This is a genomic window from Nostoc sp., from assembly GCF_036917355.1.
Taxonomy (GTDB): domain Bacteria; phylum Cyanobacteriota; class Cyanobacteriia; order Cyanobacteriales; family Nostocaceae; genus Nostoc.
On record NZ_JBALDP010000053.1, the window covers coordinates 1 to 50,795 of the forward strand.

Annotated in this window: 38 protein-coding genes and 2 pseudogenes; 9 read left to right on the plus strand and 31 right to left on the minus strand. The window is 42.1% G+C overall.

Annotation, left to right across the window (positions count from 1 at the left end; all coding sequences use genetic code 11):
• Nucleotides 1–1,137: 1,137 nt before the first annotated feature.
• The 7 genes from V7K53_RS15545 to V7K53_RS15575 all read right to left on the minus strand — a co-directional run bounded on the left by V7K53_RS15545 (nucleotide 1,138) and on the right by V7K53_RS15575 (nucleotide 7,862).
• Nucleotides 1,138–1,839, minus strand: a complete 702-nt coding sequence (locus V7K53_RS15545) for a hypothetical protein (protein WP_335198411.1) — start codon at nucleotides 1,837–1,839, stop codon at nucleotides 1,138–1,140.
• Nucleotides 1,840–2,171: 332 nt separating this feature from the next.
• A complete protein-coding gene (locus V7K53_RS15550) occupies nucleotides 2,172–2,939 on the minus strand; it encodes a phosphatase PAP2 family protein (protein ID WP_335198412.1) in 768 nt (255 codons plus the stop codon).
• Between the two features lie 35 nt (nucleotides 2,940–2,974).
• Nucleotides 2,975–4,216, minus strand: a complete 1,242-nt coding sequence (locus tag V7K53_RS15555; RefSeq protein WP_335198413.1) for a hypothetical protein — start codon at nucleotides 4,214–4,216, stop codon at nucleotides 2,975–2,977.
• A 440-nt stretch (nucleotides 4,217–4,656) separates the two neighbouring features.
• Complete coding sequence (locus V7K53_RS15560) at nucleotides 4,657–5,391, minus strand: glutathione peroxidase (protein ID WP_335198414.1); 735 nt, start codon at nucleotides 5,389–5,391, stop codon at nucleotides 4,657–4,659.
• Nucleotides 5,392–5,468: 77 nt separating this feature from the next.
• Complete coding sequence (locus V7K53_RS15565; RefSeq protein ID WP_335198415.1) at nucleotides 5,469–6,398, minus strand: alpha/beta fold hydrolase; 930 nt, start codon at nucleotides 6,396–6,398, stop codon at nucleotides 5,469–5,471.
• A gap of 22 nt (nucleotides 6,399–6,420) precedes the next feature.
• The gene (locus V7K53_RS15570) at nucleotides 6,421–7,245 is read right to left on the minus strand and encodes an SDR family oxidoreductase (RefSeq protein WP_335198416.1); all 825 of its coding nucleotides are present in this window, start codon (nucleotides 7,243–7,245) and stop codon (nucleotides 6,421–6,423) included.
• Nucleotides 7,246–7,376: 131 nt separating this feature from the next.
• A complete protein-coding gene (locus V7K53_RS15575) occupies nucleotides 7,377–7,862 on the minus strand; it encodes a glutathione peroxidase (RefSeq protein WP_335198417.1) in 486 nt (161 codons plus the stop codon).
• Between the two features lie 365 nt (nucleotides 7,863–8,227).
• On the opposite strand from V7K53_RS15575, the pseudogene V7K53_RS15580 reads away from it, so the two are divergent.
• The 3 genes and pseudogenes from V7K53_RS15580 to V7K53_RS15590 all read left to right on the plus strand — a co-directional run.
• A pseudogene (locus tag V7K53_RS15580) lies at nucleotides 8,228–8,770 on the plus strand (ammonium transporter); the annotation flags it as partial.
• Nucleotides 8,771–9,178: 408 nt separating this feature from the next.
• Entirely contained in the window at nucleotides 9,179–10,732 is a 1,554-nt protein-coding gene (locus V7K53_RS15585) for an ammonium transporter (RefSeq protein ID WP_335198418.1), read from the plus strand.
• Nucleotides 10,733–10,956: 224 nt separating this feature from the next.
• On the plus strand, nucleotides 10,957–11,412 hold the full coding sequence (locus tag V7K53_RS15590; RefSeq protein WP_335198419.1) for a DUF2141 domain-containing protein: 456 nt from the start codon (nucleotides 10,957–10,959) through the stop codon (nucleotides 11,410–11,412).
• Nucleotides 11,413–11,563: 151 nt separating this feature from the next.
• On the opposite strand, the gene V7K53_RS15595 is transcribed toward V7K53_RS15590, so the two are convergent.
• The 3 genes from V7K53_RS15595 to V7K53_RS15605 form a co-directional block, all read right to left on the minus strand.
• The gene (locus V7K53_RS15595; protein WP_335198420.1) at nucleotides 11,564–12,736 is read right to left on the minus strand and encodes a peptidoglycan-binding protein; all 1,173 of its coding nucleotides are present in this window, start codon (nucleotides 12,734–12,736) and stop codon (nucleotides 11,564–11,566) included.
• A gap of 227 nt (nucleotides 12,737–12,963) precedes the next feature.
• On the minus strand, nucleotides 12,964–14,031 hold the full coding sequence (locus V7K53_RS15600; protein WP_335198421.1) for a DMT family transporter: 1,068 nt from the start codon (nucleotides 14,029–14,031) through the stop codon (nucleotides 12,964–12,966).
• 63 nt (nucleotides 14,032–14,094) lie between these two features.
• The gene (locus V7K53_RS15605) at nucleotides 14,095–14,442 is read right to left on the minus strand and encodes a hypothetical protein (protein WP_335198422.1); all 348 of its coding nucleotides are present in this window, start codon (nucleotides 14,440–14,442) and stop codon (nucleotides 14,095–14,097) included.
• A 49-nt stretch (nucleotides 14,443–14,491) separates the two neighbouring features.
• Here V7K53_RS15605 and V7K53_RS15610 point away from each other — a divergent pair, with 49 nt between their 5' ends.
• Nucleotides 14,492–15,397, plus strand: a complete 906-nt coding sequence (locus V7K53_RS15610; RefSeq protein ID WP_335198423.1) for an amino acid ABC transporter substrate-binding protein — start codon at nucleotides 14,492–14,494, stop codon at nucleotides 15,395–15,397.
• 137 nt (nucleotides 15,398–15,534) lie between these two features.
• On the opposite strand, the gene V7K53_RS15615 is transcribed toward V7K53_RS15610, so the two are convergent.
• From V7K53_RS15615 to V7K53_RS15630, 4 genes are read right to left on the minus strand one after another with little or no spacing between them, the layout of a single operon-like run.
• Nucleotides 15,535–16,656: an ABC transporter permease gene (locus V7K53_RS15615; RefSeq protein WP_335198424.1), complete on the minus strand. Its 1,122-nt coding sequence runs from the start codon at nucleotides 16,654–16,656 to the stop codon at nucleotides 15,535–15,537.
• 39 nt (nucleotides 16,657–16,695) lie between these two features.
• Nucleotides 16,696–17,802: an ABC transporter permease gene (locus V7K53_RS15620; RefSeq protein ID WP_335198425.1), complete on the minus strand. Its 1,107-nt coding sequence runs from the start codon at nucleotides 17,800–17,802 to the stop codon at nucleotides 16,696–16,698.
• A gap of 49 nt (nucleotides 17,803–17,851) precedes the next feature.
• Nucleotides 17,852–19,867: an ATP-binding cassette domain-containing protein gene (locus V7K53_RS15625; RefSeq protein WP_335198426.1), complete on the minus strand. Its 2,016-nt coding sequence runs from the start codon at nucleotides 19,865–19,867 to the stop codon at nucleotides 17,852–17,854.
• A 6-nt stretch (nucleotides 19,868–19,873) separates the two neighbouring features.
• Entirely contained in the window at nucleotides 19,874–21,409 is a 1,536-nt protein-coding gene (locus V7K53_RS15630; protein WP_335198427.1) for an HlyD family secretion protein, read from the minus strand.
• A 116-nt stretch (nucleotides 21,410–21,525) separates the two neighbouring features.
• Between V7K53_RS15630 and V7K53_RS15635 the strand changes: the two genes are divergently transcribed.
• Both V7K53_RS15635 and V7K53_RS15640 read left to right on the plus strand, forming a co-directional pair.
• Nucleotides 21,526–22,161, plus strand: a complete 636-nt coding sequence (locus V7K53_RS15635; RefSeq protein WP_335198428.1) for a TetR/AcrR family transcriptional regulator — start codon at nucleotides 21,526–21,528, stop codon at nucleotides 22,159–22,161.
• 89 nt (nucleotides 22,162–22,250) lie between these two features.
• Nucleotides 22,251–23,630, plus strand: a complete 1,380-nt coding sequence (locus tag V7K53_RS15640; RefSeq protein WP_335198429.1) for a cytochrome P450 — start codon at nucleotides 22,251–22,253, stop codon at nucleotides 23,628–23,630.
• 180 nt (nucleotides 23,631–23,810) lie between these two features.
• Here V7K53_RS15640 and V7K53_RS15645 read toward each other — a convergent pair whose 3' ends face one another.
• The 7 genes from V7K53_RS15645 to V7K53_RS15675 all read right to left on the minus strand — a co-directional run bounded on the left by V7K53_RS15645 (nucleotide 23,811) and on the right by V7K53_RS15675 (nucleotide 35,016).
• Nucleotides 23,811–25,079 (minus strand): bifunctional sterol desaturase/short chain dehydrogenase, encoded by a 1,269-nt coding sequence (locus V7K53_RS15645; RefSeq protein WP_335198430.1) that lies wholly within the window; start codon nucleotides 25,077–25,079, stop codon nucleotides 23,811–23,813.
• Between the two features lie 183 nt (nucleotides 25,080–25,262).
• A complete protein-coding gene (locus tag V7K53_RS15650) occupies nucleotides 25,263–26,210 on the minus strand; it encodes a fatty acid desaturase family protein (RefSeq protein ID WP_335198431.1) in 948 nt (315 codons plus the stop codon).
• A gap of 87 nt (nucleotides 26,211–26,297) precedes the next feature.
• On the minus strand, nucleotides 26,298–26,921 hold the full coding sequence (locus V7K53_RS15655; protein WP_335198432.1) for a Uma2 family endonuclease: 624 nt from the start codon (nucleotides 26,919–26,921) through the stop codon (nucleotides 26,298–26,300).
• Between the two features lie 608 nt (nucleotides 26,922–27,529).
• The gene (locus V7K53_RS15660; protein WP_335198446.1) at nucleotides 27,530–27,757 is read right to left on the minus strand and encodes an MbtH family protein; all 228 of its coding nucleotides are present in this window, start codon (nucleotides 27,755–27,757) and stop codon (nucleotides 27,530–27,532) included.
• A gap of 452 nt (nucleotides 27,758–28,209) precedes the next feature.
• Nucleotides 28,210–31,629: an efflux RND transporter permease subunit gene (locus tag V7K53_RS15665; protein ID WP_335198433.1), complete on the minus strand. Its 3,420-nt coding sequence runs from the start codon at nucleotides 31,627–31,629 to the stop codon at nucleotides 28,210–28,212.
• Between the two features lie 122 nt (nucleotides 31,630–31,751).
• Nucleotides 31,752–33,233 carry an efflux RND transporter periplasmic adaptor subunit gene (locus V7K53_RS15670; protein WP_335198434.1) on the minus strand — a complete coding sequence of 494 codons (1,482 nt, stop codon included), beginning with the start codon at nucleotides 33,231–33,233 and terminating at the stop codon, nucleotides 31,752–31,754.
• 331 nt (nucleotides 33,234–33,564) lie between these two features.
• Entirely contained in the window at nucleotides 33,565–35,016 is a 1,452-nt protein-coding gene (locus V7K53_RS15675) for an MFS transporter (protein ID WP_335198435.1), read from the minus strand.
• A 99-nt stretch (nucleotides 35,017–35,115) separates the two neighbouring features.
• Between V7K53_RS15675 and V7K53_RS15680 the strand changes: the two genes are divergently transcribed.
• Complete coding sequence (locus tag V7K53_RS15680) at nucleotides 35,116–35,643, plus strand: phosphoribosyltransferase (RefSeq protein WP_335198436.1); 528 nt, start codon at nucleotides 35,116–35,118, stop codon at nucleotides 35,641–35,643.
• 27 nt (nucleotides 35,644–35,670) lie between these two features.
• Here V7K53_RS15680 and topA read toward each other — a convergent pair whose 3' ends face one another.
• Nucleotides 35,671–37,842: a type I DNA topoisomerase gene (gene topA / locus V7K53_RS15685; protein ID WP_335198437.1), complete on the minus strand. Its 2,172-nt coding sequence runs from the start codon at nucleotides 37,840–37,842 to the stop codon at nucleotides 35,671–35,673.
• A 140-nt stretch (nucleotides 37,843–37,982) separates the two neighbouring features.
• Entirely contained in the window at nucleotides 37,983–38,177 is a 195-nt protein-coding gene (locus V7K53_RS15690) for a hypothetical protein (protein WP_335198438.1), read from the minus strand.
• On the opposite strand from V7K53_RS15690, the pseudogene arsH reads away from it, so the two are divergent.
• Nucleotides 38,176–38,825: pseudogene (arsH, locus tag V7K53_RS15695) on the plus strand (arsenical resistance protein ArsH). The gene V7K53_RS15690 and the pseudogene arsH overlap by 2 nt on opposite strands.
• 70 nt (nucleotides 38,826–38,895) lie before the next feature.
• Here arsH and V7K53_RS15700 read toward each other — a convergent pair.
• The 6 genes from V7K53_RS15700 to V7K53_RS15725 form a co-directional block, all read right to left on the minus strand.
• Nucleotides 38,896–39,582, minus strand: a complete 687-nt coding sequence (locus V7K53_RS15700) for a PHP domain-containing protein (RefSeq protein ID WP_335198439.1) — start codon at nucleotides 39,580–39,582, stop codon at nucleotides 38,896–38,898.
• A gap of 506 nt (nucleotides 39,583–40,088) precedes the next feature.
• Nucleotides 40,089–41,225 (minus strand): AIR synthase related protein, encoded by a 1,137-nt coding sequence (locus V7K53_RS15705; RefSeq protein ID WP_335198440.1) that lies wholly within the window; start codon nucleotides 41,223–41,225, stop codon nucleotides 40,089–40,091.
• Between the two features lie 79 nt (nucleotides 41,226–41,304).
• Nucleotides 41,305–41,511, minus strand: a complete 207-nt coding sequence (locus V7K53_RS15710; RefSeq protein ID WP_069070599.1) for a hypothetical protein — start codon at nucleotides 41,509–41,511, stop codon at nucleotides 41,305–41,307.
• Between the two features lie 297 nt (nucleotides 41,512–41,808).
• Nucleotides 41,809–42,411: a superoxide dismutase gene (locus V7K53_RS15715; protein WP_094350617.1), complete on the minus strand. Its 603-nt coding sequence runs from the start codon at nucleotides 42,409–42,411 to the stop codon at nucleotides 41,809–41,811.
• A gap of 523 nt (nucleotides 42,412–42,934) precedes the next feature.
• Nucleotides 42,935–44,542 carry a bifunctional pantoate--beta-alanine ligase/(d)CMP kinase gene (locus V7K53_RS15720; protein ID WP_335198442.1) on the minus strand — a complete coding sequence of 536 codons (1,608 nt, stop codon included), beginning with the start codon at nucleotides 44,540–44,542 and terminating at the stop codon, nucleotides 42,935–42,937.
• Between the two features lie 185 nt (nucleotides 44,543–44,727).
• The gene (locus V7K53_RS15725; protein ID WP_335198443.1) at nucleotides 44,728–45,831 is read right to left on the minus strand and encodes a septal ring lytic transglycosylase RlpA family protein; all 1,104 of its coding nucleotides are present in this window, start codon (nucleotides 45,829–45,831) and stop codon (nucleotides 44,728–44,730) included.
• An 890-nt stretch (nucleotides 45,832–46,721) separates the two neighbouring features.
• Between V7K53_RS15725 and glsA the strand changes: the two genes are divergently transcribed.
• A complete protein-coding gene (gene glsA, locus V7K53_RS15730) occupies nucleotides 46,722–47,693 on the plus strand; it encodes a glutaminase A (protein ID WP_335198447.1) in 972 nt (323 codons plus the stop codon).
• 98 nt (nucleotides 47,694–47,791) lie between these two features.
• On the opposite strand, the gene V7K53_RS15735 is transcribed toward glsA, so the two are convergent.
• Both V7K53_RS15735 and V7K53_RS15740 read right to left on the minus strand, forming a co-directional pair.
• On the minus strand, nucleotides 47,792–48,607 hold the full coding sequence (locus V7K53_RS15735; protein ID WP_335198444.1) for a DUF1838 domain-containing protein: 816 nt from the start codon (nucleotides 48,605–48,607) through the stop codon (nucleotides 47,792–47,794).
• A gap of 359 nt (nucleotides 48,608–48,966) precedes the next feature.
• Nucleotides 48,967–50,151, minus strand: coding sequence for an AbrB family transcriptional regulator (locus tag V7K53_RS15740; protein WP_335198445.1), 1,185 nt, complete (start codon nucleotides 50,149–50,151; stop codon nucleotides 48,967–48,969).
• Nucleotides 50,152–50,795: the final 644 nt, after the last annotated feature.

Genomic DNA, 50,795 nt, shown 5'->3' on the forward strand with positions numbered 1-50,795 from the left:
TTAACTCTGCTTTCTTTTTGATATTTCTTAGTTCTTGTGTACTACTCTGTCTGCTTTTTGCTGATCTGTGACAGTTAGGGTGCGGAAGGTGGGTTCCAGCGATCGAGAAAACTAGTTATGGAGCGATGCGATCAACGCATCGCTGCTGTGCCGCTTTTCAAGCTTTTGTTTAGTAGACTTCTTGCAGAAGTAAGGGAAAGGGGAAGGTGGGGTCCCCTTTGGGGATAACGGGCGGGGGTAAAGGGGAAAGAGATGGAATTTCCCCTTAACCTTTAACCTTTGACCTTTCCCCAACATCTTGGCATTTGTTACTTTTGCAAGATGTCTAGTATTGAAAAGCAACCATCACAAGATACCGACTGAAAGTTCAAAAGGAACCGTTCGATTTCTGTCCTTACTGCCACCCTTTAGATACACACGAACTGTATAGTTACCACTCTGTGACAAACGAAGGTTTCCGTCGTTGCCCGATATTGAGCTGTTATAAATTGCCCGATCTGTGCTGCCTGGTGAGAGAATGTTGAAGTATGCTGCTCCTTTGGTAATCAACGAAACCGAGAGCCTCTGCCCTGCCCGCGCATTTAGAATATAGTCATGGTATTGGTTGCCCGCGATCGAAGACTGTATAAAAGTGTTGTCTTTGCCAGTGGAAAACCGTACGGTCGTATGAGCCTGAGCTAACGACGGTGCAGTGAAGCTAAATGTGAGCGATGTAGTGATGACCGAGGCGGCTAAAACACTACGAATAAGAGTCAAGGCAGAGTTTTTCATGTGATAGTTTCTCCGTCCCAAGCAATTAATTGCTTATTGTTCTAATTAATTAGCAAACCGTTTAGCTTAATTAAATTACCCCAAGCAAAAGTATTAATCTTCAAATTTGAAGATTGGTACTATGTTGTTGATGGTATTAAAATCTACCTAAATAAATGTATCTTGATTTTTGTTTTATCGTTTTGCCTTTAGTATTTCTTTAGACTTACCTCGATTTTTCGCCTATTAGCTAGTGTCGAAGAAAGCAATGTTCTTGCGATCGCGTCTGCACTAAAACGAAATCTTGATGCCACCGATGAAGCAAGTTTTCAACTGCGAAGACATGGGTTTCGTCTTTGTCTTGACGAAACCCAACAATACAACAGACTAAAAACGAGTTCTGCTATTGCTCCAGTCGCCGGAATCACAATTACCACGGAAATGCTCAATCCCATTAATGGCAATCCGTCCACTGCGTCGATCGATCTCAACACGCGGATGATTTAGCCCATTTACTTGGTATTTTCCCGTGATTTGCTCAGGTGTGACACGGAGATCCTTGAGGTTCCACCATCCATCAGTACCGCCTGAATTAATTGGCGGGATGAGCCTTCCGCCCAGATGAATTTTTCCCTGCATATTACGAATCTCGACTTGAACCTCGGAATCGAACTCGTCTGTCGAAGACTCTACACGATTTTGCAGTTCATAGCGATGACGGCGTGAGTTCCATTCATAGCTGTTACGGTTTTCAAGACTTGGTTTGCGACCTTCACCGTAGCAGATTAAGGTCAGTCTTTGCCCCATTGAATTGTCACTGTTGCGCTCAGGTGCGCCTTGCTCCCGGAGATAGGTATCGATCGCAGTTTGAGCTTTACCAATTTCTCTTGAACTACAGGAACGACCATTTTGAAGTAGCTCCCCTTGAGGGCTAAAAAGGACAGTGCAACCGCTTCCTCGTGTCATCCCCGTCACACTTAAATTACCATTGTCTACAGTATCGATTATCGCTTGAGCATTCACAGAACTTGCGACCGTAAGCGTAAGTAAACCCAGCGCGATCGGTGTTAAAGCCCGCAATGTTTTCATTGTTATGTTGATTGTTATTTTGAATAGATATGAATTGATTGGATAACTCTATCACCAAGAGGTTGAATGGTAAAGTCAGTAGACCGAAAAGTTTTGTCAACGCCAAAAATAATAGCCTATAATACCGTTTTTGGATAATAAGTTATTAGCTTTACTTACGAAACGAGTTTCTGACAAAAAAATAAAAAACCATATTTTGAGATACAATTTTTGAATTCAAAATAAGCTTACTGAAGCTGATAATCCAGAGCGATACTTCTCCCAATTTTGGGAGAAAGGGAGACTACAAAGTCCCTCTCCTTTGGGAGAGGGATTTAGGGTGAGGGCTAAAATTACTCCTCATTTATCGACTTTATTTCTTCTGGGAGTAAAGTAGTTTCATCTTTAGGACGTTCGCCATCTACGGATTTGGCTATAGCTCTATACGGTTTGATAATTAGACTGACACCAATTGTCCAACCTAATGCAACCGTCCAACCTGCGAGAATGTCACTAGGAAAATGAACCCCCAAATAGAGACGACACCACGCAATTGCGATGATGTATAAGCTGCCGAATATGAGAACCAACCAGCGCCAAGAGGTAGCCCAAGTTAAGAACAGCAAAATTGCTACCAGCGTTACACTCGTCATCGCATGAGCGCTGGGAAATGCAAAACTAGACTCAGGTGCAATGGACTGCCACAATTGTGGACGCACTCGATGCATTAATTGCTTTGCGGTGCGGTTGATGATGACGCTTCCTGCTGAGGCGGTAAGTAAATATGCTAGCGATCGCCAGCGTTTTTGAAGTAGTAGCATCAGTGCGATCGCCCCCAAAACCACCATCGCCGTCCAAGGCAACCCAATTGTAGCTAGGGTGACAGCTAAAACATCTAACTGTGGGTTTTCTGTCGAATGAACCGCTAACAGAATCGGCACATCCCACGGAAAGCCGGCTTGATTCTCCCATATCTTCACTGTCAGGATTTCAAAAATCTGCAAAGGTAAATAGACTCCGATCAAAAGGAGTAAGAGCGATCGCCAACGAGCAATCAACAGGTTTTTGAGAAAATCAAGCGGCGACTGACTCTCTTTATTGATTTGTTTCTCTTTTTCCATATCTAAATTTAAAAGGCGATCGACGACTTCATTGATTACAAATTACTGGAAACTTGAGAAGTTCCACAATGTTTACAGTACGACAAATGCTTATAAGTAAGATTATGGCAGTTATGGCATTCAATGTACTGATAATAACCGCAGTGTGGACAGTAATTATCAAGATGTCGAATTTTCTTGGCACAATTGACACATCGTGATTTTTGAACTCTGCTAGCTGCTTGGACTTTAGCGTTAAAGACAAATTTTTGAAAAAATTGGATGATTCCAAAACCAATAACTGGAATTAGCAAGATATAAACATAATTTATCAGGAAAAGTAAACCGCCAAAAATGGCACTGATTATATCAAATAAAAATTTGAATATTGCACCTATTTGCAGAAATTCAAATATTTTAACGATTAATGGGATAAAAAAGATAACTAGCAAATGCCAGCTAATTAGCGAGACGAGTCCATATCCTCTTCTTTGCGCAAATTTATGAACTGATAAAGCAATGAGAATCAGTGGTAAAAGAAATAGGGACTGAAAACCAAGTTGGATACTTGGATACCAAAATGATGCCTGATGATAGCCTTTATCGACTTCTTGAAATAGATTGTCATTTTTAAGAAAGGCTATAAAACTAATGCTTTCTGGTTGGGCAAGTAGTTCATTTTTAAGAGTAGAAGTTTCTTGTTGAAGAGTAGAAATTTGGCGATTATTTTCTTCTAATGTCTGTTTAGCTTTTTCAGCACTGACTTGATTAATGGATTGTTCGCGATTCTGTCCGGCAATTTTTTCTAAAAGCGTTGAGTCATACTGAGATTTAATAGTGCTATTGGCTTGTTCGAGTCTACTAATTTTTGCTTGTTTTTGCTCGATAGTTTGGATAATTTGCTGCTTTTCAGAATTCTTAATCTTATCTTTGTAATCGGCATATTGCAAACACGTTTGAGAAACCTTACCTAGATGTCCTGTTTCGGCTTGTTGATAGTTTCCCCGAAAACTAAATTGACTGTTTGTGTAAGATGACAATGAAAGTCTAACAATTTCATAGTCTTTATCTTTATTAGTTTTCGCTCGGTAATTTTGCCACTCTGAATAACATGGATAAGTCTCAGTTGGACTGATATGCCATCTGCTAATATCATCGAGTCCAGTAAAAACATTAATTAAGATAAAAATATCAACTATAATAATCACAATCAAACTGACTTTATTCAGTGGCTCGTTGTTGATTGTTCTGGAATTACTAAAAAATTGACTCAAAATTCGGCGAATTCTGGCAAACATATTGTCTTTTAAAGAAATGTAAATTTAATCCGAATCAATTTTATGCGATCGGTAGTGAATAGCTGGACAAAAATACATCTACCCATCTGAAGATTTGTTAAATGCTGACGAAAAACAAAATCCCCGACAACTTTTACTAAGTCGGGGATCTGTGGTTTTCAATTCTCACAAATCAGGCTACGGTCAAAAATATCATGATTTTCACCTGAAGTTAACACAATTGATGGTTGTGCAATTCTACTTAATACCGCTCGGTTTCAGAATATTCGTAGGTTGGGTTGAGCAATAGCGAAACCCAATAAACCCTACCAAATCTTGGGTTTTGTTCCTCAAACGCCACTTGATTTAAGCCGGGGAACCCGTCCAACGCAGTGGCTCCCCAACCTACACATTTCTGTTTTTTAGGCAAAACCTACGCAGTATTGCAACCCTACTCAACCCTATTTAGCGGCGAAGTAGGCTTCTAATGCCTCAGAACCACCAATTAATTTACCATCGATAAATACTTGGGGAACTGTTGTCGCACCTGCAACTGCTTTTAGCGATCGTGTGGTGATATCCTTACCCAAGGTAATTTCTTCGTAGTTGATGCCATGTTCCTTGAGCATTGCCTTAGCACGGGCACAGAAAGGACAACCCACTTTCGCAAACAGGGAAACTACTTCCGGTTTAACTGCTTGGGGGTTGATGTATCTGAGCATTGTCTCAGCATCCGACACCTTAAAGGGATCTCCAGGCTCTTCCGGTTCAATAAACATCTGGTTAATTACACCATCTCTCACCAGCATAGAATAGCGCCACGATCGCTTCCCAAACCCCAAGTCTGATTTATCTACCAATAAACCCATGCCTTCAGTAAATTCACCATTTCCATCAGGAATTAGTGTGATATTTTCTACTTCTTGATCCTTTGCCCATTCGTTCATCACAAAGGCATCATTAACAGAAATACAGATAATCTCATCGACACTATTCTCTTTGAAAACTGGAGCTAATTCGTTGTATCCAGGGAGATGAGTGGATGAACAAGTCGGAGTATAAGCACCCGGTAAAGAGAACACAACTACTGTCTTATTAGCAAATAGCTCATCAGTTGTCACATCTACCCACTGGTTATCCTTGCGAGTATGAAAAGTGACATTGGGTACTCTTTGTCCTCGATGATTGGGTAACATAATTTTGCTTGCCTTTAGTAATCAATTCCAGTCATAACCTATCATGGGAGAACTGGTACAATGTAACTATCAATCGGCTAAGAAACTTCATTAATGAATGGAGCGATCGCTACTACAAATTCAGTGGTTGATTCATAGGGTAAAACATTACGTCCGTTTATTTTTATACCTCGACTTTCAGGCAAACAAACAAGATAGTGAGCCAAGCGTTCATCTGGTGTTTCTTTTTTATTGTCTTGGCTAATACTCGATGCAGTTTCCCCCATAACTGCTAATGTTGGTTGCTGAATCGAGGCAATAAAACTAGTATAATCATCTCGCCAAAACCCTGCTAAAAAAGAAAACACTGCATGGCGACTAGCAGGATTTTCTGCACCTGCAAGCAATGTATTTAACCACTCTGTATCCACAGCATTTTCAGAAGCAAAGAGTTGACGAATCGAAAAAGAACGTAAAAATTTTGGGGTGCGTGCATAGCGATAAAAAGCACTGCCAAAAGGCGAATCTAACACGTTCCAAAGGAATTTTTCCTGCCATTCTGGTGGTTTATTTGTCATCAAAGCCCACGTTGGTGGCCCAGAAAGTACCAGTCCGGCAATTAAATTTGATTCCTTTTGGACTAGTTGGATAGCAACTGGCAATAAAGCGCCTTGCACTACTAGAATAACCGGTTTTTGGACTACTTTTTGTAAAAAAGACTGCAATTGTTCTGCCCAATCACTAGGAGTGTAAGCTATACGGGGCATATCACTTTCACCACATCCTAGTAAATCAGGGTTGTAAATTGAATTACGCTGACCTGTACTATACCACTCGCGACAAAATCGTTGCCAAAATCGCCGCGACAATCCTACGCCAATCGGATGAATTAACAGTAAGGGAATGCCCTCAGATGTTGTATTAATTGGTTGATGAACTTCGTAGGCGCAACGATAATTTTGCCAACTGTAAAACTTGCTAGGAGATGCTGTCAAATTAGTTGTGTTAGCTACAGCAGATGTTTGCATAATTCCTAGTTTTTAATACTTGCTAAAAAATCATCTGTGGATGAATCAACTCGTATCCAGCTTCTTTGAGCTTTTCATTCGATACCCAAGCATTATATGGGCGAGTACTCTTGATAGATGTATCCCATTTGACTTTGGGTAAATTATGTTTTTCAAATAAGCTATCTAGCAATTCTCGGCTGGTGAGATGTGCATCATCTACCAGATTGTAAATCCCTTGCAAACGACGTTGACGGGCAAATTCTATCGCACCAACAATATCATCTAGATGAACCCAATTTGTGGTATCCTCACCATTGCCCGGACGGGTTGTACCAGAATATCTACCAAATATTTTCAACAGTTCTCTACCAGTTCCATAAATCCCTCCTAAGCGGAAGATACAAACACGGAGATTTTCGCTAGATGCTGATAGCAATACCTCTTCTGTTTTTCGGAGAATTTGGGCATTTAAATTAGGAGGTGCAAGCGGTGTTTCTTCATCTACCCATACACCATTCCTGTCACCATATACTGCATAACTACCTGTGTATATTAATTGTTTTACATTCTTAATCTGTTGTAGGCATGAAACTAAAGTTTGGGCAGTTTGTAGGTAAGTTTCTTCATAAACTTCGCTATTTTTTGCCCCAACACTCAAAAGTACAACATCTTGATTATGTAAAACTGATTTTAGACTATCTATGTCATTACCACAGGTAACTACAACTCTTTGAGATACTGATTGTAAGGTAGGGATACGCTCAGACGAAGTTGTGGTTACACTGACAACAAAATTCATATCTTGCTGCCAATATTGAGCAACTTTATAACCAACATAACCACAACCAATGATTGCAACGTTCATGACAAATTAGACACAAATAAATTAAACTACTCATTGAGACGATTTTCTCAATTAATTCTCTGGAAGTAAATAATTTTAACAGTCCAGAGCTAACAGTCAATCATTAATAGTACAGAACTTTTATCTAATGACTATTTTGCTAATTCCTTCTCAATTGTGGCAATTATCTCTGGTGAATTTGGCTGGACACTACTATTAAATCGAGCCACCACTTCACCTTGCTTATTAACTAAAAATTTTTCAAAGTTCCAAGCAACAGTTCCCGTTGGCTCAACGGCTTTAGTCAGTCGCTCATAAAGTGGATGCTGCTGTGAGCCTTTGGCATGAACTTTATCGAATAGTTCAAAGGTAACACCATATTTACTCGTGCAGAATTGCACAATTTCCTCATTGCTTCCCGGTTCCTGCGCTCCAAAATCGTTACAAGGGAACCCCAAAATACGTAAACCTGCTTCTTCATACTTTTGGTTCAACTTTTCTAACCCCTCGTATTGAGAAGTATAACCACAGAAGGAAGCCACATTTACAATTAAGAGTACCTGACCGATGTAGTCGTTTAATTGCTTATCTTCACCGTTGATGGTCTTGACTGCAATATCCGAAATTGTGTTACTCATCTTAAATCTGATTTATAGGGAATATTGCCAAGTCTCCCATATTAAAGGTACTCTAAACCCGGTTTTTTTTAAGGAAATTAGGTTTGTTAGCCTTGTTGTAACAATTCGATGTGAGTCATGTAGTTGCAAAACGCTCTATCTTGTATAAATAGCTCGACCAAGCTGCTATCTCAGGATAAGTGTGGGAAATCTGCGTTGTTTTTAATACAAAATTTTGAGTGTAGTGATGGAATGATATACCTTTAAAGTCGCAAAGAATTAAATCTTTGTATAAAAAATTAATAACATTCAGAATTATCCAATTTTATAATATCGGAAAATATGTAGCTAAATCAGCGATAATTTTTTAATATACCCGCACAGGTAAGTGGAATTTAGTTTATTCTCTCAATGGTTCGCTCGCAGGATTAGTGGCAATCACAGCGCCTTGTGCCTACGTTGCACCTTGGGCTTCAGTTTTGATTGGGTTAACGAGTGGAATTTTGGTTACTCTGGGAATGGATTTAATTGAATCACTCCACATTGATGACCTTGTGGGGACATTTGTCGTACACGGTATCAATGGCATGATGGGTACTCTCTCAGTTGGCTTCTTAGGTCAAGCGGAACTGACCCTCAACAAAAAGGCAGGGTTATTTTTGGGTGGTGACTTTGATTTATTAGTTATACAAATTTTAAGCGTAGTAGCGATCGCAGTTTTCAGCGTCGGCTTTAGCTTTTTGATGTTTGGTGGTCTCAAAGCGCTGGGACACTTACGTGTCAATCCCGAAACCGATCGCATTGGCATTGATGCCTACGAACATGGCGCATCAGTATGGCCTGATGTTTATGCGATCGAGCAACTTGTTGAAGAAGAATACAAAAATCGTAATAATACTCCAGAAGTCGGTCTTCTCGATAGTGAATAGAGCCAACAATCAGATTTTTAGCTTAAAAAAGCCATTTTACGTTAGTCATAAAGTATATTCTACAGATTCCTTGCTACTTTCTACCTGCTTTTTTATTGGCATCATTCAAGACAATTTTGGGCAATTTCTCAGCCAACTTTTTTCCAAGATTAAAGATTAAATGAAGAAGACTTGACTATTTCAGAGAATACATCATAAATTTCTTACGAAGAACTATAAAAAATATTTACAGATGTGCCAATAGTTTCTTAAACTCCTACTAAGGTTATTTGAGCTTCTGGTTTTTAAACAAGTGGTCTAAAGGAAAAATATCAAAAAACACTGGATCTAACTTCGGTCGGTAGTTTTTTCTGCTTAACCTGTTTTTTCCCTTTTTTAAGGATGGTTTGGAGGATGATGCTCAAATTCATGTACAAACAAAAATCGAAAACAAAAAATAGGCATTTGTCTGGAAGAAATTACGTTATCAATTCACAATCTCACTCTAAAGTCAAGCTATTTAATCTGATTAAGCGACTTTCTCCCAGTTGGCAAGCTTGTTTACCTATCGCTTGTCTAATTGTGTTGGCTTGGGGTTATGCCGCAGTTGCCCAAACTCCAGCCGCAGCGCCAACGACAGCAGAACTCAAAATTGCTATTGACACCTTATGGGTAGCGATCGCTGCTTTTTTAGTGTTCTTCATGAACGCCGGTTTTTGTATGTTAGAAACTGGTTTCTGTCGTCAGAAAAACGCTGTCAATGTTCTTTCCAAAAACTTGATTGTATTTGCTCTGTCTACTGTTGCCTTTTGGTCAATCGGTTTTGCCTTAATGTTCGGTGATGGCAATGACTTCATTGGATTGAATGGGTTTTTCTTAAAAGGAGTAGACAACAGTCCCGCTACAGCAGACGCTTATAAAGGTGTTTTCAGTGCCATTAATTGGGCTGGTGTACCTTTAGCAGCCAAGTTTTTATTCCAGCTAGTGTTTGCTGGGACAGCAGCAACAATCGTTTCTGGTGCAGTAGCCGAACGGATTAAATTTGTTGACTTCCTAATTTTCAGCCTCTTACTTGTAGGTATTGCCTATCCCATTACCGGACATTGGATTTGGGGTGGTGGTTGGCTAGCAGATAGAGGTTTTTGGGATTTTGCCGGTTCTACGGTGGTTCACTCTGTAGGTGGCTGGGCAGCTTTGATGGGGGCAGCATTTCTTGGGCCCCGTCTTGGTAAATATCAAGACAAGCAAGTTGTAGCAATGCCGGGTCACAACATGAGTATTGCTACGTTGGGCTGTTTGATTCTGTGGTTGGGCTGGTTTGGTTTCAATCCCGGTTCTGTAATGGCTGCCGATCCTGGTGCGATCAGTCATATTGCTCTAACCACTAACATGGCTGCTGCTGCCGGTGGAATTGCTGCCACCATCACAGCTTGGTTGTACTTAGGTAAACCAGACTTGTCAATGATTATCAATGGTATTTTAGCTGGCTTAGTTGGGATTACAGCATCTTGTGCTTACGTAGGTGTCGCTAGTTCTTTAGTAATTGGTTTCATTGCTGGAGTACTGGTAGTTTTCTCTGTAACATTCTTTGATAAACTTGGCATTGATGACCCAGTGGGAGCTACCTCAGTTCACTTAGTTTGTGGTATTTGGGGAACTCTAGCAGTTGGTTTATGGTCTGTTGGGCCTGGTGTTTTTACCTGGTATACACTTGGCCCAGAAAAAGGTTTATTTTCAGGTGGTGGCTTTGGACAGTTTGGTGTTCAGTTGCTGGGCGTTGTCTCAGTAGCTGGCTTCACTGTTTTACTCAGCAGTATTTTTTGGTTGGCACTAAAAGCGACTTTAGGTATTAGAGTATCCAAAGAAGAGGAATTAGAAGGTTTGGATATCGGCGAACACGGCATGGAAGCCTACAGTGGATTTCTTAAAGAAGGTGATGCAACGGTATTTTCTGATGAACAAAGCTCAATTGGGAGACTTTAGGGGAAATATTTCTTTGGTTCATCTTCTGGCATATTCTTAATATGAGCTATTAAGATACCATTAGTCGATTGAACTGATTCCGCAAAATTCTCTATCCAAGCGGGGAAAAGTAGGGGGTATAAAACCTCCTACTTTTTGTCTGATTAGTGCTTTATCAAGAAAGCTAGGAGGCCTCCTGCCTCCTTCAAAAATTTAGCGATCGCATTTTACCTTGTAAAAATTTTATGCTTAAAGGCTTAAGAGTTAGTATGCTGCTATTGGCAGTGATGGGAAATTTAGCATGGTCATTTAGTGCCAAAGCAAATTTTAATGGCAAACTCACCGTGGAAATTGATGGCTTGAAGAATAAAAAAGGACAAGTCTGTGCCAGTATATTTGCTAGCAGTGAAGGATTTCCTAGCGATCGCGATCGCGTCTTACAAAAGCAGTGTACCAAGATTACTGAAAATCCCTTACCACTTACCTTTGATAACTTGAAAGCAGGTAGTTACGCCGTTGCTGTCTTCCACGATCAAAATAATGACCGCACTCTCAATAGCAATATTTTTGGTATACCAAGCGAAGGTTTTGGATTTTCCAGCAACCCAGAAATTCGCACAAGAGCGCCCAAATTTAGCGAAGCAGCATTTTTAGTGGCAGGGCCAGATACCAATATCCAAATCCAGTTGAAATACTTTTAAGCTGATAGCAGATTCAGCTTGGTACACTGCCAATACTTATCGGGTTTTGGGGAAAAAAAAACCTTTAACCCAAACCCAGTACTCTTTTCCCAAAACCTGATTCCTAATTAAAAATGCACAAAGCGAAAAGTATTGGGTATACAACCAATCTCTATTGTTGTGAATCACGATCGGAATCTTCCTGTAGACTCTGTTGCTCCGGCAAGTCACGTATTCGTATTCGATTCATCTGAGTTAAAGCATATCGTGCTGTTGCTTGCACATCGGCATCTGGGTCTTCTAGCGCATGGTGCAACATCTGACTCATTTGACCCATCATGTCATAAACGCGTGTCAGGTCACGGATCGCATTTTGCCGAACTTGTGGACTTTCATCTTGAATTGAAATTGCTAAAGCACGGTTCATCGGTTTGAGTGTGCGAATGCCAATTTCTGACAAAGCTGCCAAGATTAAGCTCCTTTCTTGAGAATCAGCATCAATTATCAGGTCAACCAGATGCTGAATTGCCCGCGAATCTCCCTGCTGACCTAAATCCCAAATAGCCTTGCGCCGCTTCGTTGGGTCAGAACTGCGTAAATCTTGAATTAATTCCTCCACGATATTGAGTTTAGCAAGACGGGAAGTTTTTTCTGGTAGCAGTAATTGTGTGGAAAATGGTGGTGGTGGGGGTATTTGTAGACTAGTGACAGTCTCCAGTAAAGGTGGTGTAATCGGTTCTTTGTTAGCTTCACTCAAACTTTTAGGCTCTGATATTTCGGAGTTTTGCACTTGCTTTACCTTCTGAAACGACCTCAGCAGATAAAAAAGTGCGCCAGTACATCCTAGAACTCCAATGGTAAATAGTAACCACCAGACAAAACCTCTCTCGGATGCTTGGGGATTTGCAGAAGTCGGAGCAATAGAGGTAACTATTGGGGAGGTAACTTTTGGAGAAGTAATTATTGGAGAGGTGAAAAACTGCTTTTTAGCCTCCATTGCTGCTTGCAGTTTCTCCTGAGTCGCCGGGCCAGCAATCCCATCTAATTTTAAACCCTTTACTTTCTGGAATCTAGCTACAGCGATTTCCGTACTGGCGTTATACTGTCCATCTACTACGCCTCTGTAGTATCCCAACTGCTTTAATTGGGTTTGTAGTCTCTGCACATCTGATTTTCGACTACCATATTTCAAAACAGCCGGACTAGCAGTAGCTGTCGAACTAGCTTGTGCAAGTTCTAGAATTTCAGGTGCTAGGTTAGGTGTGGCTGCATTTGAGCGATTTTGGTAAAAACCCACGCAAGAAAAACAGGTAAATATCAGAATTGAGGAACGGCATAGCCTCATATTGCAAGTTCCAGCCTGAACGTGCTTTTGAAATCTTCGATACCACAATAGCTTCTAAACGACCAAATGTTAACTGTCATTTTTAATTGGGAATTGGGAAAAAGGAGGCAGTGTTTCGACTACGCTCAACAACCAGGCAGAAGTTCTTTAATTTTAAATTTTGAATTTTTAATTGATTTATCTTTCATCTCCCTACTTAATTACGAATTAAGAATTATTTTAGCAAGTTAAGGTGATGTTTCTGGTTCAGATTCTCTAACTGCTAGGCTGATGGGGTTCAATTTTTTAGCAGATGCTTCTAAAACTGGTTGCTGTATATTAGCTATCTCGCCGACAGTAACTGTGTCATTTTGTCCCCCTAAAGTATCACGTTGGTTAATGAGATAGATACTGATTAAAGTGAGAAATACTCCTACCCACTGCAACGGACTTAGGACTTCTGAGAGGAAGAGATTGCCGAATAGTAGTGCAAAGACGGGTGTCAGGAAGGTGAGAGAACTAAGACTCGTGAGACTGCCACTAGAAGCAAAGTAGAAGAATAACCCATAAGCGATCGCACTGCCAAATACGGTAGCATAACCCAAGGCCATGAAATCAGATCCTCCCAGATTCTCCCACTGCTGGGATTCAACAACTGATGAAATTCCCCATAGTGGCAATCCGCCCAAAATCATGTGCCATCCTGTAGCGCTTACAGGGTCAGCATGTCGGCATACAAACCGAATTAACACTGTTCCCACTGCCATTGATAGTGCTGCTAACAGCATTAACCACTCGCCACTAGCAAACAAATCTTGCCAGTTGCCGATTGTCATATTTGCGCCTGAGTCAAAAAAATGTAAAATCCACTCATCAGGTAAGCCAATTAAACTAATACCTGTGACTCCCAAGCCTAGCCCTAGCCATCCCCAAAAGCCAATGTGTTCTTGGAATAGCCACAATGACAGCAAGGCAACAGCCAAGGGTTGCGAGTCAATCATCACAGACCCTAACCCGGCACTAGTTCTGACTAATCCCTCTGCCAAAAAGCCTTGAAACAGCGTTCCATCTACTAGGGCAAATAAGGCAATCCACAGCCATGCAGTCCAACCCTTCGGCTGGGGTTTACCCATAAATGCTGCTGCAATCAGAATTAACATCCCTGCTGGTATCAGACGCACACCCGCCATGAATAGCGGTGTGGTATGGGGTATGACTCCTTTCATGGCTACCATTGCCGTCCCCCATAGGAAAAAGGGGGCGATTAACAAGAGGGGGGCGAAGGGAAGTCGAGATGCACTGAGTTTCAGTTGCATGGGTTTGCTGATGCCTTTCTTTGTTTAACAAGCGCAAAAATTGCTTTACCCAATTTTACCGAATTATGTAGTTTTGCGTAGATATCGTCTTTGGTGAGTGCTTTGCACCATCGCGTAGCGTCTTGGAGACGGTAAAACTGTCCAGCCTGAGCCTAGTACCGCAAGGTGGAAGTCAAGGCTTCTCTGCGAGAGGCTGCGCCAACGGCTTCGCTCAGCCTTGACCCTGAGCGACTTGCCTTGACTTGTGCCGAGCGTTCGCGTAGCGTCTCGTAGAGAAGCCGAGGTAGCGCAGTCGAAAGGAATCGAAGGGTCAAAAGTTAAAAGAATTATATTCCAAGCTCTTGCGCCGTTTGAAATGGTATGTTTATTTACGCCATGCTGTACTAGTGCGATCGCTTGTACCAGAAACACGCTGTAAATCAGATTTGATTTTTGAAAAAATTACTTACTCTTAAAGCTTATGTATGAAAAAATTGCTATTCCTATTTTAAGTCTCATGTTTGCAACGCTTATGTCTAATGTGGTAGCTGCTGAGACTGTGATGAAAAAAGTCGTTAGAACAGGAGTATTAACAGCTGGTACTAGTAGAGATGCGCTACCTTTTGCCTATGTGGATAGTCAAGGAAAGTTAAATGGCTATTCTGTAGACATGCTGAATTTGATTAAAGAGCAATTAGAAAAAGAAACAGGAAAAAAAATTAAACTGCAATTAGTTGGACTTAGCCCATCTGAGCGGATTCCTAAAATAGTTAATCAACAAGTTGATATTGTATGTGATGCAAGTAGTTTTACATGGAAGCGAGATAAAAAAGTAGATTTTTCTGTCAGCTACGGTGCGACTGGAACCCAATTATTAGTTAAGAAAGGAAGTAATCTAGGTTCTCCTGAATCACTTATTGGTAAGCGAATTGGTGTGTTGGCAGGAACCACAAATGAGCAGGCGATCGCTCATGTACAACCCAAAGCTAAACTAGTATATTTTAAAACTAGAGCAGAGGGATATACAGCTTTGGAAAAAGATACTATTGATGCTTTCTCATCCGATAGCATTCTTTTAGAGGGATGGCTGCAACAGCAAAAAAATCCAGATGCTTTTGCGATCGTACCCGATCGCCCCTATTCACGAGAAGGTATCGCTTGCATGGTGCCAGAAAATAACTCCAAATTCTTGGATACAGTTAACTATTCTCTGGTAAAGTTCATGCAAGGATTCGTCAATGGAAATCAGCGATATGTCACTATTTTTGACCGTTGGTTTGGGCCTCAAGGCTCTGTAGCGCTCAATCGAGATTTACGCGATTTGGTAGTGGAAACTATGCAATTGGTCATAGAATTTCGTGAGGAAATTCCTAAAAATGACCTGTGATATCATGTCCGGTTAAAGACTTATCATTAAGACCACAGAGGTTCAGAGGGTAGCGGTTTTTGGGCTTTCTGCATAGATTTGGGAATCATAAGTATTAGCTGGACATGATATAATCTCTTTTCAAGTTAGCCTGTCTTTTAGCTTAATTGACTGCGAAACTTACTAACACTAATAGTTAATAACACAACAGCAAAAGCGACTAAAGCCAAAACATTCATCCACAGTACATCTAAGCCAACACCTTTGAGCAAAATACCTCGAACGATCGCAATGTAATGGCGCAAGGGATTGAGTAGGGATAGGGCTTGAAACAAAGGTGGCATGGCTTCAATAGGTGCGATCGCTCCAGAAGTTTGTACCATTGGTAAATTAATAAAAAAAGATGTCAAAACTACCTGTTGTTGCGAACTACTCACAGTTGCCAACATAATACCCAAGCTAATCCCGACAAATACATACATACTTGATAGAGCCAAAAACAGCAGAAAACTACCTCGAAATGGTACATGAAATATGACTGTTGCTAAAGTAATAGCTAATAAAACATCGCCCATTAATAAAAATGCTAAAGGGACAATTTTTGATAGTAATATTTGCCAGTTAGCAGCCGGAGTCATTAATAATTGTTCTAAAGTTCCGGTATCTTTTTCTCGGACAACTGTAATTGCTGATACTAATGTGCCAATTAATGTTAAAACTAAACCCATAACTCCTGGGACAAAAAACCAACTACTTGTCAGTCCGGGATTATAAAGAAATACAACTTCAGGTGCAACTGGGGGATTTACTTTACCTTGAGTTAATTGTAGATTATATTGCTGGATAATTTGATTCATATAATTTCCGGCAATCCCGGCTGTATTAGCATTTACAGCATCAATAAATACTTGAATTTCTGCTGATTTTTGTGCCAGTTGACGCGGAAAATCGGGAGGAATTACTACCCCGACATCTAATTTTCCTTCTTCTACCTGACGACTCAATGCTTTTTCACTACTTGGTACAGATTCTAAGGTGAAAATTCTATTTGATGTCATGGCTGAAACTAACTCCCGACTAGCGCTGACGTTGGCATAGTCAATGACACCTAATCGTAAGTTATGAACGTCGGGATTGAGGATAAAACCATACAACAATAATTGGACTGTTGGGGGGATAACTAAAAGAACAATTAATTGCTTATTGCGGAGAATTTGATTAATTTCTTTCCGCACTAATGCCCAAAATGGACTATCAAATAATCGCTGAATAAGTTTCATAAAATTCCTTTTTATTGAACCGTAGAGAAGACAGAGAGATTAATTTGATAATTGCATTCGGCTTAAAACTCGGCGTGATACGTTGAAAAACACTAATCCCAAAGCTGCAAGCATGAGTAAATCAAACCAAACTCCGCCAAATCCTGTACCACGCACGAAGGCATCACGAGTGATATCGATGTAATAACGTGCCGGAATTATGTTAGGTAGTAGTGATAAGGGAAAAGGAATATTGTTGAGGGGATAAATAAAACCTGAGAGTAATAATGATGTGATAAAACCTACAAGAGAAACGCCTTGGACAGCAGCATTTTGGTTACTACTGCGGACTCCTAAAAGTAATCCAAAAAAAACGCTATCTGTCAGAAATAGTAAAGTACCAATTACTAATGTTATGGGGTTGCCAACTATGCCAACTTGGAAAATAATTGAGCCTAATACCATAACTAATAATGCCTCGGCAATGGCAATTAACAGGTATGCTAATCCTTTACCAAGTAATAATTCAGTGGCACTAATACTAGAAGCGTAAACTTGTAAAATTGTCCCTTTTTCTTTTTCCCGTACCATTGCGATCGCAGAGAGCAATGAAGGAAAAATCCACAGTACAACTCCGTAGGTTCCTGGCACAATATACAGCGATTCTAATCTCCCAGGATTAAACCATAGACGCATTCGTGCTGTAATACTATTAGTAGTAGGTAGCAGTCCATGCTCTTGCATAAAAAAGTTTGTCACTCTTTGAATACTATTTCTAATTACACGGGCATTGTTAACATCAGTGGCATCGATTAATACTTGCACATTTGTACTTCTACCTGCTTGAATATCACGGCTAAATTCCGGCGGAATAATTACTGCGACTTTGGCAATTCCCTTATCTATAGCATCGCGAGTGGGATTGCCACCAGACCATTGTTTTGGTATAAATTGATTGGTGGCATAGAGTCTTTCAATATAGCTAGTACTTAGGTTTGTACGGTTGAAATCTTGCACAATTAAGGGAATATTTTTACTCTCCAATCTAATGGCAAAGCCAAAAATTACTAAAGTAATGAATGGCAATAAAAATGCTAGTGCCAAGGTCAGGCGATCGCGGCGAAATTGAGCTATTTCTTTTACACATTGAGCGAAAATTCGTTTCATATTTATTAAGGAGAATCCTGGCGGATTTGCAAAATTATTTATTTTTATATTAATTTTGCGATCGCTGTACTATACCAATAAAGGCATCTTCTAAAGAAAAAGGAATCGGACGTAAAGAATTGATGGTAATTTGATTAGCTTTTAAAAGTTGAGTTAGTTGATTTATTTCCTGTTCGGGACGATCGAGAACAACATGTAAACTATCAGCGAAAATCGAGACTCGCCAAGACTCAAAGTGTTGTTTTAGTATTTTAGAAGCTACTTGGTTTTGATTAACAATAATTTCTATTAGTTGTCCCGGTTGCGATGCTTTGACAGAACTGGGTGAACCTTCGGCGACGGTTTCTCCTGCAACCATAAAACTCATGCGGTTACATTGTTCAGCTTCTTCTAAATAGTGCGTTGTCACTAAAATGGCTGTACCGTTGCGGGCAAAATCATTAATCAGCTTCCAAAACTGGCGACGCGCTAACGGATCTACTCCCGATGTTGGTTCGTCTAAAAATAAAATATCTGGTTCGTGCATCACACAAGCACCGAAAGCAACTCGCTGTTTCCAACCACCTGGTAGTTGCCCTGTAATCATATTTGCTTGCCCCTCCAAGCCACAGGTAGCAATTACCCAATCAATTTTTTCGCGTCGGAGTTTGCGAGGTACGCCGTAAACTCCGCTATAAAATTCGAGATTTTGCAAAATAGTTAAATCGTCGTAAAGGGTGAATTTTTGACTCATGTAACCAATGCGTCGCCGTAAGTCTGCACTACGCAGATTTCCTGTCTCACCACCCAAAGAAATTTCACCGCCACTTGCTTCTAGTAATCCACACAGCATTTTAATTGTGGTGGTTTTGCCAGCACCATTAGCACCTAACAACCCAAAGATTTCGCCGTAGCGCACTTCGACGTTGACATCTTTAACGGCTTGGAACTTGCCAAAAATACGGCTGAGATTGCGAGCATATATCGCTAGCGCTGAGTCCTGAGTATTAAATACTCCCTCTGCTCCCCTGCCCCTCTGCCCCTCTGCCCCCCTGCTCCCCTGCCCCCCTGCTCCCCTCTTCCGATAACGAGGAAACGAGAAAAACTGCGGCGCGGAACCTTGTTGTCGCAAGCGCGTGACAAAGACGTTTTCTAATGTGGGTTCGCCATACTCGATACTGGGAGAAGGTAAGTGATGTTGTTGCAGTAGTTCGCGGACTTGGGTTTCGCCAGAATTTATATCTTCAACGAGGACATCCAAGCGATCGCCAAAAGTTTGCACATCTACTATATTTTTCTGAGTAGCCTGGGAGAGTATTTCTTCTGTAGCTTCCAGATTGGCTGTTCGCACTTCTAAGCGATGCAAGCCTAAGTTAGCCCGTAAGTCTGCGGGCGTGCCAATTTCATGAATTTGGCCACTGTACATCAAAGCCACGCGGTGACAGCGTTCAGCTTCGTCTAAGTATGGTGTCGCAACTACAATTGTCATCCCCTCGGCTGATAATTCCCCTAGCACATCCCAAAACTCTCGCCGAGAAACTGGATCGACACCTGTAGTAGGTTCATCTAGTAACAATACTTCTGGTTGAGAAACCAAAGCACAACACAGCGCCAGCTTTTGTTTCATCCCACCAGAAAGTTGTCCCACTAAGCGATCGCCAAATCGCTCTAAATTCATTAATTTTAAATATTTATCGCGGCGTTTCTGTAACAAATCATCTGCTACTTGCCGCAACCCTGCTGCATAACGCAAGTTTTCATCAATACTCAAATCCAAATACAGCGAAAACTGTTGAGTGAGATAACCTGTAATTAATCGGGCATCTCGTGCAGGCTGATTAAATATTTGCACCTCCCCCGCCGTTGCTTCCATCACACCGCCCAAAATGTGAAATGTACTAGTTTTCCCCGCACCATCAGGGCCAATTAATCCAAACATTTCACCTTTGTGGACACTCAAATCAATTCCCCGCACAGCAGCTAAGTTTCCATAGTGCTTGTGCAAACCGCGAACTTCAATTGCTGTGGTTGGCAGATTAGATGATGAGGGTAAGTTTCGAGAGAAAGTAGTAATTTGCTGTTTCATTCCCTTCTACCTCCTGCCGACGCTCTCTGCGAGACGCTGCGCGTAGCTTGCTTCTCTGTAAGAGTACGCGGACTCGCTACCACTGCGCTCCCCTGTCCGCCTGCTCCCCTGCTCCCCGGTCACTGAGCGTAGCCGTTCGCGTAGCGTCTCGTAGAGAAGTGCTGCTCCCCTGCTCCTCTGCTCCCCTGCCTTCAAACTAATTTCAGCATCTGCTGGCATACCCATTTTGGCGCAGGGTAAATCTGATTCCCTATAAGGTTTTTCGGGATTAAAGCAGCTATCAGGGTTTTGAACTTTGATCCGAATTCCTACTACTTGCCTGACTCGATCTTTTTGAAAGTAAATATTCTCTGGTGTAAATGAAGCTTGCGGATCGATCGCAATTACTTTACCTTCTAATGGTTTCCCCGGTGCAGAATCAATGAAGATTTTTGTTGTTTGCCCTAGACGCACTCTACCAATATCGCCTTCGGGAATAAAACCTCTAAAATAGACTGTTTTGGGGTCAACAATTGTCAAAATATTAGTCTGACTGCTAACTATTGCACCTGGTTCGACATTACGGGCTGTCACTACTCCATCTAAGGGACTAACTACATTTAAATCTTTTTTGGAGTCTGCAATCTGGGTGAGGATTTGCTGATTTGATGCTTGGGCATCTTTCACTTTGGCACGGGCAGAGTTGACTTTTGCCTGTGCAGATTTAAGTTGAGCATAACTTTGCTGCTGCTTTCTGACTAAAGCTGTTAACTGGGCGTTGCGAATGTCAGGATTGAAACCTGTAGTATTAACTTGAGTTAACGCTCCTGATGTAGCCTTTAATTGCTGGCGTTCGGCATTCACTGCTGCCTGTCGTGCTTCTAGGGTTGCGATCGCAGTATCTAAAGTAGTTTGGGCTTGATCGAATTGTTGTTGATTGACTGCCCCTTCTTTTACCAATTGGGCATAGCGATCGCGGTTGATTTTTGCTAAATTAACTTCTGCTGCTGCCTGTTTAACTTGCGCTTGTGCTTGCACCAATGTGGCTCTAGCTGCTGCGACATTTGCTTGCGCCTGCTCAATTCTTCCTTGGGTATCTCCTTGAGACTGCCGTAAATTCAGTTTGGCTTCGTTAATTTGGCTGTTAATTTCTTGAATTTCTCTGGTGACTCGCTCTACATCTGAAACTGCTTGCTGTTCATCATACCTAGCAGATGTCACTCTCGCTTGACTACCAAGTAGTTGTTGTTGCAGCAATCGATCGTCTGTGTCATCTAATTTAATTAACTCTTGCCCCTTTTTAACCGCTGCCCCTTCCCGCACGGCAATTGTCTCAATTCTTCCAGAACGCTTGATCCCAATCTCGGTTTCATAACCCTCAATCCGTCCACTAACTTGCAGTATATTTGCCGATACTTGCGGTTGAGAACGCCACACCGCGTAGCCAATACCACCCGCCACCAACAGCACCCCGATCGTTAAAAGGATCGGTTTCTTGCGGCTTTGCTGCTTCGATACTGCATCTTTGAGATTTTCCGGGGATGTTGGGATAGTCTGAGTCATGGTATCACCCTGGATTGTGAAAAATATTTTGTAAATTGAAAATTTTGAATTCAGTGTCATATACTAGACTGTCTAGTATGATAATACAAGATATTACGTCAAAAAATTTACTCTTCATGCCTATAAACCCTACTTTCCAACTAGAAAATCCTTTACCTGCGATCGCTCCCAAGCAGGAGCAAATCTTGCAAGGAGCTATACAGGTATTTTTGAAGGAGGGTTACGCTAGAACAAGTATGGATCGTGTTAGTGCGGCGGCTGGAGTATCTAAGCAAACAATATACAGTCACTTTCAAGATAAAGAAGGGCTATTTAAAGCGTTGATAGAACGGTTGACCCTCGCTTGTTTTCAAAGTATTTTTTGCAAAGAAAAATTACATGATGAACCAGCGATTTTTTTGCGTCAAATTGCTGAAATTTATTTAACCGAAGTCGCTGATAATCCTGATTATTTAGCATTGTTGCGTTTGATTATCACCGAGTCACAAAACTTTCCAGAACTAGCCAAACTTTATACTCAAACCGTTGTGCTACGCGGTCGGCAAATGCTAAGTCAGTATTTTGCATCTCATCCAGAATTAGGAATCAACGATCCAGAAGCAATGGCTCATATTTTTTTTGGTTCGCTGGTATCCTACGTAATTTCACAAGAAATGTTGTATGGAAAAGAACTTACATTTTTGTCGCGCGATCGCTTGCTAGACAGCTTAATAAATGCGGTCATGAGCCAGTCTCTAAATATGGTTGAGTAAATAACAGCACTATACCCGACAACCTTCAACGCTCAGGGATAATAGGTGTATTTGTTTGAGATTATGAAGTCGAATCACAGGTAAATATTATGCTGAGTCAATTACCGAATTGCATTACTAGCCCTTCGTGGTGGCAACTGATCGGATGGATTGCCGATCCGATTGGATTTCAGAAAAAGTGTAATCAAGAGTATAAAGATATTTTTTCCATGCGACTGAGTGGACTCGGTTCTTATGTAATTCTTAGCCATCCCCAAGCCATTCAAGAAATTTTCAGTCAAGATTCTAAATTTGATATTGGTCGTGGTAATAAAATTGCAGAACCTTTGATTGGGCGAAATTCCCTCATGTTAATGGATGGTTCCCGCCATCGACGAGAACGAAAATTATTAATGCCCCCCTTTCATGGAGAAAGGCTACAGACTTATGCTCAACAAATCTGCTTAATTACCGAGCAAATTGCCAGTCAATGGCAAATCGGTCAACCTTTTGTGGCTCGTTCTGCCATGCAGAAAGTTAGTCTAGAAGTAATTTTACAAATTGTCTTTGGTTTAAGTGAAGGGGAACGCTATCAACTAATTTTACCTCTACTTACTAGTTGGTTGGATATGACTGATTCTCCTTTGCGCTCCAGTATGCTATTTTTGCCATTCTTACAACAAGATTGGGGAAAATGGACTCCTTGGGGGCAGATGAAAAGTAGACAAAGCCATATTTATGAGCTACTTCAAGCAGAAATTGCAGAGAAAAGAAAAAAGAACAATCAGAGCCAAGGTGATGTTCTGAGTTTGATGATGGCAGCACGGGATGAAAATGGGGAAGCAATGACCGATGATGAATTAAAAGATGAATTGATCACAATTTTATTTGCTGGACATGAAACTACAGCAACAACTCTAGCGTGGGCTTTCTATCAAATTCACCGAAATTCAGATGTTCTCTTAAAATTGCAGCAGGAACTCGACAGCTTGGGAGAAAATCCGAACCCGATGGAAATTGCCCAACTTCCTTACTTAAGCGCAGTTTGCCAAGAAACCCTACGGATGTATCCAGTTCTGCCAGTGCTTTTCCCACGGATTACCAAATCATCCATAAATATTGCAGGATATGAGTTTCCTCCTGATACAACTTTAATGCCAAGTATCTACCTTCTGCATCACCGGGAAGACTTATATCCTAATCCTCAACAATTTAATCCCGAACGTTTTTTAGAACGCCAGTATTCTCCTTGGGAATTTATTCCTTTTGGTGGTGGAATTAGGCGCTGTTTAGGATATGCCCTGGCTCAGTTAGAAATTAAATTAGTCCTCGCAACAGTTTTATCCAATTATCAACTTACCTTAGTAGAAAATAAACCTATTAAACTGCAACGACGTGGATTTACCCTTGCTCCTAATGGTGGAGTTCGGATGATGGCTATTAAAAAACGATCGCTTGCTCAAGTTTATTCAAATTCTGTTTCAATTTAGCGATCGCCTGCGCCCTTGCTTGTCAAAACTATTGCAAGGCTCAGGCTCTTACTTGCACTTTTGAGGGTTTGTAGTAAGGACTTTAGTGCTTAGAAAATAATGACTAAAGTCCTTACCACAAACTTGCTTATCTATCAATTTAAACTTGACAAACTACTACCTGAAAATCATTCTTTTCGGCTATTCTTTGCGTAAGTCCTGTTCACTTTTTGCTGTCCGGCTGAAGACTCGATAGTATAGTGACGTACTAGTTTCCTTTAAGGGAAACAGCAGATAGGTGAGAGGATTTATTGCCACAATAATATTTCGGAAGTCTCGCCGCGCCAAAAACAAGATCGCACGAGCAACTTGCTGTGCAGACATCACACCATAAGGATTTAATTGACTCTTAAACGGGCCAAGAATTAACTTGCGAATTACACAATCCCCATCCAAACGCTTGAGGGTAACAATATCTCCTAGCGCTCTTTTGCTGAGTTCATAAAGCGGACTCAGCGCTGGAGAAACCTCAGCTTCAGAAGTGTTTACCCAAATTTCCTTGGTTGCTTTTGCTTGTGGGCCTGTTACAGTTGTCAAAAATATATCTATCAACCGCAATGCTGAAAAGGTATTCACCTCATAAGAGGAATTGATAGCCTCCGGTGTGCGGCTGGCGTAGACATTGACTCCGTGGTTGATAATTAAAATATCTACTTTTTCTAAACTCTCCTTCAGATTGGCTTCGTTACCCAACTGCCAGGAAACCACCTTTACCCCAACTTGCTCTACTAATTTTTCTGGATTAGTAGTTAATGCCACGACTTTAGCATTATTCTTGACAAGTTCAGCCGCCAACGCTTGCCCCAACGCTCCTGATACTCCGGTTAAAGCGATGGTTTTACCTTTGAGAGACAATCCTGTACCCAGAATTTTATCCACTAGGGGAAAGACGCCACTGTAGTAGGCGTTCACATCATCAAAATGATGCCGCCAATGGTAAGACCGATTCACCCACCAAATGGATGGAATTGTCTCTAAAGGGCCGGGTAGGTGATTGTAATCTGTATCAATTTTTCCCTGAAAATATCGCACAGACGCGCCATACAAAAAGGTACAACCATAAGCTACTCCCAGCCATAACCCCATTTGCTGGACAATTAAGGCAACGGCTACCAATACCACTAGCAGTAAACTCGACTCTAAAATGTCGTGATAGAGTTGGGATTCTTGATAAATTTTCAGGGAAACTATCGATAAATCGCGGCGATAGGCCATGTGATGCTTGTTGTGCCATTTAGCAAGCCAATTGACTTGGTGACACAAAGCATGGTAGCTGTCTCTCAATATCTCAGCAAGTAAAAGTGAGAAGAGTGCCCAACTAGCAAACTGTAAGCTGGCATTTAGCCAAACCCAATTAATTTGTAAGCTTGCCTCAATTCCCATCAAGTTTTCAGCTAGCATTTTTATCATGTTTGTCTATACTCGTTTTTCTTAATCATTCTTCACGATCTGAGGTGCATTAAGGTCGAGTCTAAAACAAATTAAAATCAAAGTGAATAGGGAGTAGAGAGCAGGGGAGCAGGGGAAGTTAGTTACAGTAAGTCTCTTCCCCTCTGCCCTTTTGCACCTCTGCCTCTTGTACCCCATGCTCAATTAGGAATTAGTTATGATATCCCAGTTGACTTTCAGATAGCCAGGTTCAATATGGGTAAAGTGTTTGCTTAATTGCTGATGTGCTTTTGGTAGGGCGTGGAATGGAATTGATGCATACAAATGATGCTCTGCATGAAATGGCATATTCCACATAAAAAATCGTGCAGGCCAAAATGTAAGCGTTGTGCGGGTATTGGTGAGCAGATTTGCATCAAGAGTGCAACCTGTATGTTCTGCTAGCAGAATGAAACGGAGAATCGGCTGACCGACAAGCAGGGGAAGCAGCCAATAGAGGAAAAACCAAGGCTGATTAACTACAATTGAAAGAGCGATCGCACCTGCATAAATACTTAGTTGCCAACGTGTAGAACGAATAACTTCGGCTCGTGCTGATTCTGGCACAAATGGAAAATTGTCAAATTGACCAGTCGCAACTTGAAAATGCCCGCTTATTTTACCCCACCACCACGGTAAACCGCTAATTATCAACAAGTATTTGCCCAGGTTGTTCGGTTTGGGATCGGTCAATTCTGGATCTTTGTCAGGAACGCGAGTGTAACGGTGATGCCATTTATGATAGCGGCGAAAAAACGTGCTGTTGTAAAATGAGAGCAAGCCGGAAAACCAAGCCACAGCATCATTCAAACGATTGTTAGCAAAAGCCGTTCTGTGAACGCATTCATGCATTGGTGCAAACATTGCAGCCAGACTGAAGCCGTAGATTACTAGTGCTGGTATAGCCACCAACCAATTACCAAACTTTATTGCCCATAGGTAGCCACTGCAACCCATGACTGTAAGGTGCAAAATCAGTTGAACTAGCCCTTTGGAGTTGGAGCGATCGTTTAGAAGACTTAATTCTTGTACGCTGAGAATTTTACAGATGTTTTGCTCTTTATCAGCTTTGTGTTCTAATAATTCAGATTGAATAATTGCGTCATTAGACATAATTTTAAGTAGATCGGCGTAAACAGTTGCGCGGGGGTTCCTTTGTGACTCCTGAATTCTAATGTAATTTTAATAGACACTCTGAATTTAGCTGACCACACCAGCGCGAAAAATTTGTTCTGCGGTTAAATTAAACTCTGGAAAAGTTGGTGATTGGATATGGTCATTACCTTGAAATTTATTAATTAGATACTCACCTTCTTCCAAACAGCAAACTAAGATAGTAGATTGTTTTGGCTTACCAATGAATTCCCTACCACCCAATGCGGCATAGTCTACAATCCAATATTCAGGAATTCCCATTTCCTCATAATCAGCATATTTTTTGTGGTAATCATCACGCCAATTAGTACTCACTACCTCCACCACTAAAGGAATGGATGTAGCTTGGCTTACAGTAGATGTTTTTTTCCATAGAGGTTCATTTATTAAATTAGGCTGATTTAGTATAAGGACATCTGGTGAATAAGCTGATTCGTTTTCAAGTGGTTTGACGAATACTGTTTTTGGGATGAGATAGGGAAGATTTAAGCGGTCAAATTCTACACTCAGTTTTCTGACCAAAAATCCTGTAACCTCTTCATGGTCGCCTGTGGGTTGTGCCATCTCAACAACTACTCCATCATGGAGTTCATAATGTCGTTGTGGGTTGTCTGGGTATTGAGCAACAAATTCATCGAATGTAACTAGTTTGCGTAAGGCTTGAGTCATGGTTTTATTCCTCAAAGCAAAACTGATATCGCAATCTTAAATCAATTGTGACAAAGAAGCTCCCCGACTTTTTTGATCCTCGCGATCGCAATCATAGTAAAGTTAAGCAAGTTAAAATTAACTTCTGCCTTCACATTTCAGTGTTTCGCGCAGCCTGTAGCAGCTTTCGCCTTCCCTGTAAGAACTTCTGCCTTCACGTTTCGGTGTTTCGCGCAGTCTGTAGCAGCTTCCGCCTTCCCTGTAAGAACTTCTGCCTTCACGTTTCGGTGTTTTGCGCAGCCTGTAGGAGCTTCCGCCTTCACGTTTTGGTGTTTCGCGCAGTCTGTAGCAACTTCCGTCTTCCCTGTAAGAACTTCTGCTTTCACGTTTCGGTGTTTCGCGCAATCTGTAGCAACTTCTGTTTATATCAAAAGCCCCCTACAGTTTTAGAATTAACTCGTAGGGAGCTTTTGTTATACCAATTGGAAAAAAGAATGCGACAAATAGACCATTTGTAGAGACGCGATTCATCGCGTCTTTACCCAAGGATGTATTGCAATCATTAATTGAATTAGTATTAGTTTGTAAATGGGTTATGAGGATAGAACTAGCTAGGAAATGTCCTAAGACTAGTTGCGAGCAGCTTCTTCCATTTTCTTGCGAAGGCTAAGTGGTCTCATATCAGTCCAAACTTCTTCGATGTAAGCCAGACATTCTGCTTTTGAGCCAGTTTTGCCAGCATCCCGCCAACCAAGGGGATTCTCTCGCTCAGCTGGCCATATTGAATACTGCTCCTCATGATTCACTACAACTCTGTAAATCGTATTATCTACAGTCTCATCGCTATTTATTGCCATCAGCGTATTCAAACTGCTGAAATTAAAAGCAAAAGCAGGGGTTGCCGCCCACGAAAAGACAAGAGAGAACACGAGAGTAGCTACAGCTACTAACTTAATAATTGTATGCTTCATAATCCTACTTTTTGTGTGTTTTTATTGATACCGGAATACTTGATGTTATATTCTGACTTTCATAATGGAAATGCAAGGACAGATAAGACAATTAAGACAGTTAAGCAAATATTTAATAAAGGCTTAATAAAAAAATCCTATTTTTCCCAGAATAGACCTCTTGCAAAAGTACTTTTTGCAAGAGGGGGAAAAGGGTAAAGGTTAAAGGGAAAGGGGACAATACAGAACCTTTCCCCTTTCCCCCTTTCCCTTTTCCCGACTTATGCAAGAAGTCTAATGAATCGTTGAAACACGACTGAACAAATGAACCAAGTGTTATTTGTTCAGTCGGGGGAGTTTTAAATTGGCTGTTTGCGCCAGCTGCGTTTTTTCAGCTTGGTTTGCCAAGACTCCATGTAGGTGTAGAAAACGGGTGTTAAATAAAGTGTGAGAAACTGCGAGAACACTAATCCCCCAACTACAGCTAAACCAAGGGGACGGCGTGTATCTGCTCCGGCTCCCAAACCAAGGGCAATGGGTAGCGTACCCATGAGTGCTGCCATTGTCGTCATCATAATTGGGCGGAACCTCACCAAGCAGGCTTCATAGATCGCTTCATAGGGGGTTTTACCGTTTTGACGGGCAATAATCGCAAAGTCAACCATCATGATCCCGTTTTTCTTCACAATCCCAACTAGCAGGATAATGCCCACGAAGGCGTAAATATTCAAGTCAACTTGAAACAGCAACAGGGTGAGTATTGCCCCAAATCCAGCAGAGGGTAAGCTAGAAAGGATTGTCAGCGGGTGAATGAAGTTCTCGTAGAGAATCCCCAGCACGATATAAATCACCAAGATGGCAACTAGCAGTAGCAATCCTAAACCCTGAATTGAAGATTGAAATGCCTGCGCCGAACCTTGGAAACCTGTACTAATAGTAGGTGGCAGGGTTTGACGGGCGAGTTGCTCAATTTTGCCAGTGACGTTACCGAGTGAAACTCCTGGTTTGAGGTTAAAGGAGAAGGTAACAGATGCTAGTTGCCCTTTGTGGTTAATAGTCAGCGGCCCTACATCTTTGCTCAAGGTTGCGACAGCGTTAAGAGGTACAAGTTGTCCGCTAGGGGCACGAACTGAGAGTAAATCTAGAGCATTGGCATTTTGCTGATATTTTGGTTCCACGCCCATAATTACTTGATACTGGCTATCGGGGGCGTAGATGGTGGAAACTTGGCGAGTGCCATAGGCATTACTTAGAGCAGTTTCGATTTGATTTGCGGTCAAACCTAGAGCCGAAGCTTGGTCGCGGTTGATGTCTACTTTGACTTGCGGATTCTTGATTTGCAAATCACTGTTAACATCTTGTAAATCTGATAGCGATCGCAATTTCTCTTCTAAAGCTGGAGCATACTGGTAAAGTTCTTGAATATTGGGAGTTTGCAGAGTAAATTGATACTGCGCTTTTGTCTGTTGTCCACCGACATTAATGGCTGGGGGATTTTGCAAGAAAACCTTGATTCCCGGCACAACTGACAACTTCGGTCGGAGTTCTTGCACAACTTCATCAGCACTGAGATGGCGCTCATGGCGAGGCTTGAGTTCGATTAAAAGTCTGCCAGCGTTAGCAGAAGCATTGGGCCCACCAGCCCCAACACTAGAGTTGATAGAATCGACATTCGGATCTCGGTAAGCGATCGCAGCTACAGCCTGTTGATGTTTTACCATCTCATCAAAGGATATATCTTCTGATGCTTGAGTAGTTGCCGTAATTTGTCCAACATCTGCGTTGGGAACAAACCCTTTCGGCACAATGATAAATAGATACACTGTCGCTACAAGAATCGCTCCCGAAATCACCATCGTTGTGCGGTGATACTTGAGTGATTTTTTCAAACTCCAATCGTATCCGCCCAATATCACATTAAAAATGTTTTCTGAAAAGTTATAGAGACGACGGTTGAAATTTTTGATTCGGGACTGAAGACTAGGGGCTGGGGAAGGTGGAGCCTCCTCTGGCAATAAGGAATTAGAGACTGGAGACTGAGAGTTAAGAATTTCTTCCATACTCATCTGCTCCCATACTCCCCGGTAACTGAGCGACTTGCCCTGAGCGTAGTCGAAGGGAGCCGAAGTGCTGCTCCCCTGCTCCTCGGTAACAGAGCGTAACCGTTCGCGCAGCGTCTCGGAGAGAAGTGCTGCTTCCTCACTCTCTTGCTCATGATGAGGTGGACTCAAGAATCTGGAACACAGCATTGGCGTTAAGCTGAGGGAAATTACGCCAGATACCAAGATTGCAACGCTAATAGTAACAGCAAACTCGCGGAATAATCGCCCCAGAATGCCTTCCATGAACAGTATCGGGATAAATACTGCTACTAAAGAAATGGTCATAGATAAAATTGTGAAACCAATTTCTTTAGAACCATTTAGGGCTGCTTCCATGCGGCTTTCACCCATTTCCATGTGGCGGACAATATTCTCCAGCATGACTACGGCATCATCAACCACGAAACCTACTGAAAGGGTTAACGCCATCAGCGATAGGTTATCGAGGGAGAAGCCTAGAAGCACCATGACTCCAAAAGTCGCTACTATCGAAAGCGGCACTGCCAAACTGGGAATGACTGTTGCAGAAATATTGCGGAGAAACAGAAAGATTACCAGCACTACCAGAGCGATGGTGAGCAACAGCGTGAATTGTACATCATCCACCGACTCGCGAATTGACTGAGAGCGATCGTAGAGAATATCCATGTTCACAGCCGCCGGAATCTGTGTCCGAAAGGTGGGTAACAGTTTCTTGATTGCGTCCACAACTTGAACAGTATTAGTTCCCGGTTGGCGCTGAATTGCCAAAACGATCGCCCGCACACCAGAATTTTGGATTTTAGATTTTGGATTTTGGATTGAGGACTTCTCCCCTCCTCCCTGTTCCTTACTCTCCTTCTTAACAGGAAAATACCAACTCGCAATCTTATCATTTTCCACGCTGTCTAGAACTTGACCTAGTTCACCTAACTGAACTGGTGCGCCGTTTTGATAAGCCACATTTAGAGAGCGATAGCTGGCGGCATCGTTGAGTTGACCGTTTGCTTGGATGGTAGAATTCTGCTGTTGACCGTAAAGTGTCCCAGTAGGTAGATTGACATTTCCGTTAGCGATCGCATCAGCTACTTCATCAATTCCTATCCCTTTAGCACTAAGCGATTCGGGATCAAGCTGAATTCGTACCGCGTACTTTTGAGAACCAAAAACCTGCACTTGCGCCACCCCATCCACCATTGATAGGCGTTGTGCCAGCAATGTCTCAGCATATTTGTCTACAGTTGACAGAGGCAAAATGGACGAATTCAGGGAGATATAAAGAACTGGCTGATCCGCCGGATTTACCTTTCGGTAAGATGGCGGATTAGGCATATTAGTCGGTAACTGCTTCGCTCCCTTAGAAATAGCAGACTGCACATCCTGGGCTGCGCCATCGATATCCCGATTTAGGTCAAATTGTAGCGTCAGCTGTGTAGTACCCAAAGAACTGGTAGAGTTCATCGAACTCAATCCCGCTATGCTAGAAAACTGCTGCTCTAAGGGAGTTGCAACTGAGGCAGCCATCGTTTCAGGACTAGCTCCGGGCAGATTAGCTGTTACCTGGAGTGTTGGATAATCTACATTGGGTAAGTCACTAACGGGTAGCTGTTGGTAAGCGATCAGCCCAAATATCAAAATGCCAACCATAACTAGAGTCGTCATGATTGGACGCCGGATAAATAGCTCGGAAATGTTCATCGCGTTCCCTTGAATGAGTGCTGAGTTCTGAGTTCTGTTAGCGTTAGTGGTAGCGGGCCGTTTAGCCCGTGCTGAGTTAGGAGTTATTATTTCTCCCCTGCTCCTCGGTCACTGAGCGTTGGTCATTGAGCGTAGCCGAAATGAGCCGAAGTGCTGCTCCCCTGCCCCTCTGCCCCCTTGCTTCCTACTTCCGGTTTCACTTGGACTGTGGCACCAGGCACGAGGTTAAATTGTCCATCAGTAACTACTTGCTCACCTGGTTTCAAGCCTTGCTTAATTACCGTTTCATTCCCAACGGTGTCGCCGACGGTAATTAAACGCATTTCTGCTGTTTTGTCAGGTTTGACTACATACACAAACTGCCCCTTTTGTCCACTCTGTACTGCCTGAGAAGGAACAGTAATGGCATTTGGTTCTTCGCTGAGTTTGAGTACTACATTGACAAACTGCCCCGGAAACAGGCGCTCATCAGCATTGGCAAAAGTACCCTTAAGTTGAATAGTGCCTGTTTGGGTATTGACTCCACTATCAACAAAGGTAAGTTCGCCCCGTACCGGATGCCCTGCATCTTTAGGAGGTAAAGCATCCACTGCTAACTTGCCGTTATTCGCACTATATTTTTTGATATCTGGCAGCAGTCGCTGGGGAATAGAAAAGTTGACGTAAATCGGGCGAATTTGACTGATTGTAATCAGCGGATCGGTGGCATTCGCCTGTACCAAGTTCCCTTGATTTAGCTTCAGGCTACCTGTGCGTCCGGCAATTGGCGAGTAAATAGAACTATAAGAAAGCTGAACTTTGGCATTGTCGATCGCAGCTTCATCTGATGCTACTACTGCCTGAGCATTTTGGACATCTGCTTGGGCTGCCGCCACTGCTGCTTGAGCATTTGCCACTGCACCTCGATCTGCGTTCACCGTCGCTTGTTGAGCATCAGCACTGGTTTGATACTGTTCGGCCTGTTCTTTACTGATTGCCCCTTGCTTGAGCAAACTACTATAACGTTGCGCTTGTGCATCTGCATTTGTTGCCTGGGCTTTATCCTTGACTACATTCGCTTTTGCCTGGTTCACTTGAGCGATCGCTTTGAGGACATTTGCCTGTGCCTGTTTCACCTGGGCTAAATCTTTCGCTTTGGCAGCATTAGCTTGCATCAGCGCAGCTTGTAAAGGACGAGAATCAATTTTAAATAACAAGTCTCCTTTTTTAACGTTCTGTCCTTGCTGAAAATAGACACCAGTAAGCTGACCGCCTACTTGAGACTTGACAGATACCGTAGAATATGCTTCCACCGTTCCCGTCGCCGATAGCTGTATTGGAATCGTTTTTTGAGTCGCAGTAGCAATCACCACTGGCACAGCTCGTTTTTTTCCTGCTTCTTTGCCACTTGATTGGGCTTCAGAAGCATTACAGGCACTACACAAGTAGGCTAGAGTTAATATAAGTAGCGAAAACCGCCCTCTTTGAATAATGCTCTGAAAACGAGGAACAGTTTCAGCAGCCAAAGACGAAGGCTTTATCGTCTGAACAGGAGCTAAACAGCGCATATCAACAATCTGGGGGAAAGGGGAAGCACAGACACATACTAGCTTGTCTTTAGACATCGCATCTTCCGCAAAATGGTTGGTTGCGATTCATTCTAATTAGATAAGCGCAATATTAGTTAAACTAAACATTAGTGTACTAATAATTTATTTTTTAGCCTACCCCTTTTGGAAAGAAATTCTTTTTAAGCCGTTGCGATCTGTGACTTTATTTATCTTTGATCTATGTACGTCAGAGTGGAAGCCTACTGACGGCAAAGCAATCTAAACATTGGCAAACTAATTCGTGCCCGGCAGCATTTTTTGTTTTTAATAAATCAATTTAGTTGCTCTCAGACCCTTTTGGCTATGAAGAACATGATTCTCTAAAACCTGCTGCTCCCCTGCTCCCTTAACTCCCCCTCATCTCTTGCCTTTCTTTGAGTTTCAGCATAATTTCAGCGTGCATCTCGCGAGTAATTGGGTAAAAATACGTTAAAATCAAGCCAAAAATCAAGCAAACTGTAGGTATAGGCCCAACAGCAACGCGAATAGCAAAAAGTGCTGATTCCGGTTGGATGGGTAGTGAACTTCCAGCTACAGATTCTTTGAAACCGGCTACTTGCAAAGCATTTCCCACCAAAAATAGTCCCAAAGCTAAACCAAATTTTTGCAGCAAAACCATGAAGCCATAAAAAATGCCTTCTCTGCGTTGTCCAGTTTGCAGTTCATCTAATTCAATTACATCTGGAATCATTGACCAGGGAATTAGATAAGCTGTGGATACACCAATACCTGCCATCACAGCCATCACATACATCAAAACTATTTGACCAGGCTGTAAGAAAAATAGTCCGGCTGCTGCTATAATCCACAAACTCATTCCCAGAAAATAAACAACTTTTTTGCCGATTTTTTTACTCAACGCTCCCCAGACAAATAGCATCAACAGAGCAGTTCCTTGGACTGCAATCATCACTGTGGGCACATCTGATTCTTTGAGTCCCATACAATTGACTACAAAATAGGGAATAATGCTGGCTGTTACCTGCACACCTAGCCAAGAACAAAGATATATACCAATAACAAATAAAAAAGGTCGGTTACTAAAGACAATTTTTAGCTGTTCAAAGAAGGGGAGAGATGCAGGTTCCTCGGTTTGGCTGCGTTTAGCCTCAAAAGCTAAGATGCGATCGCGGACTCCAAAAACGCACCAATATAATCCTAAAATCGAAATTACAGTAGAAACTGCTGCTAAAACAAGATATTGTTGTTGGCGATCGGCGATCGCTGAAAAAACAATTTGCGTTAAAATCAACGATAAAATGCTGCCACCAATAGAAAATGTAAAGCGATAGCTGTTAAGGCTGGTGCGTTCGTCGTAATCTTGAGTCAGTTCTGGAGTCATCGCCGTATAAGGCAAATTCACAACCGTGTAAAACGCCTGAGATACCACCCCAATGACTACGTAATACCAAAATAATGGCCAAATATTCTCACTCTGATTTGCACTAAATTGCGGTACAATCCACTGCAAGAAAAAGAAAATTCCAAAGGGGATTGCTCCATAAAACATCCAAGGAAGACGACGCCCCCAACGACGAGATTTCGTTTTATCAGTCAGGAACCCGACAAACGGATCGTTTATGCCATCCCAGATTTTGCCAATCATCAAAATACTGCCAGCTAAACCCGCAGGGATACCAGCAACATTCGTGAAGAAAACCAGCAGAAAAAAGACGGAGATATTTGCGGTGATTGCTGGTCCTAAATCTCCTGCACCGTAAGCCAGCTTTGTTTTTAAGTCGAGTTTTTCACTGAGAATATCTCGTTTGGCACCGCCATCAGCTGTAGAATCATTCATAAAACTTTGCACTCATACTAAAATAAAAAATCTGCGATGCCAAATAGCCCGTCGTAGACATCGCCTTCAATACAGCCATCTACCACTCCCGTTAGACTTATGCCAGACCTTTATGTTTCTTGGTCAGATTATCACCAAAAAATTGAACAACTGGCTATTCAGATTTATGAGTGCAGTTGGGAATTTAACCAGATTATCTGTCTTGCCAGAGGAGGACTACGAGTTGGAGATATTCTCTCCCGTATATACCAGCAACCACTGGCAATTTTAGCAACCTCATCTTACAGTGGCAGTGGCAATGGCAAGCAAGAAAGAAGTAATTTAGTTTTCTCTCGTCACTTGACAATGACTGCCGAAAAGTTAGGTTCGCGCATTCTCCTAGTGGATGACTTAGTAGATTCTGGGATCACACTCCAACAGACTATACCTTGGCTCAAGCAAAATATTGATTTTCCCATTGAGGAAATTCGCACTGCGGTTCTTTGGTATAAAGCTTGTTCAGTTATAGCACCCAATTATTATGTTGATTATCTGCCTGACAACCCCTGGATTCACCAACCCTTTGAACACTACGAGCAGGTGAACATCGCAGAACTTGCGGGTAAGGTAAATAAAGTTAGGAGTTAGGAGTGAAGAGTTATTAATTCAAAACTCCTAACTTTTAACTCCTAACTCCCCAAACTTAGGACTCCACCACCCTTTTGGCGTACTAAAATAAGCCACATCTTTATGTTTGGTATCCTTACGGGATTGTGAGTCAGAACATCGCAACATTGTTTTACTCTGTCCCTCTTTGATGTAACTGTACTCCTCTAGAGGTTTCTTACATACCGGACAGGGATATGCCGTTATCTTCACGGGAGGCTTTTGTTGATTCTCAGCTTGGACTGCTTTAGTTTGTGGCGGCTGCCAAGTTTTGTTAAAGTCGCTCCAAAACAGCACGACATTTTCACAGCCTTTTGTGCATTTGAGGAAATATTTCTTTTTAACCTTAGTACTCGGAATTTTGGCAAGAAAATTTTTGCATTCAGGGCATCGAGTTTTAGAAGTTTCATATTTGCGCTCTGTTATCACATTAGCTTTACCTATTGAGGAACTTGGAACTATAGTTTTAGCTTTGGAGAGCGCTGGTATAAAGTAATTTTGATTCCAACTAGTTAAATAATGCTGCCAAGAGTTTTTTCCTTCAGAAATTGCATCAAGGGCATCCTCCATTTTTGCTGTGAATTCCGCCTCTAGTAAATCAGGCAGTGCTTTGAGCAAAAACGCATCAACTTCTAACCCTAACGCTGTCGGTTGCAGATGGTCTTTTTTCAACTCAACATAATTGCGTTTTTTTAAGGTAGCAACAGTAGGAGCATAAGTACTTGGGCGACCAATTCCTTTACGTTCCATCAACTGTACCAATTTTGGTTCACTGTAACGGGGTGGTGGCTGCGTCTGCTTTTTCTCATGTCCAGCATTCTCCAGTTTCAGCGCTTGTCCCTGTTGTAATGAAGGTAAAACACTATCCTTGCTGAGATTGTTCCAGTATCGGGCATAACCGTAAAATTCAATTACTTGCCCTCTAGCTGACCACAGTAGAGAACCAGATTGAGTAATCACCAAAGTTTTACGCAATTGAGCAGCACGACACTGAGAAGCAATTGACCGTTTCCAGATCATCACATACAGATTAAACTCATCATCAGGAAGTTCTAAACGCAACTGAACTGAGGGACGAAACACATCCGTTGGACGAATCGCTTCATGTGCTTCTTGAGCCGATTTGCTACTGCGATGCTTGGCGACTTGCTGCGGTACATTCGGCGGATCATTTTGCTCCAACCATTTACGAGCGCTGGCACAAAATTCTGGACTCAGCATTACTGAGTCTGTCCGCATATATGTAATCAACCCAGCTTCATAGAGCTTTTGGGCCACAACCATAGTTTTGTCGGGAGCAAACCTCAGCTTTGAACCGGCTGCTTGCTGAAGGCTGGAGGTTGTAAATGGTGGCGGTGGCTGGCGGTTAACGATTTTTCCTTCAAAATGAATCACCTGATGAGGATGTCGCTGTGCTTCTTCAACTAAACGTGTAGCCTCTGCTTCGGAAAGAACGCGCTTAGACTCCGGTGTTTCTGGACTATTACCTACCTTTGCATCATCATGAGTTTCAGTTTCTTGGTCTGCTGCATCTTTTGCAGAATCGACCGTCCCTTTGTAAAAAGCCCGAAATCCTTCAGCATAATCTACCCAGACACTCCAGTAATCTTGGGGGACAAAAGCCAGAATTTCGTTTTCTCGCTGACAAATCAAGTGCAACGTCGCGCTTTGGACTCTGCCAACACTCTTAGCGCCGTTATTTAATGCCCAAACTAAAGGACTACCCTTATAACCCACCAGCTTATCTAGGCAATCTCGGCACAGTCCAGCACCGATTAAGTTTTGGTCTAGTTTTCTGGGATTAGCGATCGCACTCTGCACCGCCGATGCTGTAATCTCAGTATAAATTACTCGTTTCGGTTCCCTTAAACCCAGCGTTTCTTTGAGATGCCAAGCGATTGTCTCGCCTTCCCGGTCTGGGTCAGTTGCTAAAACAACTTCATCAACCTGCCTCACCGCAGACTTGAGCTTCTGGATTGTTTCTTTCGCTCGTTGGTCACGCGGAACGTAATTGCATCGGACATTACTGCCGTCCATGACGAAGCCCAAGGAATCGTCCCCTTCATTGCTGAGTTCGCGGATGTGACCACAACTAGCTAAAACTTTCCAATCCGAACCCAGAATTTGACTGAGTTTTTTGACTTTTCCGGGAGATTCTACTACAAGCAGGCGTTTGATCATAGCAACTGCGTTCTAGATTTTGAGCAATAAACTGGCAATTGTAATTAGCGATCGCCTATTCTCGTGATATGGATTTTCTAGAATACTGTACCAAAAAGCTTTGGAAATTGCTTAACTGTGTAGCTCAAGCAAAAAATAAGTCAAGGTTTTCCAGCTAATTCCCCAATTGTACGTATACACAACCAAACGGAGGCTAGTCCACCGAGTCCCATTGCAACTACACCATCATTACTGACAAGTTTCTCAAGGCTATCGTAATGTATCAATGTTTTAGATATTAAATAGCTACCAGAAATTCCCCCGGAAACAGCAAGTGCTAAATTAGCAATTACCATGACGACATTTAACCATCCTCCCAGAATTTTATTTTTGTATGGCTCCCTGCGCGAGCGTTCCTATAGCCGCCTTTTGGCAGAAGAAGCCGCACGCATCATTGAAGAATTTGGGGCAGAGGTAAAGTTTTTCGATCCCCGCGAACTGCCGATTTACGGTAGCGTACTTGACACCCACCCAAAGGTGCAGGAGTTGTGCCAATTAAGCCTGTGGTCAGAAGGCCAGAGTTGCACGGTCAGATTTCTGGCATTATGAAAAATCAAATTGATTGGATTCCGCTTAGTATTGGAGCCGTTCGCCCGACTCAAGGGAGAACTTTGGCTGTGATGCAAGTGAGTGGAGGATCTCAGTCTTTTAACGCTGTCAACACATTAAGAATTCTTGGACGCTGGATGCGGATGTTCGCGATCCCCAATCAATCGTCAGTGGCTAAAGCATATCAGGAGTTTAACGAAGACGGGACTATGAATGATTCACTCTACCGCGATCGCGTTGTCGATGTGATGGAAGAACTTTACAAATTTACTTTGCTATTGCGTGACAAAGTTAATTATCTTACAGACCGCTATAGCGAACGTAAGGAAAAAGCTGCCAAAGAGACAATCACGATCGCCTCTCAATCTCTTGAAATTAACTCTAAAACAAATTGACTATTGAGCATCAAAAAAAGATAACCTCCTGGCAGATTGAACCAGGAGATTTAAAAAAATTGATTCATCTTTACAAGCGTTGTAGCAGACTCAAACCGTGGCTATCAGTACCACAGGTATTGAAAAGAAAGTATTCATCAGCCAACTTTTGCACTTGTTCTGATTCCAATACGCTGGGTTTCCAAGGGTTAGGATTATTATAGGCGTAGAAAGTTTCCACGCCATCGATCCCCTTTTGGGCCGCAGCTGGAATTAAGTCAAAATGCGATCGCTTGTAACGAGCTGGATGAGCCAGAACTGCCAATCCCCCAGCTTCATGAATAGCGTCAATCACGTTACTTGCCTGATATTCTTGCCCTGTAGTCGGCCTTCTTTGCAGATAGGGTTTCATACTAGGGTGTTCTATGGCAAAAGCGTAAGCCAAAATGTGAACTTCTATATTCAAAAGGTTGGCATTGATTTCCACGCCACTCCACAGGTGAGGAGTTGTTGCATGAGAATTATTCCACTTCCAATCTTCTAACCAAGCAAGTGCAGCTTGATAGCCGATAATACCATGATGATCGGTGATGGCTAACCCTTTTAACCCAATAGCGATCGCCTGCTCCATCAATGCACTAGGCTGCAATCTACCATCCGAGTAGACAGTGTGCATGTGAAAGTTGAATAACCTTGGACAACTATGTGCATCAATGTTACGGAATACTTGCTTTAAAAGTTCTGCCGAAGTTGTAGTACGGGCCAAATTTACAGCCATAACCCCCTCTGAAGAAAAATATCTATCCTTAACACACCAAAATGCTACATGTCTGGATGAGAAAGAACCAACACTAAAAATTAGTATCGGTTGCTACTTTCTCAGCTTTCTCAGCAAATTTTTCAATATGTTAAGACTACGTTAGCAAATCTTAATCTCAGTAGTCATGGGTAATTTGCACTACTTTGCAATCAAGTAGTAGTAAATATTACATATAAATCTTCATAAATGTGCCTATAGCATCTGTGTTAAATGGCTTATAGAATAAAGGTTTAGTAGAGTAATTATCTCTAATAAGCCTGAAATGCAAATTGATTTTGTGTGTAAAAAATATTATTTTTCTCAGTAATTACAGGTTTTTTATCACCAATAATGACTTTAGCGTAGGCGTAGCCCGCCGCAGGCATCGCATAAGTGAGTCTAAAATAGCTTTGAGAAAACTAGCGATGTCTACGATGGTCACTGAGCGCAGCCGAAGTGCGGGCTATGCCTACGCTTGGGCTGCATTATACCCCTCGCGCAATTCCAAAAGAATCTCCCTTCAAGGTGACTCCAAGGGGTTCTATTACTACCTCGCGGGAAACAGACGCTTCAACTCTTCCGGCAATCGCAGCCGAAAGTTGATGTTCTCTTGCAAGCAGGACAATTCTTTCTGCATCCTGTTCCGACTCTGTATAGAATGCGAATCCTGCACCGTAATTGAACACCGAAAGCATCGTCTCGGCTCCGCCCTCAAGATGACTCTCAACAAATGTAAATATCTCTGGGACTGGGAGCATCGTTTCAATAACATACCGAAGCGGCTTCACCGACCGCATCAGCTTTTGCCAGCCATGACCAGTTATATTCTCCATCGCCGTGGGACGAATTCCTTCGCCAAGCACCGCCTGTACAAGCGGCGTGTAGAGATATGAAGCAGCATTCATCGCTTCCCAGAATTCTTGCCCACTCGGAAGTTTTGTTCTGTAGCCATCAGGAAGCGACTCAGCAAGCTTTCGCAGTGGGGTAAAACCGTTCTCATGGGGGCCTGAACTTTCGATGAGAACAATAGTGTTTCCGGCATCCAGACGCGAGCTATCAATGGGAGCGACACCAGGAGGCATAACCCCAAAAACCGAGCCGGCGATGTCGAGCCGACCTGGAATCATCTTGGTTTTTAGTTGAGGAGTTTCCCCTGAGAGATACACACACCCGACTCGTTTGCAGCCTTCAACTACTCCATCAAGAAACCCATCAAGGAAAGCGGGGGTAAAAATTGTTTCAGGAGTACTCGAAGGCAGATAAAGACCGAGAAGTATAGTCTGCATACCTGAAGTTGCGGCATCGTTCGTCAGACACGAGATGATCTTGATACCAATATTCCACCAAAATCGTCGAAGTTCTTCTTCAGAAAGATCGTCAGGTCGAGTATCGTCTGCGGTTCCTAGTCCTTCCGGCACAAGTGTCATCGAAAGTTCTCTAGCCCCCGCCTCTAGAAACGGAGCGAGGTTGAAGCTGAAAGCGTTAGCACTTGCTCCCAGACCTGATGCGGGGACGATGCCATAAGCGCTTGCAAAGCCAAGTGTGCGTTTTGCAGCATCGATGAAGCGTCGTTTTGCAGCATCGAGAGTATCGTAATCGACTTGATCGAGAGCTTGAGCCATCAGGTTGTGTTTTAAGCTAGAAGTTAGGAGTTAAAAGTTAAGAAAATTCATAACTGATAACTCCTCACTTTAAAATACCTCAAAATACCTCATCTTCAATACCGCGCCACCATTCCCCCAAATTCATCAAGTCTTGGTAAATATCTTCTAATTCTTTGGTGTAGACATCGTTTGTCAGGGTGGCTCGACGCTCTTGCAATTTTTTGAGGCGCAGTTGTACCAATACCCAAGGTTTAGAGATGCTATTCGTTGCTTCGATGTATTGCGCTAGTTCTTTGCTATCCATATATTTTGATTTATCCACCATCCTCCTCAACGCCTAACCAAAAACAGCCACGATACTAGTACAATGTCTAAGCTAGTTTTCAGGGTTTGTAGTAAGCACTAAAGTGCTTAGAAAATAAGGACTTTAGTCCTTACTACGAACTCGCTTACCCATCAATTTAAACTTGACTGACTACTGTCGTGACTGCCGATAAGGGTGTTAAATGAATTATTTCTACTTTACATATCTGGCACAAGCTGCGTAGCCGTAAGGCAGCTAGCTAAAAGACATTGCACCCAGTTCAAAACTGTCAAGTAATTAAGCTTTAGCCAAGTTTTCAGCAGCAAAGTCCCAGTTGACCAAGTTTTCTAGGAAATTCTTGATGAACGCTGGACGGGCGTTTTTATAGTCAATGTAGTAGGCGTGTTCCCAAACATCTAAGGTTAGGAGTGCCTTCTTACCATGAGCTAGGGGATTTTCTGCATTTGGTGTTTTGATCACCTTTAGCGTACCACCATCATCAATGAGCCAAGACCATCCACTGCCGAATTGAGTTGCAGCCGCGTTAGAGAACTCTTCCTTGAATTTGTCAAAACTACCAAAATCTTTATCAATTTTGGCTGCGAGTTCACCTGTGGGTGTGCCACCACCTTGTGGTTTCAAAGAATTCCAGAAGAAAGTGTGGTTCCAAACTTGGGCAGCGTTGTTGAAGATTCCCACCTTAGAAGAGTCTTGGAAGGAAATTTTGATCACTTCTTCTAGGGACTTATCAGCAAGTTCTGTACCTTCAGTGAGCTTGTTGAGGTTGTCTACATAAGCTTTGTGATGCTTGCCGTAGTGATACTCAAAAGTTTCAGCTTTCATGCCAAAAGGCTCTAGAGCATCTTTTTCAAAGGGTAGTGGGGGCTGTACAAATGCCATTGTGTCAAATCCTCTCTTTACCGGTTTCCAGTTTTAAGCTATTGCAAAAGTTTGGGAAATTAATAGCTTTTATTTGTAGGGGTTTTATGTCTTTGATTAGCGAAACATAAAACTTAACATCGTCATTCTACTACCAAAGTGTAGATAAAGTGAAGACGGAAACAAAGTACTTTGGTGATAAGTCAAATCAATAGTAATTCCTGACTATAAATAAAAATGACTAATATCTTGTAGCGAAAGGCTAATAACTAACTAGCATTTAGCAATTAAAGCTTTAATACTTCTATCTTTAGTAAGATTAATTACGATTTGGAAAATCAGTCGAAAGCAAGATGATTTAATATTAAAAAAATAAATGTGACAATATTATTTACAATTAAAGAAATGTTAATTTTCAAATAATAATTATAGTCAATAGTCAAATTATCTATTTTCTTTTTAAATACATTTTTAAGGATGGTAAGTAAATAATCACTCACCTACCACCCTTTGAAACTAGAAAACTAACAGCAAATAGCAGTAATTAACACTGAGATAAACGTTGTTGGTAATAGTTAACAATCTGTGCCGTGACTTCAGACACGTCCAAACCATCAGTTTGAAGTTCGATCGCATCTGCTGCTTTCCGCAAAGGAGAAACCTTGCGTGTACTATCTTTCCAGTCACGTTCGGCGATGTCGTGTTCCAACTGCTCTAAACTCACTTCAGGTTGACCTTGGGAGTGAAAGTCTTGCTGGCGGCGACGGGCACGTTCACCGACTGAAGCCGTTAAGAAGATTTTAACTTCGGCATCGGGAAATACGTGAGTACCAATATCCCGACCTTCAGCAACTAAACCACCTTTTTTACCCCAGCTTTGCTGTTGTTTAACCAGTGCTTGACGGACAGCGCTTTGTGCCGCGATCGCAGATACTTGAGATGTTACCTCAATGGTACGAATTACCTGAGTAACATCAGTACCATCAATCCAAACCCGCACGGATGATTGTAAATCCTGGGTGGGAGTCAGTTCAATTTTACACTGATTAGCTAATTCTGCGATCGTACACTCATCGTCAATAGCAATCCCCTTTTGCAGTACTAACCAAGTGACAGCACGGTACATCGCTCCTGTATCTAAATACACTAAATTCAGATTTGCTGCCACTTGCCGCGCCACTGTGGATTTTCCAGCGCCGGCTGGGCCATCAATGGCGATGATGGGTTGACGATCGCGCAATATGATATTGTCAATCAAACGTGTAGCACCAAGACGAGCTGCGATCGCCAACATTCCTTCCTCCTCAACTTTTTCTAAAGACATCAACGTAGTCGGTTCAACCAATTCAATATATTCCACTGAGACTGTGCTGACCATTGCCACTTCTTGCTGTACCACTGCTATCAACTTGTTGCTATTGCGATCGCCTGCAATGAATGCAGCTTCAGCTCGTTGCAAGCCACGATATAAGACTGCTGCTTGCTCTTTTGCCGTTGCAGTCAAATATTGATTGCGAGAACTGAAGGCCAGACCCGACGCTTCCCGTACTGTTGGACAAGCAACAATTTCTACTGGCAAATTTAAGTCAGCCACTAAGCGTTTAATAATTGCTAGTTGCTGACCATCCTTTTCACCAAAGTAGGCACGGTCAGGCTGTACCAAATTGAAAAGTTTGGTAACAATCGTAGCGACACCCTGAAAGTGACCTTGCCGAGAACGACCACACAAGCCTGTCATCATAGCAGATGGGGGGATAACTTGTGTAACCTTTGATTCTTGTATACTCTTCTGAGGAACTGCCATTTCTTCCGGAGTCGGTGCAAAAATGGCATGTACCCCAGCTTGTTCGCAAAGTTTTTGGTCTTGCTCTAAAGTGCGGGGATAGCGTTGATAATCCTCATTAGGAGCAAATTGCAGGGGATTGACGAAAATACTTACAATCACCGTAGAATTTTCGTGCCGCGCCCGTTGGATTAAGCTTAAATGACCTTGATGCAAATTTCCCATCGTTGGCACCAGACCGACTGCCGTCTGATACCAGCCAGTCATCTCATCTAGTCTCAGATCCTCAGCAACCGCAATTAGCTTGTTTTCTGAGCAGCGTTTAGTTAAATAGCAGCGTAAAGCTGCGACTGTTGTCAGCAGGCGCACAAAAATACCCCTAGTTCTTATCGATCCCTCCCCCGTTAGTTTATATCCGAAATAGAGGGAAGAGTTGATTGAACTAGGGGAATTAAGTGATACGGAACTGGGATTGGGTCTAGGGGAAAGGTTATAGGTGACAGGCGATCGGGAATAATTTTTCCCCTGTAACCTGTAACCTGTAACCTACTCGATTATTTCCCCAAAACTTCAATATGCACTGGTGCCACGCCACTGCCCATCATTCCCAAAATTCGAGCCGCGCCGGCAGACACGTCAATGACTCGACCCCGAATGAATGGGCCTCGGTCATTAATCCGCAGCACTACGGAACGACCGTTGCGAGTGTTAGTTACACGAACTTGCGTACCAAAGGGTAAACTACGATGAGCGGCAGTCATTGCTTCTGGATTAAATCTCTGACCGCTAGCAGTCTGAGTACCAGAACCGTCATAGCCGTAAAAAGAAGCCATGCCTCTCAGGGTGGCTCGCACTACTCCGACGGCAACCTGTTGGGGTAGCTTTGGTATTGATATTTGTTGACGTACTGGTAAATTCGCAATCTCTTTTAGGGGAGATGCATTGCCTAATAGTCTCCGCAAGCGATTGGTTGCTTGCAATGCATCTTGCGCTAGATCGTTGGTACTACCTGCTAATCGCGTACCTTCGCTGATTTCGACCAACTCTTCGCCATTAATTTTAATTACATAGCGATCGCCATTTTGTTGGACAGGAACACTTTTGTTTTGCGCTCGATCGGCAGTAGATTTTTCCCCTGCTTTCCAACTAACGGTAATCTTACTCCCGTCCACGTTTTCCCGATTCAACTGGTTGATCTTAGCTGCTATTACACTAGCTATCTGAACCGGGTCATTGTCAGCGGAGCTAATCTGGTTACTCGCATCTGTGACGTTCCCAGTATTGAATGCATTTGATGAATTGCTAGCAATAAGGGCGTACGATTGTACGCCCCCAGTATTGCCAATTGCACCAACTTTTTTAGTCTCAAGATTCGTATTTGATACAGAACTCAAAAAGGTGAGAACAGGTATATTTTTGATAAAAAGGGTTGCCGCCTTACGTCCTTTAATGTTGTGAGGATGAATTTCTGTAATCACAGCATCCAAGGTTTGTTTCCCTGCTGTTGATTGGTACTCTCCCACCTTAACCACATCAGGGGCAGGTGATTTTTGGGATGCTAGCGCATTTCCTTTGGTGGTTTGAGTGCAACCGACTGATGGTATTCCCAAAACAGTCAGAAACAGGGCAACAATAGTCCACAAATGTCTTTGATTCATGCGTCCGTTTTTGAAAGCGACTGTAGAACTTAAAGTTTTATAACTTGTGGGATTTATCACTAATGAAAGTGATTTCCCTTTTGAAAAACTCGAACTCGTTCCGTTTTCACTTTGTTCTTTATAACTGCAACAGACTAACACGAACCTTTTGGCTTGGGGATCAGGGTTTTAGCGTAACTATCGTCTACTTTCTCAAATTCCCATTCCAATTTGAAGGTCGAAACCTTTCTCAAAAGCGGACTTTGGCTATGTAACGCTTTTTTCCGTAAGTCAAAAATTTATTAAAAAAACTTTACGCTTATTTCACACTAAAGTAGCGATACCCTATTCACATCACTTCTAAAGGCTCGCAACTATCCGTGTATTCTAGATCACATTGTTTTTGGCTATTTCCTATAAGAAGTTAATATAACTTTAATTAAATAGCATCGGCATAAATACTTAAAATCATTTATTTAATGAAATATTTAGATTTAACTATGAATAAGTTGTGATATGAGTTACATCTTAAAAAATTATGCAAATTAGTTTGAGTTTAATATCTTTTTTCAAAGTTTTTTCTACTTACATCAATCATTACTTTTGTTCTCCACAACTAGACTGATATTGGTGATCAATATAACTTCCGTTAACCGTATTGCTGAGTATAAAAAAAAGGACAATACTCAAACTAATATTTTTCAGGATTATTGACTTAAAAATTAAGAAAACTTTGCGATCGCTTAAACAACAGATGTTGCATGTGATAAAAGCTACATTTTGTCTTGTTTGTCTTCAGTAATTGCTCAAGTATGATTTTTTAGAGCAAGCTGTTTTTGACAAAATCTTTGTAACTGTAGGGATGTACAGCTGCACCTCTTCTATATATAGTAGGTATTTTGGGAAATGCCATCAGCCTAATGACAAATCAAGGAGATATAGAAATAGAACCATCGCCCTTATTAGCTTTTCTCAACGAGTTACATTCCCAGTACAAGTCTCTGCGGGAGGGTGCAGTAGCAAAATACATTCCTGAACTGGCAAAGGCAAACCCGGATTTGTTCAGCATTTGCATTGTGACAGTAGACGGTCAGGTTTATAAAGTTGGGGACTACGAGCAACTTTTTACCATTCAGTCAATTTCTAAAGTGTTTGCTTATGGACTTGCCTTAGAAGATCATGGGCTAGATTACGTTTTGACAAGAGTTGGCGTTGAACCGACGGGAGATGCATTCAACGCGATTGTTTTGGATGAGCAATCGAAGCGACCTTATAATCCAATGGTAAACGCTGGAGCGATCGCCACCACCAGCTTAATCAAAGGTTCCGGCCCCACCGAACGCCTCAACCGAATGCTGGATATGTTTCGCCGATATATTGGCCGCGATGTATTCGTTGACATTTCAGTTTTTACCTCAGAACGCAGCACAGGGCATCGCAATCGCGCAATGGCGCATTTGATGCTCAACTTTGGCATGATTGACCGAAACATTGAAGAGGCGCTGGATCTTTATTTCCAGCAGTGTGCTGTGATGGTGAATTGTCAAGACTTGGCGGTGATGGCGGCTACCCTTGCTAACAGAGGTATTAACCCCATCACCAAAGAACAGGCGGTAGATAAGCGTTACATCAAAGATATTTTGAGTGTTATGTATACCTGTGGGATGTACAACTTTGCAGGTGAGTGGGCTTATAAAATTGGGATTCCGGCGAAAAGTGGAATTTGTGGTGGGATTATTGCCGTTGTACCCAATAAGATGGGCATTGGAGTTTTTTCACCGTTGTTGGATGTGCGTGGTAATAGTGTGCGGGGGGTAAAGGTGTGTGAAGAACTTTCCCAACGGTTAGGTTTACATCTATTTGATTGTTCGGGTCAAGAGTAAATTAGAAGGCATTGAGTAGAAGGGAGAATAAATACTGTCTCCCAACTCCAAACTCAGCACTTAGCAGGAGTTAAACGCCCCACTACTGCTAATAGCACTCAGGACTCTTCTGCTTGGGGAAGCGGGAAGGTTTCACCAGCTAAGTAAGCTTGAAAGTGCTTTTGGAAGTACAACCAGGAAGTCATATCTTCCCCATCTATCAATGCTTTTGGGGCTTGTTTATATAAAGGAATACGGTTATTAATTTCGTCTTGCAGCACTGGGGGCAGTTCTGTTAAACCATTGACTTTGCTGCCAACAGCACTGTAAATAAGTTGACCGGGGCGATCGCCCATTTTCATCCAAGGAAGCCATTGACCAATCCGATCCCAACTCAGTTTGAGTTCAGAAACTGATTTAAGGGCTGGGTTGAATAAATCTGCGGTTGGTACAGTTAATTTAAACAACTCCGCTGCCTGATAAATTGGATTTGGGCTGTATTCGGCAAATTTGCGATCGTCTGCTAAGGGATTGGGGTAATAAGGAAATATATCAAAAACGAAGGTTGTGCTGTCACCATCGACTTGTGCGGGGAAGTTTCCCTCAAACTTACCCTGCACAGGATTATTGGCAACGTGAATCACCGGAACTGTCTCGCCTGTCCAAGGATTCTCCCATTTGGATAAAACCTCATCTGTTTTTGGGTTGAGGTAGTAAGTTAGTTCCCTAGAAGTAAAATCCCAGCTACCCTCTGCTGTGGGAATACATCGGCTAACGCTTAATCCCAGCATCTTAAACAGGAGTTGTCTCTTCTCACCGGGAATAAAAGCGTAAATTTTACCTTTCCAAATCAGGAAAGTGGATTCGCTAGGGTCAAGGGAAGAACGAGTTTTAACCCAGTGCTGCGCTTCAAGTTCTTGAATTTGGGCAACCATCTAAAGCATCCTTAATATTTGGATAACAAAAGAATAAGCTAATCAGCATTCAAGTTGCATCTTTAGAAGTTAGAAGACAGGGGAGGAGTAGAAGAAATATATTTTGGAATGAATGCAACAATGAGTCTTTGAACTCCGTTAACGAGTCTTTAATACTCGCCGACGAGTCTTTGATACTCGTGAATGAGTCTTTGAACTCCGTTAACGAGTCTTTGATACTCGTGAATGAGTCTTTGAACTCCGTTAACGAGTCTTTGATACTCGCCGATGAGTCTTTGAACTCCATTAATGAGTCTTTGATACTCGTGAACAAGCATAAAAACTCTACTATTTTGCCCAATGCCCAATGCCTTTATCAATTAAACTGGTTCAGAAACCTGCTCATCCAGACGGCGAAACAAAAACACCCAAAGAGGCAAGGAACTATTGATCGCAATTAGTCGCACTAAATGACCAGTTGTGACAATTTCAACATTATGATTCAATGCCAGGGAAACTAAGATCATTTCTGCCGATCCTCCTGGTGCTGTGACTAAAAGACAGGTTAACCAGTCCCAAGAGGTTAATTGAATCGCAAGTATAGCAGCGATCGCTCCGGCTACAAGAGTCATCCCCACAGACATGAAGGCATAGGCGACAGTCCGCTTTCTCAAGTTGGGTTTGTCTCCCCAATATTCACCAATCGTAATTCCCAGCAGCATTTGGCCCAATAAGTTTATTATTGGCGGCGGACTAAAGCTAATATCACCCACAAAAGGCAGCCAATGTAGCAAAGGATTAAACCCGATGCCAATCAACAATGCACCAAAGAAATCGCCAGCGGGAATTTTAAATAATATAGCTGGATAAACTACTAATCCAGTAATTAGCAGTACTAACAACAGTAATTCTAGTTGAGATGGATCGAGATTGAGCCAGGCAGCGTTGATTGGGAGCGTTTGCGGATAGTAATTACCAGTTGATGTTTTAACGACGAGGGGAATTAGAACAACTACACAAGTGACGCGAATCGCCTGAACTAGGGCAACCAAGCTAACATTTTTATTGTAATCGGCTGCGATCGCCGCCATAATTCCTACACCGCCAGGAACTGTAGCCAGCATTGCTGTAAATAGGTTGGTTTTGCTGACGCGAGAGTAAATGTAACCGATACAGCCTCCACTCAGCAGCAGAAATAAGGTAAGAAAAATAAATATAGGAATACCAGAAGCAACACTAGCTAGATTAGCGTGGGCATTGGAAGCGCCGACAGTTAAGCCGACAAGTACCATTCCCACTTTTCTAGCGGTGCGGTTAGGTTGGGGGGAATATTGATAAAAAATTCGACACCCTTGGAGAATCACTGTACCAGCTGCAATCCCACCAAATATCCAGGCAATCCTGCCAATTTGGAACTTTGTGAGGAGTAAACCTAGAGGTAATGCCAGAAGCATTTCCAAGACAAGGACAATTACTTGCTTCCTAGATAGCTGTTGTTTCGTAGCAACAGGATTTTGATGAGTATGTTCTTCCAGGCTGGGAGTACCACTTACACTTTGATTCATCGATACTAAGCTTTTTTTTAAGTCTAAGCTATAGGTGCAAAAGTGGATCTCCGGTGATGCGATCGGACACGACACATTACCGGAAACAAGCTAGATAGTAGAGGTGTAGGGTTTGGTTCCAGTAGCAGGTTTATTTTATATTTAGATTTAAGTTAGGCTTGGTGAAAAATCAATTCACTATTAAGCTGGACTTAATGTTCCAATTTTCTTAAAAAGTCTATCAACAAATTCTTGTTTTGAAAAGTTGCTCGAATTGTATCGCTATTATTATAATCAACGATAACTTAAAATTTTTCAAATTCTCCTACTGGACTGTCAATCTTAAGCGTATCCAGCCCACTAATTGCATCATCAATACTATTAAATTCGTATCTCTTTCCGAAAAGCGGAATTAAAACTATATTACTAAATTACTAATGTAACGCTCAAGACAATTTCTAAGCGTTTCCATAAACCTATCTACTTCTTCTTGACAAACTCGCATCAAAGCCTGTCGCAGTTTTTCTTTATCTGAACTAGTAAGACTATCAAGTTGTCTAAATGCTGTAGCCCACCTTCCGCACCCTAACTGTCACAGATCAGCAAAAAGCAGACAGAGTAGTACACAAGAACTAAGAAATATCAAAAAGAAAGCAGAGTTAATA

What these genes read in the sequence shown, in the direction of transcription:
- V7K53_RS15610 (WP_335198423.1), top strand. Translation starts at nt 14,492, where the DNA reads ATGTATGAAAAAATTGCTATTCCTATTTTAAGTCTCATGTTTGCAACG.
- V7K53_RS15705 (WP_335198440.1), bottom strand. Translation starts at nt 41,225, where the DNA reads ATGGCTCAAGCTCTCGATCAAGTCGATTACGATACTCTCGATGCTGCA.
- V7K53_RS15710 (WP_069070599.1), bottom strand. Translation starts at nt 41,511, where the DNA reads ATGGATAGCAAAGAACTAGCGCAATACATCGAAGCAACGAATAGCATC.
- V7K53_RS15590 (WP_335198419.1), top strand. Translation starts at nt 10,957, where the DNA reads ATGCTTAAAGGCTTAAGAGTTAGTATGCTGCTATTGGCAGTGATGGGA.
- V7K53_RS15740 (WP_335198445.1), bottom strand. Translation starts at nt 50,151, where the DNA reads ATGAATCAAAGTGTAAGTGGTACTCCCAGCCTGGAAGAACATACTCAT.
- V7K53_RS15550 (WP_335198412.1), bottom strand. Translation starts at nt 2,939, where the DNA reads ATGGAAAAAGAGAAACAAATCAATAAAGAGAGTCAGTCGCCGCTTGAT.
- V7K53_RS15560 (WP_335198414.1), bottom strand. Translation starts at nt 5,391, where the DNA reads ATGTTACCCAATCATCGAGGACAAAGAGTACCCAATGTCACTTTTCAT.
- V7K53_RS15630 (WP_335198427.1), bottom strand. Translation starts at nt 21,409, where the DNA reads ATGACTCAGACTATCCCAACATCCCCGGAAAATCTCAAAGATGCAGTA.
- V7K53_RS15700 (WP_335198439.1), bottom strand. Translation starts at nt 39,582, where the DNA reads ATGGCTGTAAATTTGGCCCGTACTACAACTTCGGCAGAACTTTTAAAG.
- V7K53_RS15660 (WP_335198446.1), bottom strand. Translation starts at nt 27,757, where the DNA reads ATGGCAATAAATAGCGATGAGACTGTAGATAATACGATTTACAGAGTT.
- V7K53_RS15555 (WP_335198413.1), bottom strand. Translation starts at nt 4,216, where the DNA reads ATGTTTGCCAGAATTCGCCGAATTTTGAGTCAATTTTTTAGTAATTCC.
- V7K53_RS15625 (WP_335198426.1), bottom strand. Translation starts at nt 19,867, where the DNA reads ATGAAACAGCAAATTACTACTTTCTCTCGAAACTTACCCTCATCATCT.
- V7K53_RS15675 (WP_335198435.1), bottom strand. Translation starts at nt 35,016, where the DNA reads ATGAATGATTCTACAGCTGATGGCGGTGCCAAACGAGATATTCTCAGT.
- V7K53_RS15670 (WP_335198434.1), bottom strand. Translation starts at nt 33,233, where the DNA reads ATGTCTAAAGACAAGCTAGTATGTGTCTGTGCTTCCCCTTTCCCCCAG.
- V7K53_RS15680 (WP_335198436.1), top strand. Translation starts at nt 35,116, where the DNA reads ATGCCAGACCTTTATGTTTCTTGGTCAGATTATCACCAAAAAATTGAA.
- V7K53_RS15715 (WP_094350617.1), bottom strand. Translation starts at nt 42,411, where the DNA reads ATGGCATTTGTACAGCCCCCACTACCCTTTGAAAAAGATGCTCTAGAG.
- V7K53_RS15570 (WP_335198416.1), bottom strand. Translation starts at nt 7,245, where the DNA reads ATGAACGTTGCAATCATTGGTTGTGGTTATGTTGGTTATAAAGTTGCT.
- V7K53_RS15665 (WP_335198433.1), bottom strand. Translation starts at nt 31,629, where the DNA reads ATGAACATTTCCGAGCTATTTATCCGGCGTCCAATCATGACGACTCTA.
- V7K53_RS15575 (WP_335198417.1), bottom strand. Translation starts at nt 7,862, where the DNA reads ATGAGTAACACAATTTCGGATATTGCAGTCAAGACCATCAACGGTGAA.
- topA (WP_335198437.1), bottom strand. Translation starts at nt 37,842, where the DNA reads ATGATCAAACGCCTGCTTGTAGTAGAATCTCCCGGAAAAGTCAAAAAA.
- V7K53_RS15600 (WP_335198421.1), bottom strand. Translation starts at nt 14,031, where the DNA reads ATGCAACTGAAACTCAGTGCATCTCGACTTCCCTTCGCCCCCCTCTTG.
- V7K53_RS15735 (WP_335198444.1), bottom strand. Translation starts at nt 48,607, where the DNA reads ATGGTTGCCCAAATTCAAGAACTTGAAGCGCAGCACTGGGTTAAAACT.
- V7K53_RS15650 (WP_335198431.1), bottom strand. Translation starts at nt 26,210, where the DNA reads ATGTCTAATGACGCAATTATTCAATCTGAATTATTAGAACACAAAGCT.
- V7K53_RS15545 (WP_335198411.1), bottom strand. Translation starts at nt 1,839, where the DNA reads ATGAAAACATTGCGGGCTTTAACACCGATCGCGCTGGGTTTACTTACG.
- V7K53_RS15640 (WP_335198429.1), top strand. Translation starts at nt 22,251, where the DNA reads ATGCTGAGTCAATTACCGAATTGCATTACTAGCCCTTCGTGGTGGCAA.
- V7K53_RS15690 (WP_335198438.1), bottom strand. Translation starts at nt 38,177, where the DNA reads ATGGTAATTGCTAATTTAGCACTTGCTGTTTCCGGGGGAATTTCTGGT.
- V7K53_RS15655 (WP_335198432.1), bottom strand. Translation starts at nt 26,921, where the DNA reads ATGACTCAAGCCTTACGCAAACTAGTTACATTCGATGAATTTGTTGCT.
- V7K53_RS15595 (WP_335198420.1), bottom strand. Translation starts at nt 12,736, where the DNA reads ATGAGGCTATGCCGTTCCTCAATTCTGATATTTACCTGTTTTTCTTGC.
- V7K53_RS15615 (WP_335198424.1), bottom strand. Translation starts at nt 16,656, where the DNA reads ATGAAACTTATTCAGCGATTATTTGATAGTCCATTTTGGGCATTAGTG.
- V7K53_RS15620 (WP_335198425.1), bottom strand. Translation starts at nt 17,802, where the DNA reads ATGAAACGAATTTTCGCTCAATGTGTAAAAGAAATAGCTCAATTTCGC.
- V7K53_RS15645 (WP_335198430.1), bottom strand. Translation starts at nt 25,079, where the DNA reads ATGATAAAAATGCTAGCTGAAAACTTGATGGGAATTGAGGCAAGCTTA.
- V7K53_RS15585 (WP_335198418.1), top strand. Translation starts at nt 9,179, where the DNA reads ATGTACAAACAAAAATCGAAAACAAAAAATAGGCATTTGTCTGGAAGA.
- V7K53_RS15725 (WP_335198443.1), bottom strand. Translation starts at nt 45,831, where the DNA reads ATGAATCAAAGACATTTGTGGACTATTGTTGCCCTGTTTCTGACTGTT.
- V7K53_RS15565 (WP_335198415.1), bottom strand. Translation starts at nt 6,398, where the DNA reads ATGCAAACATCTGCTGTAGCTAACACAACTAATTTGACAGCATCTCCT.
- V7K53_RS15635 (WP_335198428.1), top strand. Translation starts at nt 21,526, where the DNA reads ATGCCTATAAACCCTACTTTCCAACTAGAAAATCCTTTACCTGCGATC.